Source organism: Robiginitalea sediminis (assembly GCF_002198115.1).
GTDB lineage: Bacteria > Bacteroidota > Bacteroidia > Flavobacteriales > Flavobacteriaceae > Robiginitalea > Robiginitalea sediminis.
The window spans coordinates 413,229-470,899 of record NZ_NGNR01000002.1; the positions used below are offsets into that span (position 1 = coordinate 413,229).

The 57,671-nt window shown below is 54.0% G+C and carries 45 protein-coding genes (1 of these 45 only partly in view); 18 read left to right on the plus strand and 27 right to left on the minus strand.

All coding sequences use genetic code 11. The features are described from left to right. Positions 1–2: 2 nt before the first annotated feature. The 3 genes from leuD to recG form a co-directional block, all read right to left on the minus strand. Entirely contained in the window at positions 3–599 is a 597-nt protein-coding gene (leuD, locus tag CA832_RS08060; RefSeq protein ID WP_088341066.1) for a 3-isopropylmalate dehydratase small subunit, read from the minus strand. A 69-nt stretch (positions 600–668) separates the two neighbouring features. Next, positions 669–2,078 (minus strand): 3-isopropylmalate dehydratase large subunit, encoded by a 1,410-nt coding sequence (gene leuC / locus CA832_RS08065; RefSeq protein ID WP_088341067.1) that lies wholly within the window; start codon positions 2,076–2,078, stop codon positions 669–671. A gap of 234 nt (positions 2,079–2,312) precedes the next feature. Further along, positions 2,313–4,418 (minus strand): ATP-dependent DNA helicase RecG, encoded by a 2,106-nt coding sequence (gene recG, locus CA832_RS08070; protein WP_088341068.1) that lies wholly within the window; start codon positions 4,416–4,418, stop codon positions 2,313–2,315. A 79-nt stretch (positions 4,419–4,497) separates the two neighbouring features. Between recG and CA832_RS08075 the strand changes: the two genes are divergently transcribed. After that, complete coding sequence (locus CA832_RS08075; RefSeq protein ID WP_088341069.1) at positions 4,498–6,579, plus strand: M1 family metallopeptidase; 2,082 nt, start codon at positions 4,498–4,500, stop codon at positions 6,577–6,579. Further along, positions 6,576–7,481, plus strand: a complete 906-nt coding sequence (locus CA832_RS08080) for a patatin-like phospholipase family protein (RefSeq protein ID WP_088341070.1) — start codon at positions 6,576–6,578, stop codon at positions 7,479–7,481. Before CA832_RS08075 ends, CA832_RS08080 begins: the two co-directional genes overlap by 4 nt. Before the next feature lie 6 nt (positions 7,482–7,487). Here CA832_RS08080 and CA832_RS08085 read toward each other — a convergent pair whose 3' ends face one another. From CA832_RS08085 to CA832_RS08100, 4 genes are all read right to left on the minus strand, one after another. Continuing rightward, on the minus strand, positions 7,488–8,006 hold the full coding sequence (locus tag CA832_RS08085) for a DUF7935 family protein (RefSeq protein ID WP_088341071.1): 519 nt from the start codon (positions 8,004–8,006) through the stop codon (positions 7,488–7,490). 88 nt (positions 8,007–8,094) lie between these two features. Beyond that, positions 8,095–8,880, minus strand: a complete 786-nt coding sequence (locus CA832_RS08090; RefSeq protein ID WP_143542355.1) for a hypothetical protein — start codon at positions 8,878–8,880, stop codon at positions 8,095–8,097. A 32-nt stretch (positions 8,881–8,912) separates the two neighbouring features. Next, positions 8,913–10,193, minus strand: coding sequence for an amidohydrolase (locus CA832_RS08095; RefSeq protein ID WP_088341073.1), 1,281 nt, complete (start codon positions 10,191–10,193; stop codon positions 8,913–8,915). A gap of 10 nt (positions 10,194–10,203) precedes the next feature. Beyond that, complete coding sequence (locus CA832_RS08100; RefSeq protein ID WP_088341074.1) at positions 10,204–10,749, minus strand: DsrE family protein; 546 nt, start codon at positions 10,747–10,749, stop codon at positions 10,204–10,206. 135 nt (positions 10,750–10,884) lie between these two features. Here CA832_RS08100 and CA832_RS08105 point away from each other — a divergent pair, with 135 nt between their 5' ends. From CA832_RS08105 to CA832_RS08115, 3 genes are read left to right on the plus strand one after another with little or no spacing between them, the layout of a single operon-like run. Further along, on the plus strand, positions 10,885–13,200 hold the full coding sequence (locus CA832_RS08105; RefSeq protein WP_088341075.1) for an ATP-dependent helicase: 2,316 nt from the start codon (positions 10,885–10,887) through the stop codon (positions 13,198–13,200). A gap of 58 nt (positions 13,201–13,258) precedes the next feature. After that, positions 13,259–14,152 carry a glycoside hydrolase family 16 protein gene (locus tag CA832_RS08110; RefSeq protein ID WP_088341076.1) on the plus strand — a complete coding sequence of 298 codons (894 nt, stop codon included), beginning with the start codon at positions 13,259–13,261 and terminating at the stop codon, positions 14,150–14,152. A 17-nt stretch (positions 14,153–14,169) separates the two neighbouring features. Then, positions 14,170–14,790, plus strand: coding sequence for an L-threonylcarbamoyladenylate synthase (locus tag CA832_RS08115; RefSeq protein WP_088341077.1), 621 nt, complete (start codon positions 14,170–14,172; stop codon positions 14,788–14,790). Between the two features lie 52 nt (positions 14,791–14,842). Here the strand turns inward: CA832_RS08115 and CA832_RS08120 are convergent, their stop codons facing one another. The 3 genes from CA832_RS08120 to CA832_RS08130 all read right to left on the minus strand — a co-directional run bounded on the left by CA832_RS08120 (position 14,843) and on the right by CA832_RS08130 (position 17,338). After that, positions 14,843–15,706 (minus strand): OmpA/MotB family protein, encoded by an 864-nt coding sequence (locus tag CA832_RS08120; protein WP_088341078.1) that lies wholly within the window; start codon positions 15,704–15,706, stop codon positions 14,843–14,845. Positions 15,707–15,802: 96 nt separating this feature from the next. After that, positions 15,803–16,807: a glycosyltransferase family 2 protein gene (locus CA832_RS08125; protein ID WP_088341079.1), complete on the minus strand. Its 1,005-nt coding sequence runs from the start codon at positions 16,805–16,807 to the stop codon at positions 15,803–15,805. Between the two features lie 72 nt (positions 16,808–16,879). Beyond that, the gene (locus CA832_RS08130; RefSeq protein ID WP_088341080.1) at positions 16,880–17,338 is read right to left on the minus strand and encodes a type I restriction enzyme HsdR N-terminal domain-containing protein; all 459 of its coding nucleotides are present in this window, start codon (positions 17,336–17,338) and stop codon (positions 16,880–16,882) included. A gap of 26 nt (positions 17,339–17,364) precedes the next feature. Here CA832_RS08130 and holA point away from each other — a divergent pair, with 26 nt between their 5' ends. Next, complete coding sequence (gene holA, locus CA832_RS08135; RefSeq protein WP_088341081.1) at positions 17,365–18,369, plus strand: DNA polymerase III subunit delta; 1,005 nt, start codon at positions 17,365–17,367, stop codon at positions 18,367–18,369. Here holA and CA832_RS08140 read toward each other — a convergent pair whose 3' ends face one another. Next, positions 18,370–18,750: a DoxX family protein gene (locus CA832_RS08140; RefSeq protein ID WP_088341082.1), complete on the minus strand. Its 381-nt coding sequence runs from the start codon at positions 18,748–18,750 to the stop codon at positions 18,370–18,372. 48 nt (positions 18,751–18,798) lie between these two features. Further along, entirely contained in the window at positions 18,799–21,042 is a 2,244-nt protein-coding gene (locus CA832_RS08145; protein WP_088341083.1) for an aminotransferase class III-fold pyridoxal phosphate-dependent enzyme, read from the minus strand. 130 nt (positions 21,043–21,172) lie between these two features. On the opposite strand from CA832_RS08145, the gene CA832_RS08150 reads away from it, so the two are divergent. Further along, entirely contained in the window at positions 21,173–23,950 is a 2,778-nt protein-coding gene (locus CA832_RS08150; protein WP_088341084.1) for a M16 family metallopeptidase, read from the plus strand. 96 nt (positions 23,951–24,046) lie between these two features. Here the strand turns inward: CA832_RS08150 and CA832_RS08155 are convergent, their stop codons facing one another. From CA832_RS08155 to uvrA, 4 genes are all read right to left on the minus strand, one after another. Then, positions 24,047–26,455 (minus strand): alpha-ketoacid dehydrogenase subunit alpha/beta, encoded by a 2,409-nt coding sequence (locus tag CA832_RS08155; RefSeq protein ID WP_088341085.1) that lies wholly within the window; start codon positions 26,453–26,455, stop codon positions 24,047–24,049. A 157-nt stretch (positions 26,456–26,612) separates the two neighbouring features. Beyond that, the gene (locus tag CA832_RS08160) at positions 26,613–29,456 is read right to left on the minus strand and encodes a gluzincin family metallopeptidase (RefSeq protein WP_088341086.1); all 2,844 of its coding nucleotides are present in this window, start codon (positions 29,454–29,456) and stop codon (positions 26,613–26,615) included. 4 nt (positions 29,457–29,460) lie between these two features. After that, the gene (locus CA832_RS08165; protein WP_088341087.1) at positions 29,461–30,147 is read right to left on the minus strand and encodes an LOG family protein; all 687 of its coding nucleotides are present in this window, start codon (positions 30,145–30,147) and stop codon (positions 29,461–29,463) included. Between the two features lie 30 nt (positions 30,148–30,177). Further along, entirely contained in the window at positions 30,178–33,048 is a 2,871-nt protein-coding gene (gene uvrA / locus CA832_RS08170; RefSeq protein WP_088341415.1) for an excinuclease ABC subunit UvrA, read from the minus strand. A gap of 112 nt (positions 33,049–33,160) precedes the next feature. Between uvrA and CA832_RS08175 the strand changes: the two genes are divergently transcribed. Further along, complete coding sequence (locus tag CA832_RS08175) at positions 33,161–33,688, plus strand: hypothetical protein (protein ID WP_088341088.1); 528 nt, start codon at positions 33,161–33,163, stop codon at positions 33,686–33,688. 10 nt (positions 33,689–33,698) lie between these two features. Here the strand turns inward: CA832_RS08175 and CA832_RS08180 are convergent, their stop codons facing one another. After that, positions 33,699–34,376: a DUF4130 domain-containing protein gene (locus tag CA832_RS08180; RefSeq protein ID WP_088341089.1), complete on the minus strand. Its 678-nt coding sequence runs from the start codon at positions 34,374–34,376 to the stop codon at positions 33,699–33,701. 135 nt (positions 34,377–34,511) lie between these two features. On the opposite strand from CA832_RS08180, the gene CA832_RS08185 reads away from it, so the two are divergent. Beyond that, positions 34,512–35,267, plus strand: a complete 756-nt coding sequence (locus CA832_RS08185; protein ID WP_088341090.1) for an XRE family transcriptional regulator — start codon at positions 34,512–34,514, stop codon at positions 35,265–35,267. A gap of 88 nt (positions 35,268–35,355) precedes the next feature. Here CA832_RS08185 and ggt read toward each other — a convergent pair whose 3' ends face one another. Both ggt and CA832_RS08195 read right to left on the minus strand, forming a co-directional pair. Beyond that, entirely contained in the window at positions 35,356–37,008 is a 1,653-nt protein-coding gene (gene ggt / locus CA832_RS08190; RefSeq protein ID WP_088341091.1) for a gamma-glutamyltransferase, read from the minus strand. 62 nt (positions 37,009–37,070) lie between these two features. Then, a complete protein-coding gene (locus CA832_RS08195; RefSeq protein ID WP_088341092.1) occupies positions 37,071–37,667 on the minus strand; it encodes an acyl carrier protein phosphodiesterase in 597 nt (198 codons plus the stop codon). Positions 37,668–37,749: 82 nt separating this feature from the next. On the opposite strand from CA832_RS08195, the gene glmM reads away from it, so the two are divergent. Next, complete coding sequence (gene glmM / locus CA832_RS08200; protein ID WP_088341093.1) at positions 37,750–39,138, plus strand: phosphoglucosamine mutase; 1,389 nt, start codon at positions 37,750–37,752, stop codon at positions 39,136–39,138. A 4-nt stretch (positions 39,139–39,142) separates the two neighbouring features. Here glmM and CA832_RS08205 read toward each other — a convergent pair whose 3' ends face one another. Together CA832_RS08205 and CA832_RS08210 are read right to left on the minus strand one after the other, a co-directional pair. Continuing rightward, a complete protein-coding gene (locus CA832_RS08205) occupies positions 39,143–39,928 on the minus strand; it encodes a DUF3050 domain-containing protein (RefSeq protein ID WP_088341094.1) in 786 nt (261 codons plus the stop codon). Between the two features lie 89 nt (positions 39,929–40,017). Beyond that, on the minus strand, positions 40,018–40,902 hold the full coding sequence (locus tag CA832_RS08210; protein WP_088341095.1) for a lysophospholipid acyltransferase family protein: 885 nt from the start codon (positions 40,900–40,902) through the stop codon (positions 40,018–40,020). Between the two features lie 51 nt (positions 40,903–40,953). Here CA832_RS08210 and CA832_RS08215 point away from each other — a divergent pair, with 51 nt between their 5' ends. Together CA832_RS08215 and CA832_RS08220 are read left to right on the plus strand one after the other, a co-directional pair. Continuing rightward, positions 40,954–41,601, plus strand: a complete 648-nt coding sequence (locus CA832_RS08215) for a rhomboid family intramembrane serine protease (RefSeq protein WP_088341096.1) — start codon at positions 40,954–40,956, stop codon at positions 41,599–41,601. Positions 41,602–41,696: 95 nt separating this feature from the next. Further along, positions 41,697–43,325 (plus strand): LVIVD repeat-containing protein, encoded by a 1,629-nt coding sequence (locus CA832_RS08220; RefSeq protein WP_088341097.1) that lies wholly within the window; start codon positions 41,697–41,699, stop codon positions 43,323–43,325. A 56-nt stretch (positions 43,326–43,381) separates the two neighbouring features. On the opposite strand, the gene CA832_RS08225 is transcribed toward CA832_RS08220, so the two are convergent. Beyond that, positions 43,382–44,494 carry a TlpA disulfide reductase family protein gene (locus tag CA832_RS08225; RefSeq protein WP_088341098.1) on the minus strand — a complete coding sequence of 371 codons (1,113 nt, stop codon included), beginning with the start codon at positions 44,492–44,494 and terminating at the stop codon, positions 43,382–43,384. A gap of 90 nt (positions 44,495–44,584) precedes the next feature. After that, positions 44,585–45,076 (minus strand): hypothetical protein, encoded by a 492-nt coding sequence (locus CA832_RS08230; protein ID WP_088341099.1) that lies wholly within the window; start codon positions 45,074–45,076, stop codon positions 44,585–44,587. 90 nt (positions 45,077–45,166) lie between these two features. Here CA832_RS08230 and CA832_RS08235 point away from each other — a divergent pair, with 90 nt between their 5' ends. Beyond that, positions 45,167–48,079 carry an FAD-binding and (Fe-S)-binding domain-containing protein gene (locus CA832_RS08235; protein WP_088341100.1) on the plus strand — a complete coding sequence of 971 codons (2,913 nt, stop codon included), beginning with the start codon at positions 45,167–45,169 and terminating at the stop codon, positions 48,077–48,079. Here the strand turns inward: CA832_RS08235 and CA832_RS08240 are convergent. Continuing rightward, on the minus strand, positions 48,056–48,931 hold the full coding sequence (locus CA832_RS08240) for a UDP-2,3-diacylglucosamine diphosphatase (RefSeq protein WP_088341101.1): 876 nt from the start codon (positions 48,929–48,931) through the stop codon (positions 48,056–48,058). The two genes, CA832_RS08235 and CA832_RS08240, sit on opposite strands and share 24 nt — an antisense overlap. A 211-nt stretch (positions 48,932–49,142) precedes the next feature. Between CA832_RS08240 and aroC the strand changes: the two genes are divergently transcribed. The 5 genes from aroC (at position 49,143) to CA832_RS08265 (ending at position 54,629) form a co-directional block, all read left to right on the plus strand. After that, positions 49,143–50,207: a chorismate synthase gene (aroC, locus tag CA832_RS08245; RefSeq protein WP_088341416.1), complete on the plus strand. Its 1,065-nt coding sequence runs from the start codon at positions 49,143–49,145 to the stop codon at positions 50,205–50,207. Positions 50,208–50,269: 62 nt separating this feature from the next. Continuing rightward, a complete protein-coding gene (locus CA832_RS08250) occupies positions 50,270–51,598 on the plus strand; it encodes a dicarboxylate/amino acid:cation symporter (protein WP_088341102.1) in 1,329 nt (442 codons plus the stop codon). Between the two features lie 13 nt (positions 51,599–51,611). Then, a complete protein-coding gene (gene gshB / locus CA832_RS08255; protein WP_088341103.1) occupies positions 51,612–52,643 on the plus strand; it encodes a glutathione synthase in 1,032 nt (343 codons plus the stop codon). A 16-nt stretch (positions 52,644–52,659) separates the two neighbouring features. Continuing rightward, a complete protein-coding gene (locus CA832_RS08260; protein WP_317042271.1) occupies positions 52,660–53,460 on the plus strand; it encodes an N-formylglutamate amidohydrolase in 801 nt (266 codons plus the stop codon). Beyond that, positions 53,457–54,629: a flavohemoglobin expression-modulating QEGLA motif protein gene (locus CA832_RS08265; RefSeq protein WP_088341105.1), complete on the plus strand. Its 1,173-nt coding sequence runs from the start codon at positions 53,457–53,459 to the stop codon at positions 54,627–54,629. The genes CA832_RS08260 and CA832_RS08265 overlap by 4 nt, the downstream gene beginning before the upstream one ends. Before the next feature lies 1 nt (position 54,630). On the opposite strand, the gene CA832_RS08270 is transcribed toward CA832_RS08265, so the two are convergent. The 3 genes from CA832_RS08270 to CA832_RS08280 all read right to left on the minus strand — a co-directional run. After that, positions 54,631–55,044, minus strand: coding sequence for a thiol-disulfide oxidoreductase DCC family protein (locus CA832_RS08270; RefSeq protein ID WP_088341106.1), 414 nt, complete (start codon positions 55,042–55,044; stop codon positions 54,631–54,633). 98 nt (positions 55,045–55,142) lie between these two features. After that, a complete protein-coding gene (locus CA832_RS08275; protein WP_088341107.1) occupies positions 55,143–56,936 on the minus strand; it encodes a tetratricopeptide repeat protein in 1,794 nt (597 codons plus the stop codon). A gap of 55 nt (positions 56,937–56,991) precedes the next feature. Continuing rightward, a protein-coding gene (locus tag CA832_RS08280) for a tetratricopeptide repeat protein (RefSeq protein ID WP_088341108.1) crosses the window boundary here: on the minus strand, positions 56,992–57,671 show its end. It continues 1,198 nt past the right edge of the window; only the last 680 of its 1,878 coding nucleotides appear in the window; its start codon lies off the right edge, out of view; the stop codon is at positions 56,992–56,994.

The window sequence follows — 57,671 nt, forward strand, 5'->3', positions numbered from 1 at the left end:
GCTTAAAGGGGGGTCTTGGTGGCAAAGGTCTCGATCTCTACCTTCATGTTGAGCAGGTAATCGATATCGTCGAAACCGTTTAACAGATTATCTTTTTTATACCCGTTGATCTCAAAGGATTCCTGTTGGCCGGTAGCCTTCAGGGTTATGGTCTGCTCAGGCAGGTTTACCTCCAGTTCTGTTTTGGGGTTTGCTTCGATGGCCTCAAAAATAGCCTGCAGGAATTCCGGGCTGACCTGCACCGGCAGGACTCCCACGTTCAGGCAGTTATTGCGGAAGATATCCGCGAAGAAACTCGATACCACGCACCGGAACCCGTAGTCGTATACGGCCCAGGCGGCATGTTCCCTGGAGGAACCGGAGCCGAAGTTTTTCCCGCCTACCAGGATTTTGCCCCCGTAAATGGGATTGTTCAGGACAAATTGTTCCTTCGGGGAATTATCCGGGTTGTATCGCCAATCCCTAAACAGGTTGTCGCCAAAACCCTTGCGCTCGGTAGCTTTCAGGAAGCGTGCGGGAATGATCTGGTCCGTGTCCACGTTCTCGATGGGCAGGGGCACGGCCGTACTGGTCAGGATATTGAATTTATCGTATGCCATAATGTCGTTCTGTCAATATTTGGAAATTGCCCCGGTAGCTTTCGGGGTGGAAGTCGGGTTTTGTTTGCTCTAAGCTGTTTGCAATTCCAGTAATTCCCTGGGGTCTGTAACCTTTCCGGTTACGGCAGCAGCAGCGGCCACCAGGGGGCTGGCCAGGAGGGTGCGGGCCCCCGGGCCCTGCCTTCCTTCAAAATTCCGGTTGGAGGTGCTCACCGCGTATTTACCCGCGGGGATTTTATCGTCGTTCATCGCCAGGCAGGCCGAGCAGCCGGGTTCTCTTAATTCGAAACCGGCTTCTTCCAGGATTTCCAGGATGCCTTCCTCGCGGATGGCGCTTTCCACCTTGTGGGAACCTGGCACCAGCCAGGCGGTTACGTGGTCCGCTTTCCTCCGTCCTTTAACTACGCTGGCAAAGGCGCGGAAATCCTCTATGCGGCCATTGGTGCAACTGCCCAGAAATACAAAATCGATTTTCTTCCCGAGCATGGATTCCCCTTCATTAAAGTCCATATAGGCCAACGATTTGCGGTAGGTGCTTGCCCCGCCTTCCACGGCACTGGCTTCAGGGATGCTGTGGGTAATACCCACGCCCATCCCGGGGTTGGTTCCATAGGTAATCATGGGCTCTATGGATGCTCCGTCGAAGTGGAGCTCACGGTCGAACCGGGCATCCGCATCGGAATGCAGGGTTTCCCAGTACGCCATGGCCTGGTCCCAATCGGCTCCCTTGGGCGCAAATTCCCGCCCCTTGATATAGTCGAAGGTTTTGGCATCCGGGGCAATCATCCCGCCCCGGGCCCCCATTTCAATACTGAGGTTGCATACGGTCATGCGGCCTTCCATACTCATGTTCTCGAAGACCTCCCCGGCGTATTCCACAAAATATCCCGTAGCACCTGATGTGGTGAGCTGGGAGATGATGTATAAGGCCACATCCTTGGGGGTAACGGCAGGGTTGAGTTTTCCGTCGATGCTGATGCGCATGCTTTTTGGCTTGGGTTGCATGATACACTGGGTGGCCAGTACCATTTCAACCTCCGAAGTCCCGATCCCAAATGCAATCGCTCCGAATGCCCCGTGTGTGGAGGTATGCGAATCGCCGCAAACTATCGTCGCCCCTGGGAGGGTAATCCCGTTTTCGGGCCCTATGACATGCACAATCCCGTTTTTTTCATGGCCTAACCCCCAATAGGGGATACCGTGAGCCTCCGCATTGCGCTGGAGGGCATCCAACTGGTTGGCCGAAAGGGGGTCCTGCACCGGCAGGTGCTGGTTGCGGGTGGGAGTGTTATGGTCGGCCGTAGCGAAGGTCCTGCTGGGGTAAAGCACCGGAATACTCCGGTTCTTAAGCCCCAGGAAGGCTACCGGGCTGGTAACTTCATGTACCAGGTGCCTGTCGATAAACAAGACGTCGGGGCCGTTTTCGATACTGCGGACTACGTGCGAGTCCCAGACTTTGTCGAACAAGGTTTTGCTCATAATGCGATTCTGCCTTAAGTGATTTTAGCTTCGCTAAAGTACAAAGGGGTTTGGCTTGCGTAAAACAAAGCCCCTTCAAATTACGATGCCCAACATAGGGTTATATTCCCGAAGAGCTGCTGAATATGGCATGTTTCGGCTAGGAAGCAGGGTTTGTACTGGGGGAAGGACTGCCCTGGTGAACGCGTACGAAACATGAGTTGAGCCCTAAGTAGTAGTAAGTCGTGTCCGGATTCAGCTGATATAATCCCACCTGTTTTTGAACACCTCCATCCGCGCCATCTTGTCGCGGACCACACGGTTGTCCGGGTGGGATAGTTGCGGGTCGGCCTCCAGCAGGTGCGCGGCATGGTGCCGGGCGGCGCGCAGCAGCTCCCCGTCCTTGACCACGTCGGCAATCCTGAGGCTTAGGACCCCGCTTTGCTGGGTGCCCATCAGGTCTCCCGGCCCCCTGAGTTTGAGGTCGGTTTCCGCAATCTCAAAGCCGTCGTTGGTCCGGCACATGGTCTGGAGCCGCGTCCTGGCGTCTTCGGATAGCTTGTCGCTGCCCATCAGGATGCAGTAGCTTTGGTCGGCCCCGCGGCCCACCCGCCCCCGGAGCTGGTGAAGCTGGGAAAGCCCGAAGCGCTCGGCACTTTCAATGACCATGACGGAGGCATTGGGTACGTTAACCCCCACTTCAATCACGGTGGTGGCCACCATGATCTGGGTCTGCCCTTTTACAAACCGGCGCATTTCAAATTCCTTGTCCTCCGGTTTCATCTGGCCGTGAACGATGGAGACCTGGTACTGGGGTTGGGGAAATTCCCGGCTGATACTCTCAAAGCCGTCCATCAGGTCCTTGTAGTCAAGGGCTTCGGATTCCTGGATAAGGGGGTAAACCACATAGACCTGCCGCCCTTTGGCGATTTCGTCTTTCATAAATCGGAAGACCTTAAGGCGGTCTGCATCTTTCCGGAAAACGGTCTTGACCGGCTTCCGCCCCGGAGGCAACGTATCTATAACACTGATGTCCAGGTCTCCGTACAGGCTCATAGCCAGGGTCCTCGGAATAGGGGTGGCGGTCATCACCAAAATGTGTGGCGGGCTCGTATTCTTTTTCCAGAGCCGGGCTCTTTGGGCTACGCCAAAGCGGTGTTGTTCGTCAATGATGGCCAGGCCCAGGTTATGGAAGCGGACCCGATCTTCGAGCACTGCATGGGTCCCTATCAGAAAGGGCAGTTCCCCGCTCAAAAGCGCTTCCAGCATGGGTTTGCGGTCCTTCTCCTTAACCGAACCAGTGAGCAGCCCGGCAGACAGCCCCATAGGCTCCAGCAGTTCGCAAACCGCCTGGTGGTGCTGCTGTGCAAGGATTTCGGTAGGGGCTACCAGGCAGGCCTGGTACCCGTTGTCCAGCGCCAGGAGCATGGCCAGGACGGCCACTATAGTCTTGCCGGAGCCCACGTCTCCCTGCAACAGCCGGTTCATCTGGGCCTGGCTTCCCAGGTCTGCCCGTATTTCCCGGATAACGCGTTTCTGGGCATCGGTGAGTTCAAAGGGGAGGTGTTCGCGGTAAAACCGGTTGAAGTGATCGCCGACCTGCTGAAAGGCGAACCCTTTGATCTTCAGTTTGCGCTGTTGTTTTTTAGCCAGCAGGGCCAGTTGGATATAGAACAATTCCTCGAACTTCAGCCGTGCCTGGGCCCGTGCCAGGTCCGCCTGGGAATCGGGGAAATGAATCTGGATAAGGGCTTTTTTCTTTCCGACCAGCCCCAGGGACTCCAGCAGGGTTCCCGGCAGGGTTTCCGTAAGGTCTGCTTCTACTTCCCCAAGCAATTGGGCCATCCATTGGGCAATCAGGCGGTTGGTCACACCCTGGCGGCTGAGTCTCTCAGTGGAAGGGTAAATGGGCTGCATCCGGATTCGGGGTTTCTGCTCAAATTTCCGCAGGAGTTCCATTTCCGGGTGTGCCATGGAGTATGTGCCCGCATACCAATTTACCCGCCCGTAAACCACGTAGGGTTCCCCAAGGGCAATGCGCTCGCGGAACCACTGGTGGCTGCGAAACCACACAAGTTCCATTTCGCCTGTAGGGTCCCGGAACGTAGCCACCAGCCGTTTGCCTTTTTTCTGTTCCACTGTTTTCAGGTGGACCACTTGCCCAACAATCTGCACTTCGGCACTGTTGCGTTCCAGCTGTGAAATCGTATAAAACCGGGTTTTGTCGATATATCGGTTGGGAAAGAGGTAAAGCAGGTCCTGGTATGTGGTAACCCCCAGTTCCTGGGAGAGCAGGCGGGCCCTGCCCGGGCCCACGCCTTTCAGGAAGGTAATCTCGGTATGCAGGCGCTGGGGATGCATCGGTCTAAATTACGCCTTACCCCATACCCATGCAACCGCCATTGCCTAAATTTGGATTGGATTTTGATGTGCAACTGGTATGCGAAACCTCTTTAGAATATCCCTGAGCTTGTTTGGCCTGGCCCTTGCGGCAGCCCAGCCTCCTGCGCCAGATTTCCTCAGTGCCGGTATCCATATCCGCCCCTTTCCCGAGTCTGACTCCCTGGCAGGACGGGTGCGCTTTATCTTCAGGACCCTGCCGGGGTCTGATAGTTTGCGGATCGATGCCCGGGACATGGCCCTGTCCCGCGTGGTCCTTCAGGGCAGGGAAGTGGCCTATGCATACAGTGGAAGGGTCTTGCGCCTTTCGGCCCCGGATGCTCCCGGGGAGTATGAGTTGGAAATTGAATACGGGACCCGACCTTCCCAAGCGGTCTATTTCCTCGGCTGGAAGGATTCCATCCCCTGGAACGAACAAGTGTGGACCCAGGGGCAGGGGAAGTATACCAGCCATTGGGTACCCAGTTTCGACGATATGACCGAGAAGCTGGTTTTTTCCCTTACCATCGACTTTCCACAGGAATACCAGGTCATTGCAAACGGAAAATTGCTGGGAACCCGGGACAAAGGAGGAATCCGCACCTGGGAGTACCGTATGGAAAAACCCATGAGCAGCTACCTGCTGGCCTTTGCTGCTGGGCATTTCCAGTACTTTGAAGGCACTTCTTCCAGTGGGGTTCCGCTAAAACTCTTTTTCCCGCCCGGGCGGGACCTGGAGGCCGCGCGCGCCTATGCCCATACCCGGGAGGTCTTTGACTTCCTCGAAAAGGAAATCGGGGTACCGTACCCCTGGCAGAACTACAAGCAGGTCCCCCTTCACGATTTCATCTATGCAGGCATGGAGAATACGGGCACCACGTTCTTTTCGGACCGGTTCCTGACCGATTCGCTGGGCCCTGCCTCCCGGGATTATCTAAACGTAAACGCCCATGAACTGGCCCACCAGTGGTTTGGCAACCTGGTTACGGAAACCGACGGGGGGCAGCACTGGCTCCACGAGGGGTTTGCTACCTACTATGCCCACAGGGCTACCGCCCGGATCCGGGGAGGGGAGGAGTTTTACTGGACCTTACTTGGAACGGCTTATTCCCTCCGGGAACTGGATAGCAGCGGGGATGGGAAATCTCTGCTGGACCCGGGAGCCGGAAGCCTCGTCTTTTATGAAAAGGGGGCCTGGGCCCTCTTCGCGTTGCAGCAGGCCATGGGGGAGGAGGCCTTCCGGGCGGGAATGAAACTATTCCTTCAAAAATATGCCTATGGAAATGCCACGGTAGACCAGCTTCTGGAGGCCATGGCATCGAATACCTCAAAATCGCTGGACGCTTTTCGGCAGACATGGCTGGAGGCCTCCGGCTTTCCCATGGCAGAGGCAGAAACCTTGCTGGAGGGCAGCAGTCCGTCGGTGGCCCGTTTCCTGGAATTCAGAAGGCGGGATTCCCTGGAGCGTAATGACCCTGGGGTTCTCAACGCCTACTGGGAGCGGGACACCCTGGAGCCGTACCGCGCAGCCTTACTCGGGGCCTATAGCGGGAGATTGGAGGAAGCCTTATTTCAGATGGCTTCGGAAGATGGCCGACCCAGGGTGGCCAGGGCACTTCTGGACCGTATTACAGGGACGGAACCCTGGATGCAGCCTTACCTGGAAGCCTTTTTGGATGCCCCGGACTATAATCTGCGGGAGACGGCCTTGTTCTGGGCCTGGCAGGGGTATCCGGAGTCCAGGCATGACCTCCTGCGAAAGGCGGCTTCAAATGGTACCCTGGGGGACCTGCAGGTCCGGCAACTGTGGTGGTTGCTCGCGCTTTACAGCGAATACGATACGGAGGCGGCCCGGGTCGGGTACCTGACTGCCCTGAGGGAAACCACCGCCCCGCACCACAACCGGGAAATCAGGGAGAATGCCCTGCGGATGCTTCACAGGGCTGGTGCCCTCAATGGCGAGAACCTGGCAGACTTGGTAGTGGCTACTGAACATTATGCCTGGCAATTCAAACTGTATGCCCGCCGGCTGCTGGACACCCTTTTGGAAGATCCGGAAGGTAGGGACTTCTGGCTGTCTCTTGGCAACAGGTTCCCCGCGGCATCTTTTCCGTATTTTCACGCCAAACTGCGGGAACTATGAAAGCACTGGTTATCTCGGGAGGGGGAAGCAAGGGGGCCTTTGCAGGGGGGGTGGCCCAGCACCTTATCCAGGATTTGGGAAACCGGTACGACCTGTACCTGGGGACCTCTACCGGAAGTTTATTGATCCCCCATCTGGCCCTGGGCGATATCCCCAAAGTAAGGCATGCCTATACCTCGGTTAACCAGGAAAGTATCTTCAGTCGGCGTCCCTTTACCATTCAGCGCAAGCACGGGACCGCATCCATCGGGATTAACCACTGGAACGTGGTACAAAACTTTTTAAGGGGGAGCAAGACCTTCGGGGAAAGCCACAACCTGTTGCAGCTTATCCGCAGGACCCTGACCCCTGAGGAGTTCCAGACGTTGAAAGAAGGAGCTTCCGACCTGCTGGTGACGGTTTCCAACCTGTCCTTAAACCAGGTGGAGTACAAGTCCCTCCGCGATTTCGATTACGACGAGTTTTGCGAGTGGATCTGGATTTCCTGTAATTACACCCCGTTTATGAGCCTGGTCCGCAAAAATGGCTGCGACTACGCCGATGGGGGTCTGGGTTGTATTGTACCTATAGAGGAGGCCATCCGGCGCGGGGCTACGGAGGTGGATGCCATCGTCCTGCATACGGAGGTCACCCAGCTTAACCGCATGCCCTCCCGCAACGCCTTTTCCCTGCTAACCAATATGTTTGCCTTTATGCTGGATAGGATCGAGCAGCAGAATATCAAAATCGGGAAATTTGTGGCCAACCAGCACGATGCCATCATCAACTTTTACTATACCCCAACGGTACTTACTACCAACTCCCTGATCTTCGACCGGGAGCAGATGACGCAGTGGTGGGAGCGGGGGAGGCAGTATGCGGCTTCCAAGTCCGGGCGGACCAGTCCGCTGGAACCGGAATAGCTCAGGCTACCAGAGTTCCCCGATCTCTTTTTTCACGAATGAGAGGGCGGTGGCGGAGGGGGAGGCTTTCTCCATGGACTCGTTGAGGATATCCTCCCGCAGTTTGTCTGCGGAATCCGTTTCGCTCAGGGCGGCTTTGCGGATGGCCTGGATCGTAGCGTTCTTGGCTGCCTTGATCACATTCCAGCATTCATCCGACATATAGATCTGCTGGGAGAGGTTGTGCTCAAATTCATTTTCAATGGAGCGGATTAACAGGTTTTCGTAATCCGATTTATCTGCCGATTTCGGGCCAACGCGGACCACAAGGCTGGGGATGGAAATACGTTCCAGGAAAAGCGCCATCCGCTCGTAGGCCTGCAGCCTTATAGGCAGGGCGTTCTTCTGGCTGTCCTTTTGCAGGAGGAACCTGCGGCGCCCGTCCTCGTTTCGGGTATGCAGTCTGAAAAAATAAAAGGCCACGGCCCCAGTCACCACGGCGGGAAGTAAAAAAGCGAATAATTGAAAGATATCGTCTCCGGACATATCAGGGTTTAGGTTTGGTTTTGGAAACAAAACGGAGGATTGGATCAAAAAGTATATCCACCCCTGCCGATCTGGCCTCCGGACCCGGTTATTGCTTTATTTCAGCCTTAACATCCCGGTAGAAGGCCCTGTAATCCGGGTGCAGCATCACATCTACCCCCTCGCTGAAATTCCCGTCACGCCCCCTTGCGCTCATTCGCGATGCGGCTATGCCATGGTTGTCTCTCAGGGCATTCATCACCGCAGTACCCTGCCGGGCTGCCAGGGCAATGTCCCCGGTCATGGAGAGTCCTTCGACGGTTACCCCCAGCTGAGGGTGGGCTTTGACCAAAGTGGCGATCCCGGCCAGCCACCCGGCGGCACCTTCGGTGAGTTCCGTGTTTGTATCGCCCCCGAAGAGCTGGTCCAGGGTTCCGGATATCACCAGGCTCCCTCCGGCTGCCTTCAGCTGGGCATCGGGCCCCAGGGTTTTCTTGGCATCGGTAAGCAGGGCAATGATGGTGGAATCGTTACGGCCGAGGGTCTCCATGATCCCTCTCAGTTCTGCCTCCCGCGCTTCGAGAGAGGCCAGGGCCTGATTCAGGGATTCGTTGTTTTTGTTAGAGACCTGTGCAAAACTGTTCAGGTTCTTCAAAAGGGTATTGTTGGCATCCTTCAGTTCCCGGACCTGGACCTCGTAGGAGGCTGCCTCGGCCTTGCTTGCACTTTCCCTGCGCTGCGCCTGGTTCACCGCCTCCTCCAGATCCCGGATCCGGGCGTTCAACGTGTCGATTTCCGCCAGGAGATCGCTGCGGCGCTGCCCGTGTAGTCCTGTAGAAAACAGGAGGGTGAAGAGGAAGAGCAACGAGGGTCCGAACGTGTATAAATACTTCATGAGCGCTTGGTTTTCTCCCGCAAATATAGGGCCTACTTCCCGGTATTCATGTAATCCAGGGTCAATTCAGTAAGGGCTTTTACCCCGAGGAGCAGCCCGCTGTCATCTATCATAAAATCCGGGGTATGGTGCGGGAAGGATTCCTGGTTTCCGGGGGTCATCCCGCCCAGAAAAAAGAAGAACCCGGGGGCCTTCTTCTGGAAATAGGAAAAATCTTCCGCTCCGGTAACTGCCTTCTGGGAAACGACCTGGTTAGTTCCGGCCACCCGTTGAAGCGTGGGGAGCATCTGGTCTACCAGGGCAGGGTCGTTAAATGTGATTTCGGTGGCATCGCGGATTTCCACGCTGGCCTCCCCCCCGTACGCACGGGCAATATCGGCGACCATTTCCTTCATCCTGCGGTTGATGTGATCTTTCATGTCGTAGTCCAGGGTGCGGATGGTGCCGATCATTTCGGCGGACTCCGGGATAATATTGAAACGCACCCCGCTGGTGATCTTGCCCACGGTAATCACGGCAGCCTCATTGGTAAGGTTGGATTCCCGGCTGATGATGGTTTGCAGCCCGTCGATGATCTTGGCGCTGATCAGGATGGGGTCCACCCCGGACCAGGGCTGGGAGCCATGGCTCTGTTTGCCCTTCACCCGGATGGTAAAACTCTGGGCCGCCGCCATGGTGCCGCCGGACTTGTAGCGGATCATCCCCACAGGGGTCTGGGAATTGATGTGGAGGCCAAAGATGGCATCCACCTTCGGGTTATCCATAACCCCTTCTTTAACCATAAGCAGGGCACCGCCTTCCTCCCCAACGGGCGGGCCTTCCTCAGCCGGCTGGAAAATAAATTTGACAGAACCCCGCAGCTGGTCCCTGTTTTTAGAGAGGACTTCTGCGGCCCCCATCAGGATGGCTACGTGGGTATCGTGCCCGCAGGCGTGCATGACGCCTACCTCTTGCCCGTTGAATTCCCCGGTAACTGTAGATTTAAAAGGGAGGTCATTGCGCTCGGTTACCGGCAGGGCGTCCATATCGGCCCGGAGGGCCACAACGGGCCCCGGCTTGCTGCCTTTTAATAACCCAACAACCCCGGTATGGGCCACCCCGGTCTGCACCTCAATTCCCAGGGATTCGAGGTGGGCGGCCACTTTAGCCGCTGTTTTGAATTCCCGGTTGGAGAGTTCCGGGTTTTGGTGGATATCCCGGCGCCATTCCACTACCTTGGGTTCTACTTCGGCATAGGCCTTGTCCAGGCCTTTGGTTTGAGCGTTAAGGCCACAAACAGCCAGGGTTGCTACGAGGATAAACGTGTTTCTCATGGGGTTGGTTTTAGAATTTTATAAGTCTGTAGCCCTCATCCTGCAGTTGGATCAGAGCGGTCATGGCAGAGAGGGATAACTCCACGCCCTCAAGGGTTTTCGATAGGGGGACGCCCCGGGAGTACGAGGACTGTCCGCAGAGGATGACCCTGCCGCCGGCTTCCATAAGAGCCGCCAGTAGCGGGGCATTGGGGTTGTCTACCCCGAATTGTTCGCGGTATATTTCGGTCTTCAGCAAGTCCGGCGTCGCTTTGTTGTGGACCACCAGGACCACTTCCAGTTGGGCTGCAGGAACGCCGGCGCGCATGTGCATATTCAGGAACCGGACCGCCGTCTCCATCCAGGGGTTAACCGCTGCCGGGTCTTCCGGGCTGTTCATTACGTCAATAACGGCACGGAAAGTGGCGTTGGTGTCTGTTGGGTATGTGGCATCCGGCACTTCCCAAACGGCGCCATACCCGTAGACGGCTGGGCCATCTGCCTTCACTTGGCCTGAAAGGGTTCCGGAAAGCAATCCTCCGAGGACCAGTAAACCACAGCGCGTAAAAAATCTCATAGGCCGTTTGGGGTTAAGCGTTAAAGATATTCAAATTGGAGGTTTCCGGAAATACATTGTTTATAACTCGGGCAGGACAGGGTTTGAGGTTGCAGTGGATAATACCTAAATTCACGGTTTTAAAGGAGATCGGGCATGTTCCTGGAAGAATTGAATGAAGCACAGAAAGCACCTGTCCTGCACAAGGACGGCCCCCTGATGGTCATTGCCGGGGCCGGTTCCGGCAAAACCAGGGTGCTTACCTACCGCATCGCCCACCTGATGAACCAGGGGGTAGACGCCTTTAATATCCTGGCCCTGACCTTTACGAACAAGGCAGCCCGGGAAATGAAAAAACGGATTGCCACCATAGTGGGGGAAGGGGAGGCCAAAAACCTCTGGATGGGTACCTTCCACTCCATTTTCGCCCGTTTACTGCGCTATGAAGGGGATAAACTCGGTTTTCCCAGTAATTTCACCATTTACGACACCCAGGATTCCCAGCGCCTGATAGCCTCCATCATCAAGGAAATGGGCCTGGACAAGGACGTCTATAAATTCAAGCAGGTCCAGCAGCGGATCTCCTCCTACAAAAACAGCCTGATCACCGTACGGGCCTACTTCCAGAACCCGGAGCTGCAGGAGGTTGATGCCATGGCGAAAAGGCCGCGTTTGGGCGAGATCTACCAGAACTACGTGGATCGTTGCTTTAAGGCCGGAGCCATGGATTTTGACGACCTGCTGCTGCGCACTAATGAGCTGCTGAACCGATTTCCCGAAGTCCTCTCCAAATACCAGGAGCGCTTTAAGTACATCCTGGTAGACGAGTACCAGGACACCAACCACTCCCAATACCTTATCGTGAGGGCCCTGGCAGACCGGTACCACAATATCTGTGTCGTGGGGGACGATGCCCAGAGTATTTATTCCTTCCGGGGCGCCAACATTACAAACATCCTGAACTTCCAAAGGGATTACGACGATGTTGCCGTTTACCGGCTGGAACAGAATTACAGGTCTACCAAGAATATCGTAGGTGCCGCCAATAGCGTGATCGCCAACAATACCAAGCAACTGGAAAAGGTGGTCTGGACCGCCAATGATGAGGGTCCGCTCATCAGGCTTCACCGGAGCCCTACAGATGCAGAGGAAGGCCGGTTTGTGGCCTCGTCCATTTTTGAAAATAAAATGCAGCAGCAATTGCCCAACGGGCATTTTGCGGTTTTGTACCGGACCAACTCCCAATCCCGGGCTATCGAAGACGCACTCCGGAAAAAGGACATCCCCTACCGTATTTACGGGGGGTTGTCCTTCTACCAGCGCAAGGAGATCAAAGATGTTCTGGCCTACCTGCGCCTGATCATCAACCCGGCGGACGAGGAAGCCCTCAAACGGGTCATCAATTTTCCGGCTCGGGGGATCGGGCAGGCAACGGTCGACAAATTAACAGTGGCTGCCAATGCCAAAGGCGCCACGATCTTCGGGCTCATGGAGCAGCTCGGGAGCGATTCCCTTGGCTTTAATGCTGGAACCCGGCGCAGGCTCGAGGAATTTGCCAATATGATCCGCAGTTTCCAGATTATGAACCAGCAGGCCGATGCCTTCACCCTGGCCGAGCACGTGGCCAAGAAGTCCGGGCTTTTGCTGGAGTTTAAAAAGGACGGGACACCGGAAGGCATTGCCCGCATGGAGAATATCGAAGAGCTCTTGAACGGGATCAAAGACTTTGTTGAGGGCCAGCGGGAGCTGGCAGATGCCAGGGGGGACCTTACGGAATTCCTGGAAGATGTTGCCCTGGCCACCGATATGGACAAGGAGGTTGGGGACGAGGACCGGGTGGCCCTGATGACCATCCACCTGGCCAAAGGCCTGGAATTTCCTTACGTGTATATTGTGGGGATGGAGGAGGACCTGTTTCCCTCGGCCATGAGTATGAATACGCGGAGCGAATTGGAGGAGGAGCGCAGGCTTTTCTATGTGGCCCTGACCCGGGCAGAAAAGCAGGCCTACCTGACCTATGCCCAGAACCGGTACCGATGGGGTAAACTCATCGACGCCGAACCAAGCCGCTTTATTCAGGAGATCGACGAGAAGTTTGTTGAAAACCTGACCCCGGAGGACACTTACCGGTTCCGTCCCCTGCTCAATACGGATATTTTCGGTGAGGTGGATAAAAGCCGGCTGCGCCAGGAAAAGCCCCGTGCTGGAACCCCGCCATCGGCTAACCGGCCCTCGCCAAACCAGTTGCGCAAATTGCGTAAAATCAAACCCAACCTCGGGGAACCCGAACCTGCTCAGGCAGCTATCGCCGAACTACAGGAGGGGAGCCAGGTAGACCATTCCCGTTTCGGAAAGGGGACGGTTCTGAAGATTGAAGGCGCCGGCAATGACAAAAAGGCCGAAATCCGCTTTGAGCAGGGGGACGTAAAGAAACTCCTCCTGCGATTTGCCAAACTCAGGCTCCTGAATTAAGTCATCCGGAGAAGGATTAGTGAATACGGCGTATGTGCCTTTACTAAAATATATTAGTATGAAAACCGTGAAGAATACCACCCTTTTATTGCTCAGCAGCCTTTTGCTACTGGCCGGATGCCGTAACGAACAAGACACCACAGAAGATGAAATGGGGCTGTTGCCTCAGCCCGAGCTACCGAACCCACAGGATCCCGATTACTGGGATGCCGCAACTCTGGTGTGGAGCGATGAATTTGACGGAACCTCCCTGGACCCCGATAAGTGGACCTTTGAAACCGGGGACCACGGTTGGGGCAACAACGAATGGCAGAACTATGTAACCCAGGGGGTGACCGAGGTGAGCGACGGCACCCTTAAAATAACCGCCCGGAAAGTAGGTACGGGCGGCCACGTGGGCGATTATGAATCGGCACGCCTCAACAGCCGGGAGGCGTTTACCTTTGGGAGGCTGGAGATCCGGGCAAAGATCCCGGAGTGGAAGGGGAAGGGCATCTGGCCGGCCCTCTGGATGCTCGGGTCCAATATTGGGCAGGTGGGCTGGCCCGAATGCGGGGAGATCGACATGATGGAATACGTCAGTTACGACCCCGGAAAGGTGCATTTCTCCATCCACAGTCCGGCCAATAACCATAAGGACGGCACCCAGGTAACCTCAGGCCCCGTTCCCCTGGAAACGATAGAGGAGGAGTTCCACAATTACGGCATTCTCTGGACGGACCAGTATATCAAGTTTTACCTGGACGACCCGTCCCAGGTGACCCTCGTTTTCCCGAGGCCTACTCCGACTACAGCGGAGAACTGGCCCTTCAGTAAGCCCTTTTATTTTCTGATGAACATAGCAGTAGGAGGAGACTGGGGTGGGCTCCAGGGTGTGGAAGACACGATTTTCCCGGCAGTGATGGAGGTAGACTATGTGCGGGTATACCAGGTTCCACCCCCGGGACAGTAACCTTAAGCAGGGATGAGATGGCGGAGTTTATCAAGATTTACGAAGAGAACCCAAACCCCCGTGAAATAAGGCGTGTGGTAGACATCCTGCGTTCAGGAGGCCTGGTTATTTATCCTACCGACACGGTCTACGGACTGGGGTGCGACATAACCCAGAGCAGGGCCCTGGAGCGTCTTGCCCGGATCAAGGGCGTGAAACTCGAAAAGGCCAACTGGTCCTTCATCTGCGAAGACCTGAGCAACCTCTCGGATTATGTGCGGCAGATAGACACCCCAACCTTTAAAATCCTCAAACGCGCATTACCCGGCCCTTACACGTTTATTTTACCGGGGGGCAAAGACCTTCCCCGGGACTTCAAGAAGAAGAAAACCGTAGGGATTCGCGTACCGGACAACACCATTGCCCATGAGCTGGTAAGGGCCCTTGGAAACCCCATTGTCTCCACCTCTATCCGGGATGATGACGACATCCTGGAATACACTACGGATCCGGAGCTCATTTATGAAAAATGGGGGAAGCGGGTAGATGCTGTTATAGATGGCGGGTATGGGGGGAATGTGGCCTCCACCATTATTGACCTCTCAGGCCCAGAGCCTGAAGTGGTCCGCGAGGGTAAAGGTTCCCTGGACATCCTCTGACAAAAAAACCCCGGACAATTGCCCGGGGTTCTTATTGAAAATTCTAGTGTTCTTAGCGGTTGATCGCGGGGTCTTTCATTCCTTCTTCGATCATGGAATAGAATTGGTCCAGTTTCGGCAATACCACGATGCGGGTACGGCGGTTTTTGGCGCGGTTTGCAGCAGTATCGTTGGTAGACAGCGGTACGTAATAGCTGCGGCCGGCAGCGGTCATACGGGCGGGGTCTACCCCGAAATCATTCTGCAGGATGCGAACCACGGAGGTGGCGCGCTTGGCACTTAGGTCCCAGTTATCCAACAGGACGCCGCTGCGGTAGGGAACATTGTCTGTGTGGCCTTCTACCATGAATTCGAAATCCGGTTTGTTGTTAACCACCTGGGCTACTTTGCCAAGGACGGCTTTCGCGGCATCGGTTACATTGTAGCTTCCGCTGCGGAAAAGCAGTTTGTCTGAGATGGAAACAAATACCACCCCTTTCTCTACGCTGATCTCGATATCCTCGTCGTCCAGGTTACCCAGCACCCCTTTCAGGCTCTGAACCAGAGCCAGGTTAACGGAATCCCGGCGGGTAATGGCATCCTGAAGCTTGCGGATGGTCAGGTCTTTTTCCCGGAGGCTTTCCAGAGACTTCTCCAGGTTTTCGGCACCCTTGGCGGTGAGGGTGGTCAGGTTCCCCATGTTGTTGATCAGCTCCTGGTTGTTTGCTTTGAGGAAAGCATTCTGATCCTCGAGGGTTTTCAGGCGCGCATCTGCGGTGGCCTTGTCCTCCAGACAGGAGTTGAGCTTAACAGTGGCCGAATTGAGTAAGTCTTGCGTCTCTTTTTGCTTGGCTTCCAGTTCTGCATACTTTTTCTGGGATACACAGGAGGACAGGGCCAGGGCCAGTCCCAGGCAGCCTACAATCAGTTTTTTCATAGTATTATTTATGCATTTAAGTTGTTAAGGATTCGTACGATTGTAATAATTTAAACAAAATTATGCAAAAGGGGGCCGGTCGATAAACCGAATTCGTTAATCTTTTACCAATTTGTTAAAAGTCTTTACCCCATTTACGTAATAGGCCCATACCACGGATGTCGTACGGTAATACTTTAATACGAATTTCACTCTTTCGCGCTTGCGAAGCATGGCCGGAACATGGCGGTAGTAACTCAAGTGGGCCCTGAGGATGGCCCAGGCATGCCGGCCACGCCCTTGCAGCAGGAAGCGCGCTGCCGCCACCCCGTCCAGTACCAAGCGGCTAAGCACTATGGGAAAAGCCTTTTTACGGGGCAGGTTCTTGGTTATGGAGTACAGGGAGTTCCGGAAATTCAAAAAGGTCTTTTTGGGGTTCATGTTACTCAGGGTAGAACCGCCCAGGTGATAGACTACTGAACTCCCGGTATAAAAAACCTGATACCCGTGGTTTTGTGCGCGCCAGCAAAGGTCTACCTCCTCCTGGTGGGCAAAGTAATCCGGGTCGAAGCCCTGCAGTTCCCAGAACACTTCTTTGCGGATAAACATACAGGCCCCCGTGGCCCAGAAGATGCTGTGGGTGTCGTCGTATTGCCCCCTGTCCTCTTCCAGACTCTGAAAAATGCGGCCCCGGCAGAACGGATACCCGAACCGATCCAGAAACCCCCCGGCTGCGCCGGCGTACTCGAATCGCTCCGGTTGCAGCAGGTCTTTTATCTTGGGCTGGACAATCCCGATGTCCGGACGGTTGTGAAAGAGATCCAATACCGGTTCCAGCCAGCCTTCGGTTACCTCCACATCGGAATTCAGCAGGCAGTACAGGTCGGCATCGACCTTTTCAAGTGCCATGTTATACCCTTGTGCAAAACCGCCATTAAAGGGGTTTTCCACCACCCGGATACCGGGATATTCCGCTCTGAGATACGCAACGGAATGGTCCGTGGAGGCATTGTCTGCCACCACGATTTCGGCACCCTGGGAATGGGCCACTACCGATGGAAGGAAGCGTTCCAGAAGGGCCCTCCCGTTCCAGTTCAGGATAACAATGGCGATTGATGGCATGCGATCAGGTCAAAAAACGGCCCGGGGATACCCGGGCTTCGAAGGGGCCAAAGTACGCAATTTTTTACCGAATCAGGGCAGGGGAGCCATGCCTGAGGCCGGGAGTTCCCGCAGGAAGTCGTACGCCTTGTTTTCGTAATCCATCCGGCAATAGTAATGGGACAATCCGTTGGTAACCATCAGCAGGGGAGACCCCAGGGCCATATTGTATCGGGCAATCTGGTCGAAGACTTCCTGGGTCAGGGCCACCTCGGGCGCTTTGCATTCCACCAGCAAATCGATCTCCCCCCGGTCTCCGCAAACGGCGATATCCACCCTTTTCCTGACAGGGCCTACCCGGATTTCGCGCTCCACCAGCATGCGCCCCAGGGGGTAGCCTTTTTCCCGGTTCAGGTACTGGATGCAATGCTGGCGCACCCATTCCTCTGGTTGCAGCCGCACGTATTTTTTACGGACCACATCGAAGACCAGGGGGTTATTTTCCCTACTTTTGAATCGGAACGGGTATGCGGGAAAATTGAGTTTTCGCATGCTGCAAATGTGCATTTATTTTTCCAATGGAGGAAGTCAGGGAACTCATCCGAAGCATTGAACAGCGGCAGCTGGCGCCTGTGTATCTGCTCATGGGGGAGGAACCCTACTATATAGACCGCATTTCGGAATACATCGGTTCCCATGTCCTTACAGAAGCCGAGCGCGGGTTTAACCAGGCCGTGCTCTACGGCAAGGATGTCGGGGTAGATGATATTGTGGCCCAGGCCAAGCGTTTTCCGATGATGTCGGAATACCAGGTACTCATTATCCGGGAGGCACAACACCTGAGCCGTACCATTGAGCAATTGGTATCCTATGTGGAAAACCCGCAACCCAGCACTGTGCTGGTACTGTGTTACAAATACAAGACCCTGGACAAGCGGAAAAAACTGGTGAAGGCCTTAAAGGCAAACGGGTGTGTGGTCTTTGAGAGCAAAAAGCTTTACGAGAACCAGGTGGCGGACTGGATCCGGAAGGTCCTCTTGGGCAGCGGGTTTAAAATTTCCCACAAGGCCTCGGCCCTGTTGGTGGAATACCTCGGAACAGATCTAAGCAAGATCGCCAATGAGCTGGACAAGCTTAAAATCGTATTACCGGAAGGCTCCGAAATTGGTCCGCAGGATATCGAAGACCATATCGGAATCAGCAAGGATTACAACAACTTTGAATTAAAAAAGGCGATTGCCAGCCGGGATATCTCCAAAGCCACCCGCATTATCAAGTATTTCGGGGAGAACCCCAAGGACAACCCTTTTGTGCTGACCATTTCCCTGTTGCACACCTTCTTTGCCCAGTTGCTGCAATACCACGGCCTGGACGACCACAGCCCCAGGAATGTGGCCAGTGCCCTGCGCATCAACCCTTATTTTGTAAGCGAATACCAAACCGCTGCCAGGCACTATCCCATGAAACGGGTCAGCGCTATAATAGGCGTCCTGCGGGAGATGGACCTGAAAGGCAAGGGCGTGGGCTCTACCTCACTGTCCCACCAGGATCTGCTGCGGGAACTGCTTTATAAAATCGCCTAATTACTTCTTATCCACACTGTAACCTCCGGGGCCCGTGAAGAAAAGGGCCAGGAAGATAGAGGCGAAAAGCAGGGCTTTCTCCTTGGTGCCGAAAGGGTCCGCTGCATGGGCGATAAAGGCGGCTACCAGCATGCCGATCACGACTGGGATCGCAGCCCAGCGGGTCTTAAACCCAATGAGAACCATAGCGGCACATACCACCTCAGCAAAGGTGATAAGGAAAAGGGATGGCCCGGCTCCAATTCCTATGGGGTCACCGAATTGGATGGGGCCTTCGCCGAAAAGACGGCCGATTTTGGGGATGCCGTGGGTAAGGAGCATCCCGGCTCCTGCAACGCGCAGGATGAGGAGGCCGAGGTCTGTTTTTAGGGAACTTTTCATGGTTAGTCGATTAACGATGGATTACTAAAGTATTAATTTATAATGAATCTACCGTATTCCTTTTAGGCATCCCCTGAGTTTATCGATCAACTCCCAGCTGTTTTCCCGGTTAAAGGGGAGTGGAGGTTTGATTTTTAAAACGTTATCGCCAGGACCATCCGTGCTGAGCAGCACATGGGCTTCCCGCATCCGGTTTTTGATCTTCCCTGCCAGTGCAGTGGCAGGAGCCCCGTTCTCTTCCAGCAGTTCCACCCCGAGGAATAGTCCATTCCCCCTGACATCTGCAATACACGAAAATTCGGACTGCAGCCCGGTAAGGGCATCCTTCAAGAGTGTTCCGACGGCCGAGGCGTGCTCGGGCAGGTCCTCTTCTTCCAAGGCATCGAGTACGGCGTGGCCGGCAGCACAAGAAACCGGATTCCCGCCAAAGGAGCTGAAAAATTCCGGTCCTTTTGCAAAAACCTCGGCGATTTCCCGGGTACATACCACCGCCCCAATCGGGTGCCCGTTACCCATGGGTTTCCCTAATATGACCATATCCGGGACCACGCCGTATTGGTTAAATCCCCAGAAATCAGGGCCAAGCCTCCCGAAACCTACCTGGACTTCATCGGAAATACAAAGCCCTCCCTGAGCCCTGACAGCCCTATAAATGGGTTCCAGGTATCCTTTTGGGAGGGGCACCTGCCCCCCGCACCCCATAATGGGTTCTGCCAGGAATGCACCCACGGTACCACTGTACCTGCTGAGGAGTTTCAGGGCCTGGCTGCTGAAGTGGGCCCCGGCAGTACCATCGTCTGCCAACCCGGATCCGAATACCTTTGGCATAGGACACACCAACGTTTCCGGGAAGCTATCGGCAGAGCTGTGTTTGTAGGGACTTGCGGCAATGCCGGCAATCGTGTTTCCATGGTACCCGTGTTCCAATGCCATAACCATGGATTTTCCGGTGTAAGCGCGCGCCAGGCGCAGGGCCAGGTCTGTCGCGGCACTTCCCGAATTAACCAGGAAAACCCGGTTGAGGGAAGGGGGGAAGTGACCCAGGAGGGCTTCCGCATAGTCCGGCAGGGCGTCGAAATGGTAACGCGTATTGGTATTAAGGGTCCGAAGGGCCTGGCAGGTCCTGCGGGTTACCTCCGGATGGCAGTGCCCCACAAGCATAATGTTGTTGTAAGCATCCAGGTAGGTCTCCCCTTTATGGCCGTACATGTACTGCAACGCTGCGCCCTTCATAACAATGGGCCTGGAATAGCTGAGGCTCATGGCAGGGCTCAAAAGGTTGTTACGCCTGTGGGCATAAGACTCCTCGGCAGAGGCCTCGGGAATCGCCAGCCCGGCTGCAGCCCTGAACCGCCTTTGGGCTTCAAGGGGGTTGATGCGCACCCATTTTTCCAGGAGTTCCCGGGCCGGTGCCTCGCTGATGGAGACGTATTCCGAGTCCGGCCGGAGTTTCCGGGCATGGGTGCTTTGGCAGAGGCTGATGCACAGCCTCCCGGCTATCAGCAGGTATAGGATGTCGGCTTCTTCTGCCTCCAGGGTAAAGCATCGGGCATATCCCTTAAGGATAGATTCCGCGGCTTGCATGGGGTCTTCTTTCCCCATGAGCGCATAGGTCATCCCCACGGCCAGGTCCGCTGCCAACCAGCTGTGGCAGGCATCCCCGAAATCGATCAGGCCGGTTACCTTCCCGCGGTAGGTAAGGACATTCCAGTCATTCGCGTCGTTGTGGATAAACCCGGTGCGAAAGCTATACTGTTTGGGTACAACATGGGTCTCGAACTGCTGGGCAAAATAGGCTATAAGGGTTTTGGTCCGATGGGGGGAAACCTGCTCCTGGTACTGCAGGGAGAGCGGCAGGTGACGCAGGTCCCAGGAAAAGGGTGGGGAAACACCAGGACCGTTGAAGGTGGCCGCAAGATGGCCACAAGTGCCCAACAACTCCCCGAAGGATTCCAGGAGCGCGGCATCCTGATCGGCCTCAGCCAGAAAACTACCCTCCAGGAATTCCAGCAGGCGGTAACAGTGGCCGTTGTGAACGACAAAATCGTTTCCGGTAAGGGTTTTTAGGGGTTTTGGGAAGGCAAAGGTATCCGATTGGCTATAGTGTTCCATGAGCCGCGCCTCCAGGGCCAGCCGGGATTTGATCTCATCTCCTGTTTCATGGACCTTAAGGATCCATTTCCCCTTGGGGCCCGTGACCAGGGTGGTACGGTCCTGGTACCCCTCAAGGGGCTTATGGGTAGTAACGCGTACCCCGAAGGCCGTTTCCAATATGCCGTATAGTCCTTCCATCCGTTGGTTCACCTGACCTTCAAACTTAATGAAAAATAGGAGGTGCAAAACCCATCCCGATTCCGGGGGCAGGAACGCCTATATTTCCCTATATTTAATACGTTTAACCAAAATCATCAAAAAGAGAACCATGAGAAGACTACTCCTGTTGCTCCTGGTGTGCACTTTGCCGCAGTGGGCGGGTGCCCAGGGCTTTGCCTTCAAGGCGGACGACATTGAAATTCCCTATGAACGTTTTGTGCTCCCAAACGGCCTGACCCTCCTGGTGCATGAAGACCATAAGGCCCCGATTGCAGCGGTCAATATCTGGTACCACGTGGGGTCCAAAAACGAAAAACCGGGCAAAAGCGGTTTTGCCCACCTCTTCGAACACCTGATGTTCAATGGAAGTGAACATTACAACGACGACTATTTCCAGGCACTGGAGCGTATCGGGGCTACCGACCTGAATGGCACCACCAACCAGGACCGGACCAATTATTTCCAGAACGTCCCGGTAAGCGCCCTGGACCAGGTCCTCTGGCTGGAATCGGACCGGATGGGCCACCTGTTGGGCGCCATAGACCAGGCCAGGCTGGACGAGCAGCGGGGGGTTGTGCAAAATGAGAAGCGGCAGGGGGAAAACCAACCCTATGGCAAGCAGTGGAATTACCTCACCTGGTCTATGTATCCCAAAGGACACCCCTATTCCTGGACGGTAATCGGGGAAATGGCGGACCTGAATGCGGCCTCCCTGGAGGACGTGCAGGAGTGGTTCAAAAGCTATTACGGCCCGGCCAATGCAGTGCTGGCGGTTGCGGGGGATGTTAACCCCCAGGAAGTATACCAGAAAGTAATGAAGTATTTCGGGGACATACCTTCCGGGCCCACCATAGAACGGCAGGAAATCAACATTCCCGACCATCCGTATGACACCTACCAGGTCTACGAGGACCGGGTGCCGGAATCCCGGGTGTTGTTTGCCTGGAATACCCCGCAGTTCGGGGCGAAGGAGGACATCCACTTCGACCTGATTGCCGCCATCCTGTCCAACGGGAAGAATTCCCGCCTGTACAAGCGCCTGGTATATGAAGACCAGATTGCCAGCTCGGCCTTTGCCTTCCAGGCATCCGCGGAATTGGCCAGCCGGTTTATCACCTTCGCCAACGTGAAGCCCGGGGGCGACCCGGACCACGTCCGGAAGGTTCTGATGGAAGAGATCGACAAACTCATCGCAGAGGGCCCCACAGAGGCAGAACTCAAAAGGGTAAAGGCGGATTATTTTGCAGATTTTATAAAAGGACTGGAACGCATAGGTGGTTTTGGGGGTGTCTCGGATATCCTGGCTTCCAACGAGACCTATTTTGGGGATGCGTCTTATTACAAAACCGTCCTGAAGTATGCGGAGGCCGCAACGGTAGCCGATTTAAAGGCCACGGCTGCTAAATGGCTGACCAAAGGCAAACACGTACTGGTGTGTAACCCCTTCCCGGAATACACCGTGGCCCAAACCGGGGCAGACCGGTCCAAACTTCCGGAACTCGGGCCCCAGAAAGCCTCGAGATTCCCGGATATCCAAAGGGCGGAGCTTTCCAATGGGATGAAGGTAGTCCTGGCCCAGCGCAGTGGAGTGCCTACCGTAGTCATGAACTTGATGTTCGATGCGGGATACAAGACCGACCACCTTTCCAGCCCGGGTACGGCAGAACTGGCCATGAACCTCATGGACGAGGGTACCAAGGAGCTGACCTCCCTGCAGATCAATGAGAAATTGCAGTTGCTGGGGGCAAGCCTGAGCACCTTCTCCAATCAGGACATGTCCAGTGTGTATATGAACACCCTTAAGCCCAGCCTGGAGGCGAGCATGGAGCTTTTTGCCGAGGTGGTCCTCAACCCGGCATTTCCCCAGAACGAGTTCGACCGCCTGCAGACCGAGCAGATCAACGATATCAAGAGTGAGAAATCCGCTCCGGTGGCTATGGCGCTTCGGGTGATGAACAAATACCTCTACGGGGAGGAGCATCCCTATGGCAACCCCTATACGGGAACCGGCTATGAAACTACGGTGGGGGCCCTTACCCGCAGTGACGTGCAGGCATTTTACGATACCTGGATCAAGCCAAACAATGCCACCCTGGTGGTTACCGGGGATGTCGCCATGAAAGACCTTCTGGCTTCCCTGGAGGACCATTTCGGGAAATGGAAAAAGGGAAATGTGCCGGAAATCCGGTTTCCTGAGCCCAAGCCCGGCAGCGGGAATACGCTGTATCTGATGGACCGGCCCGAATCCCAGCAATCGGTGATCATTGCGGGCCACCTTACCGAAAAATACGGGGACCTTCCCGAGGTTGCCCTCGAGCAGATGGTCAGTATCCTGGGAGGGGATTTTACCTCCCGTATCAACATGAACCTGAGGGAGGACAAACACTGGTCTTATGGGGCCGGAGGGTTTGTACTCGGGGCGCGAAACGAGCGCCCGTTTATTATGTACGCGCCGGTACAGACCGATAAAACGGCCGAATCGGTAACAGAGCTCAGAAAGGAGATCTCTGAATTTACCAGCACCCGCCCGGCAACGGCGGAGGAATTGGAAAAGGTTAAGACGAATCAAATCCTGAAACTTCCCGGGCAATGGGAGACCAATGCAGCCGTTGCCGGTTCGGTAGCCAGCCTGGTACGCTACGGGCTGCCGGATGATTACTACCAGACCTACGATGCCGCCGTGCGCAACCTGAGCCTGGACCAGGTCCGGGCTGTGAGCCAGCAGGTGGTACAACCCGGGGCTGTAAACTGGTTTATGGTTGGCGATAAGGCCAAGATCATCGAAAAGCTCGATGCCCTCGGTTTCGACCAGATTATTGAAATCGATGCCGATGGAAACCCCAAAACCCCGACCCTGAAAAGCACGGAGGTGGAGATGAAGAATTAACTAGAAAGGGCATTAAACAAAAACCCGCAACTTCCGTTGCGGGTTTTTGTTTGTTCTGATCTCGGGTACTCCGGAACCCCATCTGTAGGTAAAAGCCTAAAGGGGTGGGAAATGCTGCGGGTCGGCTTCGCTGATAATGCCATAGATCTTCTCGAAAATATCCTCTGTATTGGGTTTGGAGAAGTAATCCCCGTCGCTGGCATAGGCCGGCCGGTGTGCCTGTGCCGTAAGCGTCTGCGGCGCTGAGTCCAGGTACTGGTAGGCGCCCTGTCCCTCTACGATCTGCTGCATCAGGTATGCTGCACAGCCACCGGGTACATCCTCGTCTACCACCAGCAAGCGGTTGGTTCGCTTAACGCTCTCGCATACCTCGTGGTTCAGATCGAAGGGCAATAGGGACTGGGCGTCGATGACTTCGACCGAGATACCCACTTCTTCCAGTTCCTTGGCGGCCTGCAGAACTACCCTGAGGGTAGACCCATAGGAAACCACCGTTATGTCACGACCCTCGCGCATGGTTTCCACCTTGCCAATAGGGGTACAGTGCTCCCCGAGATTGAGGGGGACAGGTTCTTTGAGGCGATATCCGTTTAAGCTTTCTACCACCAGCGCCGGTTCGTCCGTTTTCATCAGGGTATTGTAAAACCCGGCGGCCTGGGTCATATCCCTGGGGACCAGCAAATATATGCCCCGCAACAGGTGAATAAGCCCACCCATCTGGGAACCGGAGTGCCAGATGCCTTCCAGGCGGTGGCCGCGGGTACGCACAATGAGGGGCGCTTTCTGCTTCCCTACCGTACGGTATAGCAGGGTAGCCAGGTCATCGCTCAGGGTTTGAAGCCCATAGAGCACATAGTCCAGGTACTGGATTTCGGCTATGGGTCTGAGCCCGCGGAGGGCCAGACCAATCCCTTGTCCGATAATGGTGGTTTCCCGGATGCCCGTATCGGCAATGCGAAGTGGGCCGTATTTTTTCTGCAGGCCTTCAAGCCCCTGGTTTACATCCCCGATGGCTCCACTGTCCTCTCCGAAGATAAGGGCCTTGGGGTACCTGGCGAAAAGCCGGTCGAAGTTGTCCCTCAGGATGATACGCCCGTCTGCCATTTCGGGATTATCCCCATACTGCGGCGGAACGGCCGGGATGGCAGTGGCCTTGTTGGACCATTCGGAATAGAGGTGGGAGCTGTAAAGCGGCTGGGTTTGCGCCATGAAAGCATCTATCCATGCTTTGAGGGCTTCCTTTTGAGGATGTTGTTCCCCGATGAGAAAGCGCATCGCCTTTCGAGCCTTGGAAATAAGATCCCGTTTCAGGGGCTCCTCCACGGCGATCAGGTCGTTTTTGAGTTTGCTGATGAAGGCCCGGTTGGGGCTGGCTTCAGCAGCCGCTTCCAGCAGGTCGCGCAACTCCTTTTTTTGCTGGAGGTGGGGCCCTAAAAATTCGGCCCAGGCTTCTTTTTTGGCGGTTCGCACCTCCCTTTTTACCTGCTTCTCCAGGGCAGACAACTCCTCTTCGGCCACGATCTGGTTCGCCAGGATCCATTCCCGGAACTTCAGGTTGCAATCGTGCTCCCGCTCCCATTTCAGGCGCTCCTCAGTCTTGTAGCGCTCGTGGGAGCCGGAGGTGCTGTGTCCCTGGGGCTGGGTGAGCTCTGTGACGTGGATGATAACCGGAATGTGGCTTTCCCTGGCGATGTCTCCGGCGTTCTCGAAGGTGTGGATCAGGGCGGTATAATCCCATCCCTTTACACGGAATATCTCATAACCCGGCTCGGTTTCTGTGCGTTTAAACCCTTTGAGGATTTCCGAAATATTTTCTTTAGTGGTCTGGTACTTGGCCGGGACGGATATCCCGTAGGCGTCGTCCCAGATGCTGATAACCATGGGCACCTGCAGGACCCCAGCGGCATTAACGGTCTCAAAGAAATGACCTTCGCTGGTAGATGCATTGCCAATGGTTCCCCAGGCCACTTCATTTCCGTTGTCCGAAAGTCCTTCGGAGGGCAGGTCCTTCAGCTTCCTGAAGAGCTTGGAGGCTTGGGCCAACCCCAGCAAACGCGGCATCTGGCCCGCGGTAGGGGAGATGTCCGGGCTGCTGTTAGGCTGGGCGGTGAGGTCTTTCCAGTTTCCGTCATCATCGATGCTGTAGGTGCCAAAGTGCCCACCCATCTGGCGCCCGGCACTCATGGGTTCCAGGCGGATATCCGTGGTGGCGTACAGGCCATGGAAAAAATCCTTGGGGGTTAGCAACCCCAGGGCCATCATAAATGTCTGATCCCGGTAATATCCGCTGCGGTGGTCCCCGTTGCGGAAGGCTCGCGCCATTGCCAATTGTGGCAATTCCTTGCCGTCCCCGAAGATTCCAAACTTGGCTTTGCCTGTTAGTACTTCCCGTCGTCCAAGCAGGCTGCACTCCCGGCTCGTAACGGCCACCCTGTAATCGGTTAAGATCTGTTCCTTAAAGTCGTTGTAAGAAATGTCTTTTTCAGGGTCTAGGTGAACTTCCATGGGCAGGTCAGGAGATTGTATTCAAAGGTACGCATTCCGGTGGTTATTTACAATGCCTAAATGGATTCTCATTAGAGAATTCACATCTACAACTCTGTATACCGGCTTTAAATTGCATATTCAACAAAAAAAGGAGGAAATATTACCAATATCACAATCAAAACCACTTCCGCGTGAACAGACCTGTCAGGGTCCTGGGGCTGATGGTGATGATGAATCGGATTCGGGAACTGTAGTTGGGTTGCGCGATTTCCCACCCCAGGTTGGAATACACAGGAAAGTAGAGCTCAAAGTAGTCGGTTACCAGGTTGAGCCGAATGCCTGAATCGTATACAAACCGGGCATCGCTCCCCGTGTTCCTCAGGAAACCGGCATCTCCATAGACCTCCAACCAGCGCCAGAGGTTAAAGCTCGCATTCCCGGTGAGCATCCAGTCATTCGCGAACGGATCGGGTAATTTGGATTTGAACCCCCCTTCTGCAATGATGATTTGTTGGCTAAGCAGTCCGGAATCCTCGGAACGACCCAGGAAGTTATAGTCGAATAAATAATCGGTAGGGCGGTCCAGGGCAAAGCTGAAATAGTCGGAATCTGTCCGGTTGCGCAGGAACACCCCGGCAAAGATCCGCAGGTTGAGCTGCCTGTTGTTGTCAAAAAGCCTTCTGTACTCGGCATTCAGGGCCAGTTTGCTGAAATCGGCTGCATGCTGCGCATCGGCAAACCAGGAAAAATAATTGATGATATGGTTGTGCAGGTAGCTGTACCTTAGGTTCAGTACGCTATAATCCGGTTCGGTCTCCAGGTTGTCTATGGCAGAATCTATGGTCCGAAACACGTTTACGTGCCGCAGTAATAAACTGGACCGCGTATTGGAAATCAGGTCCCTGGGCCTCCAGCCCAGTAAAATGGAAGGCGTCAGGGTGGAGTAGCGGGAGTTGACCTGAAAATGGTAGGACGAGCCCGAAAGCGACAGCTGACTGAGGTAGAACCCGGTCTTTTTATGGAATTTCTGATACGTTAGCCGGCCATAGCCCACCAGGGCCTTTTCCTTGGTGGCGTAGGTCGGGGCAAAGTCGAAGGTAAAGGGCCGTTGCAGCAGGGTCTTGTTGGTTAAACGGATGCCGGGGGTAATGCCGTCATAAAAGTTGTAATTGGCAACGGGGACCCAGAAGATCTGGTTGTAATAGGGGTTCTCACTGTCCCGGAAGAACTGGAATTTCAGCTTCTTATTCCCCGAGAAGAACCCCCCAAGGGTTTTCCAGTTGTCCCGCTGGTTGAATTCGGGGATTTTCTGGTCGTAATTCAGCACCAGCCTGCGTTCCCCCTGCTGCGGGATGGTAAAGGTCTGCGTATTGCTGAACCCTTTAAACCAGTACTGGGAGACCACCGTGTCCCGGTTGATCCCGGAGAGGGAGATGGGGACTTCGGCCCCGGTTTTATTCTTGAGCGTAACGGCTATGGAATCTCCCGTCTTCTTTACGGATTTTATTTTATAATCGATCTGTTTACTGGTGGTTACATAAGTGTCGAAGAACCAGCCCACATCCTTCCCGGCGTGGGACTCTATGAGGTTACGGAAATCTGCGGCCCCAACGGGCTTGAGTTTGTACGTTTCGTAAAAAATCTTGATTGCCCGGTCTATACTGCTCGCCCCGGCGTAATTGGCCAGGTAGGAAAGCCCCAGACCGGCCTTGTAGGTATTGGCGATTTTCTGGTTGAATTTGATCAGGGAATCGTTCGGAACACTTAGGGCCTGGTCCAGGTTGCGCCTGGCGGAAAGCATGTATAAAAAGGAATACTGGTCGTTAAAGTGCATCTGGGAAAGGTGGAAGCCTTTTAACATCCACCAGTTGGAGAGTTTCCCCAGAAGCTTCTGGTCGGGGTAAAAGGTCTCCACGTACCGGATCATCAGGTAGTTCACAATGGCATCCGTAACCCATTTTTCATCCCTGGGATTCAGAAAGAGCGTTTCCCGCATATAGCTGATCAGGGCGGTCTTCAGGAACTTCATCTCGAACTGGAACTGTTCCTCGTAGGGCCGGATAAAGGACGGTAACTGATTGAGTCCGTACAGTGGGTTTTTGTTGAAGTCTATCTCACTGACCAACAGCTGCTCATAGGGGAAATCTCCCAGGTTTTGATGAATAAACCGGGAAATCCGGTCTATGGAGACGCCCTGCATCACTTCATTGTACCTTGGGGACCGGATATCGGTCACTACCAGCAGGAAGGGTGTCAGGTGTTTCTGGAAGGGCCTTTCGGCATTCAGAATCACGTCGCAACTCTTGCGTTGTACACCCCGCAGGGTTGCCGACTGCCTTTGTGGCCTTTTAACCAGGTTAATATCCACATAATTGGTACCCAGGTAGAGGGAATCCGGGAATTCCAGATCTATCCGGGTATTGGTGATGTCGGTAAAGAGGTCCTCGAGGTTTTTGTTGGAATACAAGTGCCAGGTGCCGTCATACACGGCAGGGGTCAGGTACCAGTCCTTGAGGTAGTAGCTTCCGTTAGGGGAGTAGCCGTAAGGGGTATACCGGTTGGGGGGGAGCTTGACGGTATAGGTGATAAACAGGCGTGTGGAATCGCCCGGAGCCAGGGGTTCCCCCAGATCGAAACGGACGATGTCCTTGCCTTCCATGCGCTTCCACTGCAGCCCGCGGTAGACGTCATCTACAACAGAGAGGATATTGGTAGCGCCCCGCTCTTCTGGCTTGGCCAGATGGAGGGATTTTTTGAACTCCTCTGCGAAGCGCTTTGCAAGGGCCGTGCTTTTGTCCGAATAGGCATGGTTCCAGTCGTTGAAGTACAGCTGTGCCAGGGAGTCTTTCGAGGCATTTACATAGGTAAACTCCTGCTGGATTTCCAGCAGTTGCTCTTCTTCCACCAGGTTGGCCCTGACAGTATTACGGTGCTGGGCCTGGCTAACCGTGTACATGCAGCAGGCCATTAAGGCCAGCCGGCTGGTGTACTTCCGGTATGTGCGCAGATCCCACCCCATAGTTTTAGAAATTGGGGCTTAGCATATGGGCTTTATAGAACCCGTCTATGACGCCTACCACTTCTTCCGGGGTGTCTACCAGGTGGATCAGGTTCAGGTCATCAGGACTGATGTTGCCTGCATTGAGCATGGTGGTTTTAATCCATTCGAAGAGGCCGCTCCAGAAATCGGTTCCCACCAGGATAATCGGGAATTTCGCGATTTTCTCAGTCTGGATGAGGGTTATGGCCTCGAACAGTTCATCCAGGGTGCCGAAGCCCCCGGGCATCACCACAAAGCCCTGGGAATACTTTACGAACATGACCTTACGGACAAAGAAATAATCGAAGTCCAGGCTTTTGTCCTCGTCTATATACGGGTTGTTATGCTGTTCGAAGGGGAGGTCTATGTTAAGGCCTACAGAGGTTCCCCCTGCCAGCCTGGCGCCACGGTTTCCGGCTTCCATAATACCCGGGCCGCCCCCGGTGATGATCCCATAGCCGGCCTGGGAAAGCTGCCGGGCTGTTTCCACGCAAAGCTGGTAGTACGGGTGGTCTTCCCGGGTCCGGGCAGAGCCGAAAATACTGACACAGGGTCCTATCAGGCTCAGTTTTTCATACCCTGTAACGAACTCTCCCATTATCTTGAAAATGGCCCAGGAATCGTTGGTTTTGATTTCGTTCCAGCCTTTGTGGTGCTTTTCTTTCCTCATGTACTACTAACGCTAATTGTTTTGAATTCTTTATTTGCCGGTGGCGTTTTCTTCCACAGCTTCCCGTTCGGGGTACAACTCACGGCACAAAAACCGGGCCGTATGCCCCTGGGAGGAGGCGCAGACGTCCTCCGGGGTTCCGGTGGCTACTACGGTACCCCCGCCTCGGCCGCCTTCCGGTCCGATATCGATCAGGTGGTCCATCATCTTGATCACATCCATGTTATGTTCAATGATCAATACCGAATTCCCTTTGTCTACTAATTTGTCCAGAACTTCCATAAGTACCCGTATGTCTTCAAAATGCAGCCCGGTTGTAGGTTCGTCCAGGATGTAGAAGGTGTTCCCCGTATCCCTTTTGGACAGTTCCGTGGCGAGTTTTACCCGTTGGGCCTCCCCCCCTGATAGTGTCGTGGACTGCTGACCCAGGGAAATATAACCCAGCCCCACATCCTGGATGGTTTTCAGCTTACGGTAGATTTTCGGGATGTGTTCGAAAAAGGAAACCGCCTCGTCTACCGTCATTTCCAATACATCGGAAATGGATTTGCCCTTATATCGGATTTCCAGGGTCTCGCGGTTGAAGCGCTTGCCATTGCAGGTCTCGCAGTCAACATAAACATCGGGGAGGAAATTCATCTCGATCACCCGCAGGCCGCCGCCCTGGCAGGTTTCGCACCGGCCGCCCTTAACGTTGAAACTGAACCGGCCTGGCTTATACCCCCGGATGGCTGCCTCGGTGGTTTTGGCAAACAGTGCCCGAATTTCCCCGAAGACCCCGGTATAGGTAGCCGGGTTAGACCTGGGAGTCCTTCCTATGGGCGATTGGTTGATATCGATAACCTTGTCGATGTGCTCCAGGCCGCTTATGCTTTTGTAAGGCTTTGGTTTTTTGACCCCATTAAAATAATGGGCATTCATGATGGGGTAAAGGGTCTCGTTAACCAGGGTCGACTTGCCGCTGCCGGACACCCCGGTTACCCCGATCATTGTCCCAAGAGGGAAGGACACATCTATGGCCTTGAGGTTATGCCCGGTACATCCGGTCAGGCGGATTTGCTTCCCGTTGCCTTTCCGTCGCTCGGAAGGAACAGGTATCCGACGGGTGCCACTGAGGTACTCCGCAGTGAGGGTAGGGTGGGTGAGGATGGCCTCGGGAGGGCCTTCCGAGATGATTTCACCCCCGTGTTTCCCGGCCTTGGGCCCGATGTCCATCACGTGGTCTGCCTCTTCGATCATATCGCGGTCGTGTTCTACAACGACCACGGAGTTCCCCAGATCCCGCAGGGATTTAAGGGACCGGATCAGGCGGTTGTTGTCGCGCTGGTGCAGCCCGATGCTCGGTTCATCCAGAATGTAAAGCACCCCAACCAGCTGGGACCCGATCTGTGTCGCCAGGCGGATGCGTTGGGCTTCACCCCCGGAAAGGGTTCGAGAACCCCGGTTCAGGGACAGGTAATCCAGCCCCACATCGAGCAAAAAACCAACCCGGCTGCCGATTTCCTTGATAATCTCGGAGGCGATTACCTGCTGGTCTCCGCTGAGTTTCTCTGGCAAGGCTTCGAAAAAGGCCGCCAGTTCCCCGATGTCCATGCCCGCCAGGTCTGCGATACTTTTTCCGTCTACCCTGAAATAAAGCGATTCCCGGCGAAGTCTCGTCCCGCCGCATTCCGGGCAGGTTACCTTGTCCATAAAATCATGGGCCCACCGTTTGATACTGGTAGAATCGCTATTCTTGTATTGTTCCTGGATGAAACGTGCAATCCCTTCATATTCTATGCGGTACTGACGTTTCACCCCAAGGCTTTTGGAATCCACCGCGAAGCGTTCGTCCCCGCCGTTCAATATAATCTCCATCGCCTCATCCGGGATATCCCCAATTGGGTCGGCCAGATCGAAGCCATAGCGCAGGGCAATGGTCTCCAGTTGTTTGAAAGCCCAGGATTTTTTGTACTCTCCCAGGGGAGCCAGCCCCCCGGCACGGATAGATCGGGTAGGGTCCGGGATGATCTTCCTGAGGTTCACCTGATGTACGTGGCCCAACCCGTTGCAATTGGGGCACATCCCTTTCGGAGAATTAAAGGAAAAGGTGTTGGGTTCGGGTACCGGATAGGAAATCCCGGATTCAGGGCACATCAGGTCCCGGCTGAAAAACCTGGGATCTTCCTGGCCTTCCTCCAGGACCATCAGGACATCCTCCCCGGCGTACATGGCTGTCTGAATGGACTCGTCCAGGCGTTTCAGAGTATCCTCGGTTTCCGTTACCTGTAGGCGGTCTACCACGATTTCGATATCGTGAGTTTTGTACCGGTCTACTTTCATTCCCTTCTCCAGATCCCGGATTTCGCCGTCTACGCGGACCTTCACAAAACCCTGTTTGGCAATCTGCTCGAAGAGTTCCCGGTAATGGCCTTTCCGGGAGCGCACCACAGGTGCCAGGATGTTGATCCGCTTTCCCTGGTAGTCCGAAGCGATCAGGTCCCGGATTTGGGTATCCGTGTAGCTGACCATTTTCTTGCCTGTATTATAGCTGTAGGCATCCGAGGCCCGGGCAAATAACAACCTCAGGAAATCGTATACTTCTGTGACGGTGCCTACGGTAGACCGGGGTGAACGGGAAGTGGTTTTCTGCTCGATGGCGATAACAGGGGAGAGCCCGTCTATCTTATCGACATCGGGCCGTTCCAGCCCCCCCAGGAACTGGCGGGCATAAGCGGCGAAGGTCTCGATATACCGGCGCTGTCCTTCAGCGTAAATGGTGTCGAAAGCCAGGGAGGATTTCCCGCTGCCCGACAACCCGGTAATCACGACCAGCTTTTCACGTGGGATGGACACATCCACATTCTTCAGGTTGTGTACCCGCGCCCCCTGGACCCTGATGAATTCTTCTTGTTGGCTCACAGTATAAAACAAACAGCGAAATTACGATTTTAAGGCCGAAAACGGAAGGTGACTATAAATTTGATTATTCCTCCGGGCGGCCCTAATTTTGAGGCAAAACATTAAAACAAATATGGAAATACTCGGCATAGGATCCCGTATCCGCCACCCTGAACACGGCCCGGGAGTAGTTGTGAATGTGAGCTCCCGGCACTATTGGGTTTCCTTTATGGAGACCGGTCTTGAAACAATCGATGTCGATGCTGAATTCGAGGTCATTGAGGCCTTGCAGGACGATGTGGACACCATAAGTTTCTCGGAGGTGGAAATGACCCTGATCCGCATCCTGAGGAAGTGGAGCGATATTTCCACGTTGGTGCCCCTGGCCGACCGCTGGAAAGGGGGCTCCCTGGTGCTGAAACCCGGAGATCCGGGGCTTGCTGAAAAGGAAATACCCATCGACACCTTTTTTCATAAGATCGTCATGGTGCGGGACCGCCTTCGTGTCATGGAGCAAAAGATCAATGCACACCCCGGGATGTCAGATGCTGAAAAAATAGAGCTCCAGCAATACATAACCCGGATATACGGAAGCCTGACCACTTTTAATGTCCTCTTTAAATCCAAAGGGGACCAGTTTATAGGCGAACGTACCAAGTAAGGCGGGTAGCTTATACGGCAGGGCGCACTTCCTCCCAGGTCGCCACCTCAAATTCTTTTTCATCCACTGGCTGACCATAAAAGGCGCACGCCGGGGAAGCGCTGGTGCGGTTCGAAAACAGGCTGACACTGCCCTCAGTCCCCAAAAGCCCATAGTGACGACGCCTGTCGTACAACATCCAGGACTGGGACCCGAAGCGTTGTCGTAACCCTTTGCTCAAAAGGGGCAGGATGTCGTATTCGGGGCTTACATTACACCGGGCAGGTTGGGAACCGGATGGCGTAAAAATCAAACGCTTTTCCAACCGCTCCCTGGCAACCGATACTTTCATGGCCAGGTGGCTTACCTCGGATTCCAGCACCCGGCAGGTATCCCGGTCTTTCTGAGTTGCCGGTAAAAGCACCTGCAGATATCTCAGGAGCAAGGATTCAACCCCCTCGGCCTCCGAAAGGAAGGCAAAATATACCAAACGCTGCTTGGCTGTTCCTTTCTGCCCAAGCCATTCCCATAAGTAATGGGCGCGTTCCGGGTCGTAAGGCAGGAATTGAAGTGATGCAAAGAGGTTTGCCTGGGTTCCGGAAGCCTTGCGGACCGTGCGGGTCACATCGGAGGAGGCCAGCGCCCAGGAAGCTGCAGAGAGAAAACCTTTAAAGGTCCCATCGAAAATACCGGTTTCTGAAGTTGCCATACGTGTAATGATAAATGGATATATTCCAAAAATACGTAAATAATCCAAATATGGAAATAATCCGCAATAAATTTTGGAAATTATCCATAATTTGTATTTTTGACTTGACAGGATATCTAAGCTGTCTTAAAGTATATGGATCAGGACATCAGTATTAAAAGGTTTACCGAACTACGTCGGGAGCTCGGGTTTACCCAGGCCGAATTCGCAGAAAGGCTTGGCATTCCCAATACCACCGCGGATATCGAGCGGGGCAGGACGAAGCTGTCCGGCATGGTTGTAACCGAACTCCTGCGGCAGTTTAAGATAAACCCGCTCTGGCTTTTTGGAAATAGTGACAAGCAGCACCTGGAGACTTCCGGAGTAAGTGTTATGCCAAAAGTAGTCACGGTAGATTCGGCCGATAATGAAAATATTGTGTTGGTTAACGCCAAGGCAGCGGCAGGGTATCCGCAGAACATACAGGATACCAGCTGGTACCGGCAACTGCCGGCCTTCGACCTTCCCATTCCTCAATTCCGGAATGCCACTTACAGGGGCTTCCAGGTAGAGGGGGACAGTATGATGCCCAACCTGCGACCGGGCGACTGGGTCCTGGGCCGGGCCGTGGAGGACTGGAAACATGTGAGTGCTGGCCGAATATATGTAGTGGTCCTTCAGGATGCTGTCATGGTGAAGAAAATTGAAAAACTCCCGGGCAGTGGTACGCTCCGGTTGATTTCCCTCAATGAATCCTATTCCCCTTATGAGATCAGCGAAAGCCAGTTGCAGGAAGTTTGGGAAGTCAGCAGCAAGATCACTTTCGGCGTAGACGCCACTACGGAAAACGGCCTGTTGCGGCAATTGCAGCAGTCTATGGAGGAACTCAAGCAGAAACTGGGGCAGGCGTAACTCAGTATCCTTATTCGGGTGCGAATCTGGGGTATACCTTCACCTCGCACATTTTCCTAAAGAAATACGGCCTGTCTGATTTTTAAACTCAGAACCCGACCGCGGTATCATCTCCCCTGGGGTCGGCACCACCTTCCAGCCGTCCGTCCGGCAAGACCCTTATAGCATCCACTTTCCCGATAATGGGGGTCCGGTTTTCATTGATGTGGTACCCCAGGTTCCTCAGGCTGTCCTTCAGGGCATCTGAAAACCCTTCAGGTTCAAAAACAATCAGGTCCGGAAGCCACTGGTGGTGAAAACGCGGCGCACTAACCGCTTGTTGCATACTCTGCCCGAACTCATAGACGTTCAGGATGGTCTGGCTTACGGCTGTAATAATGGTAGAGCCGCCAGGGGTTCCCACCACCATCCAGAGTTTGCCATCCCGCTCCACGATGGTCGGGGTCATACTGCTGAGCATGCGTTTTTCCGGTGCAATACTGTTGGCCTCAGCACCTATCAGCCCAAACATGTTCGGCACCCCGGGTTTGGCGCTGAAATCGTCCATTTCATTATTGAGAAAAAACCCGAGGGGGGTACAATAGAGCTTGGAGCCATAGGCCCCGTTGAGGGTAGTGGTCGCAGATACTGCATTTCCCCATTGGTCCACAATGGAATAGTGGGTGGTTTCTTCGCTTTCCCGGAGCATGAGCTTTCCTTCACTGACCTGGTCGGATGGGGTGGCGGAATCGAAGGAGAAGGTTTTCATTCTTGCTTTTAAATATTCGGCATTCAGCAGCTCCTCCATGGGAATATCCACGAAATCAGGGTCCCCGAGGTAGTAGTTCCGGTCTGCGTAGGCCCGTCGGGCCGCCTCGGTAAAGAGCTGGATGCTCCGGGAGGTATGCTGCCCCATGGAGGCCAGGTCATAGGGTTCCATCATCCGGAGGATTTGCTGCATGGTAACCCCCCCGCTGCTGGGCGGCGCCATGGAAATCACCTTCAGGTCCTTATATTGGAACACAACCGGATCGCGCCAAACCGCCTGGTAGCGCGCCATGTCTTCCATGGTAATGTATCCGCCCCGCTCCTGAAGGAACCCCACCAGGGTCCTGGCGGTTTCGCCTTTGTAGAATTCATCCCGCCCGTTGTCTGAGATCCGTTGCAGGGTGCGGGCCAGGGCAGCATACCTGAGGGTATCGCCGGGCTGGCAATCGTTGGCAAAGAGAATGCTATCGCCGTTTACTTCTGCCATTACCTCAAAGTAACTCGCCAGCCTTTCGGCCTGTTTCTCCGTCACACGGACACCCCGCTCACACAGTTCAATGGTAGGGGCGAGAAGCTCGGACATGGGCAGGGACCCAAAGCGACGGTGCACCTCGAATATCCCGGCAATAGTTCCCGGTACACCCACTGCGGTAGCCCCTTTCCGGCTCAGATCCGGGACCGGGTTTCCCAGAGAGTCCAGGTACATGTCCTTGTGGGCAGCCAATGGGGCTTTCTCCCGGTAGTCGAGGCTCCCGGCTTCCCCATCTGCCGTACGGTACACCATAAAGCCACCCCCGCCAAGGTTGCCAGCAAATGGATAGGCACTGGCCAGGGCAATTTCGGTTGCCACCATAGCATCGAAGGCATTGCCGCCCTTACGCAGGACTTCCAAACCAATCCGGGAGGCTTCCTCCCGGGCAGAGACAACCATGGCCTTTTCGGCCACCACGCCGGTGGGGGCAGCCTCTGGCTGGCTGCAGGATACAAGAGTCATCAATGTCAGCACTATGCCGGGAAGCGCTGGTTTAAAGGAATGTCTGAAGATGCGGTACAGGTTCAAAGGAGTTTCAGTTTTTGACGCGAAAAGATAACCAATTCAGCAAAAAATGTTTCAAATTCCCCCTGGAATTTATCGTAGTGCAACCAGAGGTCTTCAATGGCCTTATGCATCCCGCTGCGGTGACGCGTGCGCCGGTTCATGCCTTCCAGGACCCGGGCAATCCCATCCATTTTCCCGTAGTTAACCAGCCAATTGTCCGAAACCATGTAGGGCATCATGCGCTGTACGGATTCCGGCAATTCCTGGAAGCGGGCCTCCAGCAGGTCATAAAAGCGATCCACGAAAAGGTCCAGGGGGACACGGTCGTATTCCCCGTTGTACGCCTCCCAGTTGCGCGCCAGGAAGTGGTCGTAGAAGATATCCACGATAACCCGGCTGTAATGCCCGTATTTGCCATGCAGGCGCTTGCTGCTCTGGCGGGTAACGGGATGAGTATCGGTAAAGGTGTCTATTTCGCGGTGCAGCAATACCCCTCTTTGTATGCCGGAGGGGAATTCCAGGTAGTCCTTTCCGCGGATGCTGTCCGCGATAAAATTCCCCAGGGTAACATCATCGTCCCCGAAGCTAAGGTATATATGTGCTAAAAAGTTCAATCCGTTGCAGCGCTCAGGGACTAAAGTACGAAAACATGCGTTAGACAGGGGAAGCCCTTATATTTGTCAAAACCAATTTCAGATGACCCTGATCAAATCCATTTCCGGAATCCGAGGTACCATAGGGGGTAGGCCCGGAGACAATCTCACCCCCCTGGACACTGTTAAATTTGCAGCGGCCTATGGCCAATGGCTGCGGGAAGAATGCGGCAAAGAGCGCCCCAGGGTTGTCATCGGGCGGGATGCCCGCCTTTCAGGGGAGATGATCCACCAACTGGTTGCACAAACCCTGGTAGGGATGGGGTTTGATATCATCGACCTGGGTCTTTCCACCACGCCTACCGTTGAATTGGCCGTGCCCGGCCAGCAGGCAGACGGGGGGATAATCCTCACCGCCAGCCATAACCCGAAGCAATGGAACGCCCTGAAATTATTGAACAACAAAGGAGAGTTCATAGATGCCCAGCAGGGGATGCGCATCCTGGAATCCGCAGAATCAGAAGACTTTTCTTTTGCAGAGGTGGACGACCTGGGTAAGATAACCCAACACGATGCCTACCTGGACCTCCATGTGGAAGAAGTCCTCGCCCTGGAACTGGTACAGGCGGAAACCATCCGCGCCAAAGGGTTTAAAGTAGTGGTAGACGGGGTATGTTCTACCGGGGGAATTGCAATTCCCAAGCTCCTGAAGGCCCTTGGGGTAGAAGTCGTGGAGTTGTATTGCGAGCCTACCGGGCATTTTCCCCATAACCCGGAGCCTCTCAAGGAGCACCTTACAGATATTTGTGCTAAGGTGGTTCAGGAGGGTGCCGACTTCGGTATTGTAGTGGACCCGGACGTAGATCGCCTGGCCTTTATCGACGAGAAAGGGGAGATGTTCGGAGAGGAATATACTCTTGTGGCCTGTGCGGATTATGTCCTGGGCAAGACGCCGGGCAATACGGTTTCCAACCTTTCGTCTACCCGGGCCTTGCGGGACGTTACCCAGTCTCATGGCGGGCAGTATTTTGCAGCCGCCGTGGGAGAAGTAAACGTGGTGGCGGTCATGAAAGCCCATAATGCGGTAATCGGGGGCGAAGGCAATGGGGGCATTATCTATCCGGCCAGCCATTACGGCCGTGATGCCCTGGTGGGCACGGCCCTTTTCCTTATGCTCCTCAGTGAAAGCGGACTCTCGGTAAGTGCCCTGAAGGCCGGGTATCCCCAATATTATATGAGCAAAAAGAAAATCGAGCTGACCCCGGGGCTGGACGTCGACGCGCTTTTGGCAACCCTTGCCGGAACCTATAAGGAGGAAGGGCCCAATACAGTGGATGGCGTTAAAATCGATTTTGATTCCGGCTGGGTGCACCTGCGTAAATCCAATACCGAACCCATCATACGGATCTATACCGAAGCCGGGTCCCAGCAGGAAGCAGATGCCCTGGCAGACCGGTTTATTGGGGAAATCAGGAACCTATCAGATCGCTGAGGATTCAGGCTCCAACCTGTTCTGTATCCTGGATACGCTCCAAAAGGGCATCCCAGAGGGCAATACGGGCGTCGAGGGCCCTAATAGCTGTTTCTTCTGCTTCCTGCCACTTCACGGCATCTGACCCGCACAGGGAAGTGACCATTTGCAGTGACAGGGGCCCATGGTGGTCTCCATCTACTTCTATGTGCCGGTTAAGGTAATATCGCATTTTACCAAAGGCTCCCTGCCCATCGTGCTCTGCCTTATTCAAGATGGCCAGGAACATATCCGGAATCAGATCTTCCCGCCCAAAGGTAAAGGCCGAAGCAATCCGATGCATCTCGCCTGTTTCTATTATACTGAAGGTAAACTGCACAAATCCGGCAATTCCCAGGTGGAGGGGCAATGCGTTTAGGGCAACATCCAAAGATTCCCCGACTCCCAACTTCAAGAGGAGGGTTTCAATCGGCCCGGTATCGGCACCCAATTCCCGCATGGCATCCAGATACATTTCAAAATGGCTCTGTACTTCCCCTTCGTCGTTTTCATCCGTTTCCTCACCCAGCACAATTTCATTGATAAATCGGGCGATTTGCGGGCTGGCCGGTGGCATCCAGGGGATACGATACCCAGTAAGGCCTATCTGAAGGGTTTTAAGCAAAGACATAAAATCCCAGACCGCAAAAACATGTCCTTCGGAAAACGTACGGACATGGTGCAGTTCTTTCAGCTGGGCATATAAGGGATGATCTTTAAGCAGTTGTTGCCTGGAATGAATTGCTTCCAGCAAGGACGACATAGGAGACATAACGGGGGAATTTGAGGCAAGGTATGGAACAACGTCCAGCACAGGCACATGTCGGGAATAGATTCTTCTTATACAACCTATGGAGCCTTCTATTTTGCCGGCTTTTTCCCCCTGTGTTTCCAGCGCTTATGGGTCCAGAAGTAATACTCCGGGGCCTCGCGGATTGCCTTCTCGGTTTCCCGGAAAAACGCATCGGTAATGGCGTAATCCGGGACTTTTGTGGGCTCCTCGGCCAGCAGGATACATTCCCCGTGGTACCTGCCCCGCCCCAATTTGGTTACCTTCAGGTAGACCACCGGGAGGTCCAGTTGTTTGCAGAGCATCTCCGCCCCTGTGTGGATTGGGACTTCAATCCCCATAAAAGGAGCCCAGTAATGGGCTTTTTTAAGCATGGGGGATTGGTCGATTAATATGCCATAAGTCGCAAGCTGACCCTCTTTCCTGTTTTGGGCCACAACATCCCGGGTTTGCTTGGTGGTAATCAGGGTCATGCCGAACTTGCCGCGAACATCCCTTACCCATCGGTCGAAATACGGGTTGTTGATGGGCTGGTAGATCCCAAAGCCCCGGGAGCGTATGTGCCGGTCAAGGATAATAGCCCATTCCCAACTGGCGTAATGGGGAAATACAATCATCATGCTCTTTCCTTCATCTTCTAGGCGCCGGATGAGTTCCAGGTTGGAAAAGGTGAAGCGCTTCATGATTTGTTCCGGTTTCATCCCCATGGTTTTTGCCATTTCCAGGAACATGTCGCACAGGTGCCGATAAAACTTCCGTTCAATTTCCCTGCGTCGCTTTTCGGGCACTTCCGGGAAAACCAGGCGCAGGTTGTCCCGTACGACTTTACGCCGATAGCCCACCAGGTGATATACCAGGAAATACACCCCGTTGGACAGACCGTACAAGAGGGGTAAGGGGAGGCGGGAAACCAACCAGATTAAAGGGTAGGAGAGGAGGAAAACGGCTTTGTGCATGCGCTCTGATCTGGGCAAATATAGCTATATTTGGCCCTATTGTCTACCTCCATGAATTTGCATTTAGCCACGATTATTCTTATTGCTGCCAATGTACTTGTGAGCCTTAAGGGCTTCAACGATTACGGTTTTTTCGAAAGGTACAAGTTCAATATCAGCGCCATTCGGGCAGGGCAGCGGGACCGCGCCCTCACCTCCGGGTTTCTCCACGTAGACATTGCCCACCTTTTCCTGAATATGTTCACCCTGTATTTTTTTGCAGATGTGGTTATCAGCTGGTTTGGGCCCTCCCGGTTTTTAATCCTGTATTTCCTGAGTTTGCTGGCCGGTAGTATGCTGGCCCTCTACTTTCACCGCAATGAACCGTATTACAGTGCGGTGGGCGCCAGTGGTGCCGTAACCGGGATATTGTATTCTGCCATCCTGTTGCAGCCCGATATGCGGTTGGCCCTCATGTTTATCCCCATTCCGTTTCCGGCCTATGTGCTGGGGATCGCGTATCTGCTCTACTCTATTTACGGGATGAAAAGCCGCCAGGGCAACATCGGGCATTCCGCCCACTTCGGGGGCGCCGTGGGAGGATTCGTCATTACCCTCCTCTTCAAGCCGGATATCATAACTTCCCATCCGGTTATGGTCCTGCTGCTGGCCGTGCCCATTATCCTGCTTTTTGTGTTGCAGAAAACCGGGCGTATCTGATTATTTTTAACAGTTTTTGCCTTTAAATCCGACTTGGATATACGAATCAGGGACTCTGGGCGTTAGGTCTTTACCGAATCACCATTAACCTGATTATGAAATTCCAACAGCTAAGGTATGCCCTTATAGGGGCATTAGTACTCAACGCCTGTAGCGATGAGACCACGATTTACCAGGATAAGCTCCAGGATGAAGTATTTCTGGAAAACAGTTCAGCCGTGCTGGATGGGGCCGTTTCTTTCGGCACCTCCGGGGTGCTGGATATCTTCGATGAAAATGGAGTCTCCGGCAAGGCCGCAGACGTGGCCGGCGATTACCCCCTGACCCTGGTAGCCTCTGTTTCCCCTCCCTCGTACAGGAGCGGGGACAACCTGACGGCTTCCCATGTGCAACTCGATGGTAATTATGCCTATGTAGCCTATAATACTGTAGGGGAAGACTATTATGGCGCAATCGACATCGTCAATATTTCCGATCCCCATAACCCCAGGGTTACTTCCCGACTCTTCTACCTGAACGCAGATGTAAATGCCCTTAAGTACGAGAACGGTTATATCTATGCCGTAGGAGGTGTAAATGCCGAAACTTCTGTAACCGCCACCGCAAACTCCTTCCTGGCCCGGATCCCGGCCTCGGGCGGACGCCTGAGTACCGACGGAATCCTATATGGTTTCCAGGAGGGATATAACGCCACCGATGTGCTGGTACAGGCAGACCGGATCCTGGTGAGCAGCGGGAAGGAAGGGAGTATAACCGCCTATTCCAAAACAGACCTTACCAAACTCGGGGAAACCTTTGTGGCCGATGCCCGTTCCATGGCGGCTACCGATGCCGGCTTTGCGGTGCTCGATGCGGGCAGCGGGGTTCGGCTCCTCCAGCAGGATTTTACCGAAACCTCCCTGGTGCCTGTCACTACAGACCTGGGTCTGGCAACCAAGAAAACCCTGGACATCCAGCAAGGCAGGATCATGGTAGCAGAAGCTGCACAGGGTGCCGGCATATATGATGCCGCCACCGGGAACCTACTGGAATATCTTCCCATCCCTATTCATCCGGATGGTACGGACCAGGCCGATGTGGTCACCAACGCCGTGGTGGCTAACGAGGAAGCCGTATTTATGGCCAACGGTGGGGCCGGGATGTGTCTTTCGGCCTTTGAAGGGGACCAGACCCGCCTTGTAGGGATCATAGAGCTCCAGGGCTCGGTAAACTATGTGGCCTCCCGGGACGATTATGTTTTTGCGGCCACAGGAGAAGGCGGGCTGCAGGTCATCCGCATCCACCGGCCATCCGAAAGCCTGGCCGGAGCCTGCGAAGGGCTGCCGGAATACGACGGCAGTTCCAAAATGATCGTCAACAGCGGGCAAAGTGCAGCCTTCAGCGGCGCCAAGCGCCTCAACAATATGAATATCGGGGGAGAACTGCTCCTATGTGGGGCATGGACTGTATCTAACAGCGTAAATCTCCAGCCTGGCGGGCATTTCGACCTCTTTGGCACCCTGGCCGTTGGGCGGTTTACCCGCAGGCGGAACATAACAGTCAATGAAGGCGCCGTACTGCGCATAGAGGGGGATGTCACCATTTACGGAGATCTCATACTCAATGACGGGGCCACCCTGGAATTCCTGGGTGAGGATTCCGCCATCGATATTTTCGGGCAGGTGAAGGTACTCGGGGAGGTTACCATTAATGGGAACTTCCGCGATGTACGGAACAAGTTCTGAAGCGAGTAATGGAAGGATAAAAGAAAAACCGCGGGTCTTCCCGCGGTTTTTTTTATTCAGGGTAGCAATTCGGCTACTTTCGCTCCCAGGGCAGGACCCCTCAGGTTTTTGGCGATAATCACCCCGTTTTCATCCAGCAGGAAACTGGCGGGGATAGCGCGAATGCCGTACAATTGGGCGATGGGCCCGTTGAAGTATTGCAGGTTGGAAATCTGGGGCCAAACCAGGCCGTCTTTGGCAATGGCTTCTTTCCACTGGGTTTCATTCCGGTCCAGGGAAATCCCCACTACCTGAAACCCTTTGTCTTTATACTGGTTATACACCTGCACGATATTCGGGTTTTCGGCCCGGCATGGCCTGCACCACCCAGCCCAGAAATCGACCAGGGTTACCTTGCCCAGGCTTCCTTTAAGGCTGAGGGTTTCGCCATCGGGCGAAGGTCCGCTGAAATCAGGAGCCGTAGCGCCAATGGCAGTAGTTTCCACGCGTGCAATAACCTCGGCCAGCGTTCGGGCATGGTGGGTTTCTTTGATTGAGGGGTCCAGGGCTGCGTATAACGATTTGATTTCCTGGACCGGGGTAAGTTCCCCCTCCAAAAGCCGGTTTAGGATCAGGACAGAAATAAGGGCTTCCGGGTGGCTGGCTACAAAATCCTGTTCAAAGGCCAACTGCCGGTCCTGAAGTTCGAAGTATTCGTCCCGCAGTGCCGTGATAATGGCGGAGTCATTCTGTTGTACGGCTGCATTCAGGTCCTGATTCATGGACATGCGGCGTAAAGACATCTCCCGTGCCTCTGAAAGGAATTCGGAGTAGGCCTCGTTCTGTGGGGTCCCCGAGACGCGTGCCAGGCTGAGGCTGTCTACGTGGCCGCGGAGCTCCACGCTGCCTTTCTCCAGGACGAGGGGGACGGGACTCCTGCTGCCTTCCACAAAAACGTAGTACAATTCGGGTTGTTCAATGGCGCCTTCGAAGCTAAAGGTACCTCCCTGAATAGCTGTGGTATCTACATCCACAGTCTGCAGGTTTTCGTCACTCCGGCGCAGGAAAACCCGTTTGCCGTCCTCTATCTCCCCGGAAAGTGTTCCGCTGATGCGATATCCGTCGGTAGTGCCCTCCCCACAGGATGCCAGAAGGACGAGTGAGGCCAGAAGGCCAAATGCACGTTTCATAAAATCGAATTTACGAGTGTAAAGGTAGGTAGTTCGTCAAGAACGAAAAAGCCCCGGAATCTTCCGGGGCTCATTTTACTTTTGATTTTCTTAAAACTGGTATCGGACCCCGAGGGCTATATCGAAGTCGAAATTATCCGAAAAACCATCGTAGCCGATAAGGCCTATTTCCGGCCTGAAATCCAGGGAAAGCAGAAGGGGGATGTCGAAGTTGTATTCGATCCCGATGTCCCCGGCTCCGAATACAAAGAGTCCTCCGTCCTCGTCGGTAAAGCCCGGGTCGAAGTCTACGCTGCCCAGGCCGCCGCCCACGCCGTAATACCAATTGAAGTTACCGTCTAACTGGTGTACCCACTGGTATACCCCGGTGAGCTTGAAGGCATCGAAATTCCGGGAATCGCGCCAGCCAAGGTTGGCTTCCACCCGGTTATAGCGTGCGATGGATTTCTGGTAGGAGATTTCGGCCCCGAAGCCGTCGCTGTCTCCCAGCCTCAGGCCCAGGGCGTGGTCTGCGATATCCTGGGCCAAAAGCCCGGATGCCGTAAACATAAACAGGATGGTGAAAATTCGGATCAGTTTCATATATGTCTGTTTTAGGGTGAAACAAAAATAGGCAGAAGTCCTCCTACTGCCCGCTAATAAAAACTTAAATTAGCCCCTAAAATTGTCCGTTTGGAAATAAATCTGCTCCGGGAGCTTTCGGCCTCCCTGTCCGGGGAACTTTACTGGGATAACCTGCATAAAGGGCTGTACGCCACAGATGCCTCTGTATACCGTATGGTTCCCACGGCGGTGGCTTACCCAAAGGATGAAAAGGACCTGAAGGCCCTGATTGCTTTCGCAGACCGCTATGGCACCAGCCTTATTCCGCGTACAGCGGGTACTTCCCTTGCAGGCCAATGCGTGGGGGAGGGTATAGTGGTTGATGTTTCCCGCCACTTTACCCGGATCCTGGACATCGATGCAGCACACCGTCGGGTCCGGGTACAGCCCGGGGTAGTGCGGGACGAACTCAATGCCGCCCTGGAGCCGTACGGGCTGTTTTTCGGACCCAACACTTCCACCTCCAACCGATGCATGATTGGCGGGATGGTTGGCAATAACTCCAGCGGGACCACTTCCATCCGTTACGGGGTAACCCGGGATAAGGTAATCGGCCTGAAGGTGCTGCTGGCGGACGGAAGCACCGTGGAAACCGGGCCTCTGAACCAGACGGAATTTGAAGAAAAATGCAAAGGTTCCAGTTTTGAATCTACTATTTACAAAACTTTACATAAAGAGCTTTCCAACAGAGATATACGGGAAGAAATAAGAAGAGAATTCCCCGAGGCCGACATCCACCGACGCAATACGGGTTACGCCGTGGATGCCCTTTTGGAGGCCAGCATTTTCGGGGGAGGGCAGGACACCCTGAACCTCTCGTCCCTGTTGTGCGGAAGCGAGGGCACTCTGGCCCTGACCACGGAAATTACCCTGGCCCTCGACCCCATACCGCCTAAACACGCAGCCATGGTGGTTCCCCACTATGAGACCCTCGAAAAAAGCCTGGCCGATGTAGTCCCCGCCATGGAGCACCCCCTGTATCTGTGTGAGATGATGGACAAGGTGATCCTGGATTGTACGCGGAATAACCGGGAACAACTCGAAAACCGGTTTTTTGTGGAAGGGGATCCCGCAGCCCTGCTCATGATGGAGGTACGGGCCGATTCCCCGGAGGTGCTGGAGCAGGAAGTAGGTTCTTTGCTCGCTACCCTGGAGAAAAGCGGGATGTCCTATGCCGCCCCTGTCCTCAGGGGGGATGACATCCGCAAAGCGGTGGACCTGCGCAAGGCAGGGCTGGGCCTGCTAGGCAATATGGTTGGGGACCGGAAAGCGGTGGCATGCATAGAGGATACGGCTGTGGCCCTTCCTAAACTCAAAGATTTTATAGGGGAATTTACCCGGATCATGGAGGGTTACGGGCAACAAGCCGTGTATTACGCGCATGCCGGGGCAGGGGAGCTGCACCTCAGACCCATCCTGAACCTCAAGGATTCGGAAGATGTCCGCCTTTTCCGGGCCATTACCACAGATGTGGCACACCTGACCAAGAAGTACAAAGGCTCCTTCAGCGGGGAACACGGCGATGGGATCGTCCGGGCCGAATTTATCCCGCTAATGATCGGGGAGGCCAATTATCAGTTACTCAGACGGATCAAGACGGCCTTCGACCCGAAAGGGATTTTCAACCCGCATAAAATCGTAGATGCCTATCCCATGGACCGCTCTCTCAGGTATGAGCCCGATCGGGAAGAACCGGAGATAGAAACCCTCCTGGATTTTTCCGACAGCCAGGGCATCCTTAGGGCGGCCGAGAAGTGCAATGGCAGCGGAGATTGCCGCAAATCTCATACCATGTCCGGTGCCATGTGTCCGAGTTATCAGGCCACCAGGAGGGAAAAGGACACCACCCGGGGCAGGGCCAATACACTTCGGGAAATGCTGGCAGACCCGGGCAAGGCCAACCGGTTCGACCGGCAGGAGCTCAAAGAGGTATTCGACCTTTGCCTCAGTTGTAAGGCCTGTGCCAGGGAATGCCCCAGCAATGTGGATGTTGCAACGCTCAAGGCGGAATTCACCTACCAATACCAGAAGGCCAATGGCGCCTCCCTGCGCAGCAGACTTTTTGCCTATAACACACGGATCAACGCCCTCAACAGCCGGATGGCGCCCCTGGTGAACCCCTTACTCCGAAGTCGACTGGTGGGCGGCCTTCTGAAAAAGGGACTTGGGGTAGCGCGTGAGAGGAGTCTTCCTGAAGTAACTCGTTTTAGTTTTGATAAGGCCCTGGACCGCCTTCGTAAAAATCACCCGCCCTCCGGCCGCCCGGTAGCCCTGTTTATCGATGAGTTTACCCGGTACCTGGATACCAGCCAGGGACGGGATGCCATGGAGTTGCTGCTCCGCCTGGGGTACGATGTGCAGCTGTTGTTCGCTGAAAGCGGGCGCACTTTTATCTCCAAAGGCTTCCTCAAACAGGCCCAAGAATTGGCGCACAGGAACAAGTCTGAACTGCTGGCCCTTGCACAAAACGATATCCCTTTGCTGGGGTTGGAGCCCTCGGCCATCCTGACTTTCCGGGATGAATACCAAAGGTTTGGGTTACCTGCCAAGGATGCAGCAGCTATTGCATCCAACGCATTTCTCATTGAGGAGTTCCTGGCCGGAGAAGCAGCTGCTGGACATATTACACGGGAAATGTTTACCCGCCAGGCCCGGGAGGTGAAAATCCACAACCATTGTTACCAGAAAGCCCTTTCTAACCAAAAGGTAACTTTTGATATCCTCAATTTGCCGGAGAACTACACCGTGAGTATTATCCCTTCCGGGTGTTGCGGGATGGCCGGGTCTTTTGGCTACGAGAAAGAGCACTATGAGGTCAGTATGCAGGTAGGACGCCTCAAACTCTTCCCCGCCGTGGAAGGTACTGCTCCCGAGGTACGCTTGGCCGCCAACGGCACCAGTTGCCGGCACCAGATTTTCGATGGTACGGGCAGGAAGGCCCAGCACCCGGTAACCCTTTTACTGGAAGCCCTGGCCCTCTAAACCGTCTTTGGCTTTCTCCTGTTTCTGAGATCCTTTCGGATCCATAATGGAGTTCATAAGGGCATTGAAATCCATTTCCTTGAGCGCCTCATCGGCAAAGAAGGGGGAAAGTTTGTCCTCCTGGTACCGGTAAAGCTTCCACCGGTTAAAGGCAAACTCAAGTGCCGTGAGGTTTTCCACCCAATCCCCGGAGTTCAGGTACAGGCATCTGCCCTTAGGGGTTTCTGACCATTCTTTCCTGGGCTGATGGGTGTGGCCGCAAACCACATAGGTGTACCCTTTTCTAAGGGCAAGGTCCACGGCGGTTTGCTGAAATTCCTGCGCCTTCGCCCGGTTGGAATCCGTGGTGCGCAGCAGCCGGGCCAGGGAATGGGGATTTTTGCCCAGCTTTTTCCGCAGGCGGTTTAGCAGCCGGTTCATCCAGGCGGAGCACCGGTATCCAAAACTCCCCAGGCGCGACATCCACCGGGTTTTTTGTGGGGACCAATCGAAAATATCCCCGTGAAATATCCAGGCTTTGCAGCCATTGAGGTTTAAAACCAGGCGATCCCTGACCTGGAAGTTCCCCATACGGCTCCCGATGAATTTTCGGATTACCCCGTCCCGGTTACCGGTAAGATAGTACACCTGGGTTCCCGATGCCGCCATACTCATGAACTTCTTGAGGACTTTTACGTGGGCAGGGGGAAAAAAGTCCCTGTTCAGGTTCCAGGCATCCACAATATCGCCATTGAGTACCAGAGTAGCCGGCTCAATGCTGCTCAGGTAGGCAATAAGCTCTTCGGCCCTGCACTGGGGAGTACCCAGGTGGACATCCGAAATGACGGCAACATCGATTTTTCTTTTTTTCAAAGCGCTTGCGGTATAGGGCAAAATTAGAACGCCCGGTATAAATGCTGGTTTCCGCCAAATCAAGAATCGAATATCATTAAGTTAAGGGAGGTTTAAGGGAAAACAGTACAGTGTTAAGCCAATATTATTTGCGGTCTTTTGGCAAGCAGCAGACGAAAAAGTACCTTTGGGGCAGACGCGCAGGGGTCTGCCGTTTACCAATAAAGGAATTATGGCGGGAAATACATTTGGAACGGTTTTCAGGCTGACTACCTTCGGGGAATCCCATGGACCAGGACTTGGCGGCGTTATAGACGGCTGCCCTGCAGGGTTGGAACTGGACCTGGAAGCCATTCAGAAGGAACTCGACAGGCGCCGCCCAGGGCAATCGGCAATCGTGACCCAACGCAAGGAACCGGACCAGGTTACGTTTTATTCCGGCCTGTTTGAAGGCCGTACCACAGGCACACCTATTGGGTTTGTAATCCCAAACACCAACCAGAAGTCCAAGGACTATTCCGATATGGCGGGGACCTATCGGCCGTCTCATGCAGACCGTGTCTATGACCGCAAATACGGTTTTCGTGACTATAGGGGCGGGGGTCGGAGTTCGGCCAGGGAAACGGTATGCCGGGTTGTGGCCGGCGCCATAGCCAAACAGTTGGTTCCTGAGGTTGAAATTTCGGCCTATGTTTCCCAGGTTGGCCACCTGGCACTGGAAAAGCCCTATCAGGAGCTGGACCTTTCCCTCACAGAAAGCAACCCGGTGCGCTGCCCGGATCCTGAAATGGCTGCACAGATGGAAAGCCATATCAAGGCCATCCGGAAGGAGGGAGACACCGTGGGTGGCGTGGTAGACTGCGTCATCCGCAATGTGCCGGAAGGATTGGGGGAGCCCGTTTTCGATAAGCTCCACGCCCGCCTGGGCCAGGCCATGTTGTCCATCAACGCGGTTAAAGGCTTCGAATACGGGAGTGGTTTTGCGGGCAGTACCATGAAGGGTAGCGCACACAACGACGCCTTCAATACAGACGGGAGTACCCGAACCAATTACAGCGGAGGGGTGCAGGGCGGAATCAGCAACGGGATGGATATCTATTTCCGGGTCGCCTTTAAGCCCGTAGCCACCCTCTTACAGGCCTATGATACCATAGACCGGGAAGGCAATCCCAGATCTGTTCAGGGCAAGGGCAGACACGACCCCTGCGTGGTGCCCCGGGCCGTACCCATTGTGGAGGCCATGGCAGCCCTGGTCATAGCAGACTTCCATTTGCTCTCCCGGCTTTCCCGGATATAAGGGCCGCCTTTTTGGGGGGATTGCCGTCAAAATAGTATCTTCCCAATCCTAAAACCAACACTATGCGGAAACTCGAATTGCACTGGCAAATCCTTATCGGGATGTTGCTGGGCATCGTTTTCGGTTTTGTCATGACCTACCCCGAGTGGGGTGCCGGTTTTGTTCAGGACTGGATCAACCCCTTTGGCACCATTTTCGTCAAACTCCTGAAACTCATTGCCATCCCCCTTATCCTGGCATCGCTCATCAAGGGGATTTCCGACCTGAAGGATATCAGCAAGTTCCGGAATATCGGGTTGCGTACGATTGTCATTTATATTGCGACCACGGTGGTTGCCATTACCATCGGGTTATTACTGGTCAACGTCCTGGAACCCGGCAGCGGCATTTCCCAGGATACCATTACCCAGCTGGAACAGACGTACGGGGCCGATGCAGGGGTAACCTCCAAAATAGAAGAGGCAACACGGCAGAAGGAGCGCGGGCCCTTGCAATTCCTGGTGGATATGGTTCCTGACAATGCCTTCCAGGCGGTAAGTGATAACGGGCTCATGCTCCAGGTCATCTTTTTTACCATTTTTCTGGGCATTTCCATGCTGCTGGTTGGCGAAAAGGATGCCAAGCCACTAAAGGACTTTTTCGATTCCCTGAACGAAGTGGTGCTTAAGATGGTGGACCTGATCATGCTTACGGCACCTGTGGCCGTTTTTGCCCTATTGGCCAACGTGGTGGTGACCTCCGGTGACCCGGACCTCCTGCTGGCCCTGCTGAAGTATGCCGGGGTAGTGGTCCTTGGCCTGCTCCTGATGATCGTTTTCTACAGCATTGTGGTGGCCTCGTTCTCCCGGTACAACCCCTGGACGTTCCTGAGCAGGATCAGCCCGGCCCAGTTGCTGGCTTTTTCCACCAGTTCCAGTGCGGCTACCCTCCCGGTTACCATGGAACGGGTAGAGGAGCATATTGGGGTAGATAAGGAAGTGTCCAGCTTTGTACTGCCTGTAGGCGCCACAATCAACATGGACGGCACCAGCCTGTACCAGGGCGTGGCTGCCGTGTTTATTATGCAGGTACTCTGGCCCGAAGGGTTGGGCCTTGCCAACCAGCTCACCATTATCCTCACGGCCTTGCTCGCATCCATCGGCTCTGCTGCCGTACCGGGTGCGGGGATGGTCATGCTGGTTATAGTCCTGGAATCCATAGGGTTTCCCCCGGACCTGTACCCGGCAGCCCTGGCATTGATATTCGCTGTAGACCGCCCGCTGGACATGTGTCGGACGGTGGTAAATGTTACGGGCGATGCCACCGTGTCGGTATTGGTGGCTAAATCTGTGGGTAAATTAGGAAAACCCAAGGTTAAGAATTGGGACGACCACCTGGACGAAGTGAAATAAAAACCGGACCGCCATGAACATTTGTTTCCTTATGTATCCCTGGGAAGAGATCGACCCGGAAAACGATACCAGCCTGGCCCTGTTGCACGAATGCGTGCGCCGCAACCATGGGGTAGCCCTGTGTACGCCCGCCAACCTGACCATCCGCAACAGTGTTACCAATGCCTTTTGTACAGTGATCAACCGGATGGATAAAGTACCAGCCAGTTTGAAAGCTTTTTACAAAAAGGCCACCATCCGGGAAGAAATGCTCCCGCTTGCGGGGTTCGATGTCATTTTTATGCGCGCAAATCCGCCCCTGGACCCCCTTATGCTCAACTTCCTGGATTCGGTTAAGGACGATGTCTTTATCATGAATTCCCTGCAGGGGTTGCGGGAGGCAAACAACAAACTCTATACGGCGGCATTTGGGGATAGTCACAGCAATATTATCCCAGCCACGCACGTCTCCAAGAACAAGACGTACCTGATCCGGCAAATCCGGGAGTCGAAGTCCGATAAGATGATCTTAAAGCCCCTGAACGGCTTCGGGGGCTCTGGGGTTATCCTTATTGAGAAATCGGCCATGTCCAGCATTAATTCCCTCCTGGATTTCTACATCAGCAATGCCGATGGCACCTCCAATTATGTCATCCTCCAGGAATATATCGAGGGGGCGGATAAGGGGGACATCCGCATCCTGCTGCTAAACGGGGAGCCGATAGGTGCCATGAGGCGGATCCCTGGCTCGGACGACCACCGTTCCAATGTGTCGGCCGGCGGGTCTGTGGCTAAACACGTGCTTACCAAACAGGAAAAGGCCCTGTGCCGCCAGATTGGCCCCAAACTGGTAAAGGACGGGTTGTTTTTTGTGGGAATCGATGTTATAGGCGGGAAATTGGTGGAGGTCAATGTCATGTCCCCGGGTGGGATCACCTACATGAACAAGACCTATAAAACCAAGATACAGGCTCGTGTGATCGATTTTGTGGAAAGCAAGGTAATGGACAAACTCAAGGCTTTCGACAGGCGCTCCCGCCTGCGGAAGGAAGTAGAGGATGCATAGGTTAACCCCCCGGGAAATGATCGGCCTGATACGCGCCGAGAAGCCCTTCGAAGCCGTTGCCGAGGATTATTCGTTCCGAATCCGGGTTCAGGACTACGCCCCCTATGTTTGCGGGGCTGTACACGACGGCCACCAGTTTCGCAGGTCGCTCTGGGAGCACTGCACCCATACGGCATATGAACGCTGGTACGAAGAGGACCCCTGCACCCTGGAAATGGTGCAGGACCACCCTATTGTAATCGCGGGGTGCGACAGCCGTTTTGAATACGACCTTAACCGACCGCCCGAGACTGCCGTCTACGAAGATGCCTGGGGCAAGGCCCTGTGGAAGGGAAAGCTACCTGACGCAGAGCGGGCAAAGAGTCTTGAGAAGCACCATAGGTTTTACCAGGTGGTCCACGCGCTGGTGGCCAAGCTGGAAGAAAAACACGGGGCAGTACTTGTGGTGGATATGCACAGTTACAACTGGAAGCGCTGGGACCGGCCCGTACCCACCTGGAACCTGGGCACCTCCAACATCGACAATGCCCGCTTTGGCGGTATAATGGAATCCTGGAGGGCCCGGCTTTCGCAGATTGAGCTTCCGCATGATATCCCGCCAACAGCATTAATCAACGATACCTTTTACGGGAACGGATATTTTCTGAAATACCTCACAGCGACTTTCAGTAACACCCTGGTGATGGCCACCGAAATCGCCAAAGTGTATTGCGATGAGCATACCGGTGTTATTTTTCCGGAAGTTGTAGCGGCTGCCCGTCGCCAATTAAAAGAATTGATACCTTTGCAGCTTCAGGAATTCCAGCAGATCTTATGACGGAAACCCCGTTGCACCCAGACCTCCAAAAGCAGTATGCCCGCTTACTGGAAATAGACACGCACCTGGACCGGTTGGTTCGGCGCATCGAGCTGCTCCAGTACATCAATCCCCTGAATGCGGAAAAGGAAAAACACCGGTTTTTTGCCTCCAAATACACGGAAGCCCCCCAGTTTAAGTACCCGAAACTAAAATTCGACCCCTACAAACTCCACCGCCTCTTCTTTGCCCACCGGTTAGACAAAATCGAGGACGATACCATCAGAGAACTCTATAAGGAGGTTATCTACTTCTACGCCAATATGGTGCAGTGCATTGAGACCATCGGAAGCACCAAAAGGTTCTATTACAATTCGCTGAGAGTTTATGGGACCCCCAGGGAGCGGGATGTGGAAAATGCCCGTTTTATCCTGCATTTTGAGGATGAACCGGTGTCCGGGGACATGGAAAAGAAACACAGCCCGGAAAAAGCTCAGGCGTATTTCGCCGACTTCGCCAAAGCCTATCCCTTTCCGCTGAATATCCAGTTCTCGACCCATATTTCGGCAGAAGCCATGGTGAGTAACAGCAGGCAGGCCTTGTTGATAAAGCGCAATACCCTGTTCAGCGACAACCAACTCCTGACCCTGGCCCACCATGAGATTGGAGTCCACCTGGTCACCACCTTTAACGGTCTGGCCCAACCGCTGAAGATTTTTTCCAATGGCCTGCCCAAAAACGTGGAAACCCAGGAGGGGTTGGCGGTATTCAGTGAATACATGGGAGGGGCGCTGACTCTTAAAAGGCTTAAAGAATTGGCATATAGGGTTTTGGCCTCCGACAGCTTAAGTAAGGGATATAGCTTTGCCGATACCTTCGACCTGATCCATAACCAGTACAAACTCAACCGGGACGCGGCGTTCAACATTACCCTTAGGGCGCATCGCGGAGGTGGGTTTACCAAGGACCGGCTATACCTGAGCGGCCTGCGGAAAATCTACCAGCGGTACCTCAGTGAGGAGCCTATGGACACCTTGCTCTCAGGCAAGGTCGCCATGGACTTTGAAAGCCAGATCAAATACTTGCAAAAACTAGGCCTGGCTACGGTAGGTCCCCATCAGTGCCTTTCCTTTCGGGAGAAAAGGAACACCAATCCCACCCTGGATTTTATCCTTAATAATTTGAAGTAAATCACTGTAGGAACTTTGCCATCTCCTCCTGAGTAGGTATCATACAGTGCTCCTTTTTTCCAAACCACCGGTAGCGGTTGCGGGCCACCAGATCGTAGACCCAATCCCTGAGAATGCGGGGAACCCAGCCGAAAAGGAACGGGAGTGCCCTGTAGCCCTTAAGGTCCCGGGCGATTTCCAGGGCAGCATCGGACTTGATATAATACGCTACCCCCGGGTCGATAAGGACGATGGAATCCGTTTGACTGGGATCGATACCGCGGGCTGCAAGGAGTTTTTCGCCCCATTCCGACTGCAGGGGAGCAAAGCGGAAAACATCCCGGGTATCGCGCTTTAACACCAGTTGGACAGAGCGGTTGCAAAGGTTGCACACCCCGTCGAAGAGAATCAGTTTTTTACCTGTTGGGATTTCCATGGTGCAAAGATAAGGCCAGAAAGCCTATTCCCGGATGCTGGTAGGTTGCAGGGGTGGAGGTTAATATGGTTGGGTGGGGGGAGGGGGTGCCCCGGAAATTAGATTGAGGCCAGGAAGGTACCCAGGTCCATATCTTTCTCTAATCCAAGCTTCTTCTTTAACCGGTATTTTGACTTCAGAATACTCTCGGGCAGCACGTTCATGGTGGCGGCAATCTCTTTGGTGGTCAGGTTCATCCTGAGGAAGGCTGCGAGGCGGATTTCCTTTTCGGATATATCGGGCGAAAGCGTTTTAAGCTTTTGGTCAAAATCGTTGTGTACCTGGGCAAAATAGGTTTTAAAGGTCTCCCAATCCTTGTCGCTGGCCTTTTCCTTCCGCAATAGCATCGCAATGCGCCGGAATTCCATTTTAAATTTCTCCGGGGACTTCCGAAGGTTCTCCAGGTTTTCCTGCAACTCCTCCAGAAAGGTATTCTTCTGTACGAGGTGCAGGGTCTGGCTGGCCAACTCCTTCTTCTTATGTTCGATTTCTTGCCTGAAGATCGCTTCCTGTTTTTCCCGCGCAATCCTGTTGCGCTTTATGCGCTGGCGGAACCCAAAAAACAGCCCGCCGGATATCGCCAGGAACGAAAACATACCTCCAGCATAAAGACTTTTGGAAAGTTTATCCACTTTGGCTTTTTCGTTTAGGGTATTGATCTCTTCCTCTTTTAGTGCGATGTCTGCCTCTTTCTGTGCTGTTTGGTATCTAATTTCTAAGGCGTTGATTTGTTCCACCTTTTCCTTTTGAAAAGTCGAATCGTACGCCAGGAAATGTCGGTCCCGGTAGGCATAGGCCTCTTTGTATTTGCCTTGCGTAGCATACGTATCACCGATTTGCTTTAGAAGCCTAATGATCTCAGGCTTATAATCCGCCTCACTAGCTAGATTCAAGGCTTGATTTAAGGCGCGCAGGGAAGCCTCCGGCTGCTTCATCCGAAGGTATAATTCACCCAAGTGCCTCCCGGCAGTGATTTGCATGGCTAGCTCACCCGTTTTTTTACCTATCTCCTGGGATCGCAATAAAGCGGATTTACTTTTTTCATAATCACCTAACTCCATGTATAGTTCGCCCAAATGCGCATATTGCTCACCCGTTTCAAATTCATACTGTTCGCTTTCAAAAAATGTAAGTGCTTCTAAATAAATTGGCAGCGCCTTTTCATATTCACCATTGGATACCATATTTGTAGCCATATTGGATCGGGCAATTGCTGCTCCCCAGAATTCGTCATATTTTTCGCTGGCCGCTATAGTCTTGCGATAGTATTCATTAGACCGCTCCCATTCTCCCATTTCAGCCAATAGGACCCCCAAATTGTGGAACGTAGGTAACCTGTAGTACTCAGAATCTCCCAAAGTATCCGAATATTTAAGGGAATTCATATAGGACTTCAAGGCATCGTCAAACCTGCCCCGATTCTTCTGAACAACACCCAGAACATTATGGGCCACCTGCAGCATTCCCAGGTTTTTTGCCTTGGCAAACGAATCAATTGCTTTTAAATAAAGTTCTTCAGACTTGGTATAATTTCCCAATCTGTTGTGGTAATAGGCCAGGTCATGAAGCAATCGCGCACGCACGTTGGTGCTTTTGACATCCCGGGCCAAAACTATAGCTGTGTCCAGGTAGGCTTTGGCCCTTTCGGGATCATCCGCCATATAATCATTGTACACGGCTCTATAAGTCAGAATTAACTGCGTGTCTTTTTGGGTCTTTAGCAAATTAAGTAGGCTATCCATAGATCTGTTTATCCGCTGTTGGGAAGATGCCAAGGCGGAGCACAGCAGGAATGACAACACCAGTGTTTTTCCGGATTTCAGGAACCCCATAATTAAGGATGGAATGTTCATTTATTTCAGTATTAGAAAGTTCATAACCGACAAATTCCTTTCGCATGTAAAATGGTCAAAGCGTATTGAGGAATTCATTCAGGTCTATTTCCTGTTTAATCCCAAGTTTCTTCTTCAGACGATATTTGGATTTTAGGACACTCTCCGGCAGCACATTCATTGTAGCGGCAATCTCCTTGGTGGTCAGGTTCATCCTGAGGAAAGCAGCAAGGCGGATTTCCTTTTCGGATATGTCTGGTGAGAAGGTTTTTAACTTTTGATCAAAATCGTTGTGTACCTGGGCAAAATAGGTTTTAAAGGTCTCCCAATCCTTGTCGCTGGCCTTTTCCTTCCGCAATAGCATCGCAATGCGCCGGAATTCCATTTTAAATTTCTCAGGGGACTTCCGAAGGTTCTCCAGGTTTTCCTGTAACTCCTCCAGAAAGGTATTCTTCTGAACGAGGTGCAGGGTCTGGCTGGCCAACTCCTTCTTCTTATGTTCGATTTCTTGCCTATAAATGGCTTCCTGTTTTTCCCGCGCAATCCTGTTGCGTTTTATGCGCTGACGGAACCCAAAAAACAGCCCGCCGGAAATGGCCAGAAAGGAAAACATGCCTCCGGCGTAGAGGCCTTTGGTCAGCCGGTCTGCCTGTGCTTTCGCATTTAAGGTTTTAATCGCTTCTTCCTGCAGGGCTAGGTCAGCCTCCTTTTTAGTAAGATCAAACTGAACTCTTAAGCCTTCAATGGTTCTGACCT

Bases quoted from the DNA above. Each gene is read 5' to 3' on its own strand.
- leuD (WP_088341066.1), bottom strand. From the start codon at position 599: ATGGCATACGATAAATTCAATATCCTGACCAGTACGGCCGTGCCCCTG.
- leuC (WP_088341067.1), bottom strand. From the start codon at position 2,078: ATGAGCAAAACCTTGTTCGACAAAGTCTGGGACTCGCACGTAGTCCGC.
- recG (WP_088341068.1), bottom strand. From the start codon at position 4,418: ATGCATCCCCAGCGCCTGCATACCGAGATTACCTTCCTGAAAGGCGTG.
- CA832_RS08075 (WP_088341069.1), top strand. From the start codon at position 4,498: ATGCGAAACCTCTTTAGAATATCCCTGAGCTTGTTTGGCCTGGCCCTT.
- CA832_RS08080 (WP_088341070.1), top strand. From the start codon at position 6,576: ATGAAAGCACTGGTTATCTCGGGAGGGGGAAGCAAGGGGGCCTTTGCA.
- CA832_RS08085 (WP_088341071.1), bottom strand. From the start codon at position 8,006: ATGTCCGGAGACGATATCTTTCAATTATTCGCTTTTTTACTTCCCGCC.
- CA832_RS08090 (WP_143542355.1), bottom strand. From the start codon at position 8,880: ATGAAGTATTTATACACGTTCGGACCCTCGTTGCTCTTCCTCTTCACC.
- CA832_RS08095 (WP_088341073.1), bottom strand. From the start codon at position 10,193: ATGAGAAACACGTTTATCCTCGTAGCAACCCTGGCTGTTTGTGGCCTT.
- CA832_RS08100 (WP_088341074.1), bottom strand. From the start codon at position 10,749: ATGAGATTTTTTACGCGCTGTGGTTTACTGGTCCTCGGAGGATTGCTT.
- CA832_RS08105 (WP_088341075.1), top strand. From the start codon at position 10,885: ATGTTCCTGGAAGAATTGAATGAAGCACAGAAAGCACCTGTCCTGCAC.
- CA832_RS08110 (WP_088341076.1), top strand. From the start codon at position 13,259: ATGAAAACCGTGAAGAATACCACCCTTTTATTGCTCAGCAGCCTTTTG.
- CA832_RS08115 (WP_088341077.1), top strand. From the start codon at position 14,170: ATGGCGGAGTTTATCAAGATTTACGAAGAGAACCCAAACCCCCGTGAA.
- CA832_RS08120 (WP_088341078.1), bottom strand. From the start codon at position 15,706: ATGAAAAAACTGATTGTAGGCTGCCTGGGACTGGCCCTGGCCCTGTCC.
- CA832_RS08125 (WP_088341079.1), bottom strand. From the start codon at position 16,807: ATGCCATCAATCGCCATTGTTATCCTGAACTGGAACGGGAGGGCCCTT.
- CA832_RS08130 (WP_088341080.1), bottom strand. From the start codon at position 17,338: ATGCGAAAACTCAATTTTCCCGCATACCCGTTCCGATTCAAAAGTAGG.
- holA (WP_088341081.1), top strand. From the start codon at position 17,365: ATGGAGGAAGTCAGGGAACTCATCCGAAGCATTGAACAGCGGCAGCTG.
- CA832_RS08140 (WP_088341082.1), bottom strand. From the start codon at position 18,750: ATGAAAAGTTCCCTAAAAACAGACCTCGGCCTCCTCATCCTGCGCGTT.
- CA832_RS08145 (WP_088341083.1), bottom strand. From the start codon at position 21,042: ATGGAAGGACTATACGGCATATTGGAAACGGCCTTCGGGGTACGCGTT.
- CA832_RS08150 (WP_088341084.1), top strand. From the start codon at position 21,173: ATGAGAAGACTACTCCTGTTGCTCCTGGTGTGCACTTTGCCGCAGTGG.
- CA832_RS08155 (WP_088341085.1), bottom strand. From the start codon at position 26,455: ATGGAAGTTCACCTAGACCCTGAAAAAGACATTTCTTACAACGACTTT.
- CA832_RS08160 (WP_088341086.1), bottom strand. From the start codon at position 29,456: ATGGGGTGGGATCTGCGCACATACCGGAAGTACACCAGCCGGCTGGCC.
- CA832_RS08165 (WP_088341087.1), bottom strand. From the start codon at position 30,147: ATGAGGAAAGAAAAGCACCACAAAGGCTGGAACGAAATCAAAACCAAC.
- CA832_RS08175 (WP_088341088.1), top strand. From the start codon at position 33,161: ATGGAAATACTCGGCATAGGATCCCGTATCCGCCACCCTGAACACGGC.
- CA832_RS08180 (WP_088341089.1), bottom strand. From the start codon at position 34,376: ATGGCAACTTCAGAAACCGGTATTTTCGATGGGACCTTTAAAGGTTTT.
- CA832_RS08185 (WP_088341090.1), top strand. From the start codon at position 34,512: ATGGATCAGGACATCAGTATTAAAAGGTTTACCGAACTACGTCGGGAG.
- ggt (WP_088341091.1), bottom strand. From the start codon at position 37,008: ATGACTCTTGTATCCTGCAGCCAGCCAGAGGCTGCCCCCACCGGCGTG.
- glmM (WP_088341093.1), top strand. From the start codon at position 37,750: ATGACCCTGATCAAATCCATTTCCGGAATCCGAGGTACCATAGGGGGT.
- CA832_RS08205 (WP_088341094.1), bottom strand. From the start codon at position 39,928: ATGTCTCCTATGTCGTCCTTGCTGGAAGCAATTCATTCCAGGCAACAA.
- CA832_RS08210 (WP_088341095.1), bottom strand. From the start codon at position 40,902: ATGCACAAAGCCGTTTTCCTCCTCTCCTACCCTTTAATCTGGTTGGTT.
- CA832_RS08215 (WP_088341096.1), top strand. From the start codon at position 40,954: ATGAATTTGCATTTAGCCACGATTATTCTTATTGCTGCCAATGTACTT.
- CA832_RS08220 (WP_088341097.1), top strand. From the start codon at position 41,697: ATGAAATTCCAACAGCTAAGGTATGCCCTTATAGGGGCATTAGTACTC.
- CA832_RS08225 (WP_088341098.1), bottom strand. From the start codon at position 44,494: ATGAAACGTGCATTTGGCCTTCTGGCCTCACTCGTCCTTCTGGCATCC.
- CA832_RS08230 (WP_088341099.1), bottom strand. From the start codon at position 45,076: ATGAAACTGATCCGAATTTTCACCATCCTGTTTATGTTTACGGCATCC.
- aroC (WP_088341416.1), top strand. From the start codon at position 49,143: ATGGCGGGAAATACATTTGGAACGGTTTTCAGGCTGACTACCTTCGGG.
- CA832_RS08250 (WP_088341102.1), top strand. From the start codon at position 50,270: ATGCGGAAACTCGAATTGCACTGGCAAATCCTTATCGGGATGTTGCTG.
- gshB (WP_088341103.1), top strand. From the start codon at position 51,612: ATGAACATTTGTTTCCTTATGTATCCCTGGGAAGAGATCGACCCGGAA.
- CA832_RS08260 (WP_317042271.1), top strand. From the start codon at position 52,660: ATGATCGGCCTGATACGCGCCGAGAAGCCCTTCGAAGCCGTTGCCGAG.
- CA832_RS08265 (WP_088341105.1), top strand. From the start codon at position 53,457: ATGACGGAAACCCCGTTGCACCCAGACCTCCAAAAGCAGTATGCCCGC.
- CA832_RS08270 (WP_088341106.1), bottom strand. From the start codon at position 55,044: ATGGAAATCCCAACAGGTAAAAAACTGATTCTCTTCGACGGGGTGTGC.
- CA832_RS08275 (WP_088341107.1), bottom strand. From the start codon at position 56,936: ATGAACATTCCATCCTTAATTATGGGGTTCCTGAAATCCGGAAAAACA.